Source organism: Pseudomonas sp. FeN3W, assembly GCA_030263805.2.
Classification (GTDB): Bacteria; Pseudomonadota; Gammaproteobacteria; order Pseudomonadales; family Pseudomonadaceae; genus Stutzerimonas; species Stutzerimonas stutzeri_G.
The window spans coordinates 4,929,256-4,986,926 of record CP136010.1 but is presented as its reverse complement, the minus strand read 5'-3'; the positions used below and the strand labels follow the sequence as shown (position 1 = coordinate 4,986,926).

At 60.8% G+C, this 57,671-nt stretch carries 46 protein-coding genes and 1 pseudogene (2 of these 47 only partly in view); 27 read left to right on the top strand and 20 right to left on the bottom strand.

Annotated elements, in window-relative coordinates:
* From P5704_023575 to P5704_023545, 7 genes are all read right to left on the bottom strand, one after another.
* Positions 1-2,011, bottom strand: partial view of an HsdR family type I site-specific deoxyribonuclease gene (locus tag P5704_023575; GenBank protein ID WOF78934.1) — the 5' portion only. Its footprint begins 1,097 nt before the window's first position; only the first 2,011 of its 3,108 coding nucleotides appear in the window; it begins with the start codon at positions 2,009-2,011; its stop codon lies beyond the left edge, outside the window.
* 98 nt (positions 2,012-2,109) lie between these two features.
* The gene (locus tag P5704_023570) at positions 2,110-2,556 is read right to left on the bottom strand and encodes a hypothetical protein (protein WOF78933.1); all 447 of its coding nucleotides are present in this window, start codon (positions 2,554-2,556) and stop codon (positions 2,110-2,112) included.
* 8 nt (positions 2,557-2,564) lie between these two features.
* Positions 2,565-2,984, bottom strand: a complete 420-nt coding sequence (locus P5704_023565) for a hypothetical protein (GenBank protein WOF78932.1) — start codon at positions 2,982-2,984, stop codon at positions 2,565-2,567.
* Positions 2,981-4,078: a restriction endonuclease subunit S gene (locus tag P5704_023560; protein WOF78931.1), complete on the bottom strand. Its 1,098-nt coding sequence runs from the start codon at positions 4,076-4,078 to the stop codon at positions 2,981-2,983. The genes P5704_023565 and P5704_023560 overlap by 4 nt, the downstream gene beginning before the upstream one ends.
* Positions 4,079-4,157: 79 nt before the next feature.
* Positions 4,158-4,817: a type I restriction endonuclease subunit S gene (locus tag P5704_023555; protein WOF78930.1), complete on the bottom strand. Its 660-nt coding sequence runs from the start codon at positions 4,815-4,817 to the stop codon at positions 4,158-4,160.
* Positions 4,790-6,556 (bottom strand): type I restriction-modification system subunit M, encoded by a 1,767-nt coding sequence (locus P5704_023550; GenBank protein WOF78929.1) that lies wholly within the window; start codon positions 6,554-6,556, stop codon positions 4,790-4,792. The genes P5704_023555 and P5704_023550 overlap by 28 nt, the downstream gene beginning before the upstream one ends.
* 183 nt (positions 6,557-6,739) lie before the next feature.
* On the bottom strand, positions 6,740-6,931 hold the full coding sequence (locus P5704_023545; protein WOF78928.1) for an AbrB/MazE/SpoVT family DNA-binding domain-containing protein: 192 nt from the start codon (positions 6,929-6,931) through the stop codon (positions 6,740-6,742).
* A 220-nt stretch (positions 6,932-7,151) separates the two neighbouring features.
* Between P5704_023545 and P5704_023540 the strand changes: the two genes are divergently transcribed.
* From P5704_023540 to P5704_023520, 5 genes are all read left to right on the top strand, one after another.
* Positions 7,152-8,114, top strand: coding sequence for a hypothetical protein (locus P5704_023540; protein ID WOF78927.1), 963 nt, complete (start codon positions 7,152-7,154; stop codon positions 8,112-8,114).
* 130 nt (positions 8,115-8,244) lie between these two features.
* Positions 8,245-8,736: a hypothetical protein gene (locus P5704_023535; GenBank protein ID WOF78926.1), complete on the top strand. Its 492-nt coding sequence runs from the start codon at positions 8,245-8,247 to the stop codon at positions 8,734-8,736.
* A 195-nt stretch (positions 8,737-8,931) separates the two neighbouring features.
* Complete coding sequence (locus tag P5704_023530; GenBank protein WOF78925.1) at positions 8,932-9,684, top strand: NYN domain-containing protein; 753 nt, start codon at positions 8,932-8,934, stop codon at positions 9,682-9,684.
* A 377-nt stretch (positions 9,685-10,061) separates the two neighbouring features.
* Positions 10,062-10,367 carry a hypothetical protein gene (locus P5704_023525; GenBank protein WOF78924.1) on the top strand — a complete coding sequence of 102 codons (306 nt, stop codon included), beginning with the start codon at positions 10,062-10,064 and terminating at the stop codon, positions 10,365-10,367.
* Between the two features lie 341 nt (positions 10,368-10,708).
* Positions 10,709-11,404 (top strand): helix-turn-helix transcriptional regulator, encoded by a 696-nt coding sequence (locus P5704_023520; protein WOF78923.1) that lies wholly within the window; start codon positions 10,709-10,711, stop codon positions 11,402-11,404.
* Between the two features lie 522 nt (positions 11,405-11,926).
* Here the strand turns inward: P5704_023520 and P5704_023515 are convergent.
* The 3 genes from P5704_023515 to P5704_023505 are packed head-to-tail and all read right to left on the bottom strand — an operon-like array spanning position 11,927 to position 15,626.
* The gene (locus tag P5704_023515) at positions 11,927-14,167 is read right to left on the bottom strand and encodes a hypothetical protein (protein WOF78922.1); all 2,241 of its coding nucleotides are present in this window, start codon (positions 14,165-14,167) and stop codon (positions 11,927-11,929) included.
* Positions 14,168-14,181: 14 nt separating this feature from the next.
* Positions 14,182-15,264 (bottom strand): hypothetical protein, encoded by a 1,083-nt coding sequence (locus P5704_023510; protein ID WOF78921.1) that lies wholly within the window; start codon positions 15,262-15,264, stop codon positions 14,182-14,184.
* 20 nt (positions 15,265-15,284) lie between these two features.
* Positions 15,285-15,626, bottom strand: a complete 342-nt coding sequence (locus tag P5704_023505; protein WOF78920.1) for a hypothetical protein — start codon at positions 15,624-15,626, stop codon at positions 15,285-15,287.
* A gap of 435 nt (positions 15,627-16,061) precedes the next feature.
* Here P5704_023505 and P5704_023500 point away from each other — a divergent pair, with 435 nt between their 5' ends.
* Positions 16,062-16,406, top strand: a complete 345-nt coding sequence (locus P5704_023500; protein ID WOF78919.1) for a YggL family protein — start codon at positions 16,062-16,064, stop codon at positions 16,404-16,406.
* Positions 16,407-17,027: 621 nt separating this feature from the next.
* Here P5704_023500 and P5704_023495 read toward each other — a convergent pair.
* Positions 17,028-17,090 (bottom strand): annotated as a pseudogene (locus P5704_023495) (hypothetical protein).
* Positions 17,091-17,361: 271 nt separating this feature from the next.
* Here P5704_023495 and dacB point away from each other — a divergent pair.
* Positions 17,362-18,819: a D-alanyl-D-alanine carboxypeptidase/D-alanyl-D-alanine-endopeptidase gene (gene dacB, locus P5704_023490; protein ID WOF78918.1), complete on the top strand. Its 1,458-nt coding sequence runs from the start codon at positions 17,362-17,364 to the stop codon at positions 18,817-18,819.
* A gap of 35 nt (positions 18,820-18,854) precedes the next feature.
* Here dacB and rlmKL read toward each other — a convergent pair whose 3' ends face one another.
* Positions 18,855-21,035, bottom strand: coding sequence for a bifunctional 23S rRNA (guanine(2069)-N(7))-methyltransferase RlmK/23S rRNA (guanine(2445)-N(2))-methyltransferase RlmL (gene rlmKL, locus P5704_023485; protein ID WOF78917.1), 2,181 nt, complete (start codon positions 21,033-21,035; stop codon positions 18,855-18,857).
* Positions 21,036-21,395: 360 nt separating this feature from the next.
* Here rlmKL and P5704_023480 point away from each other — a divergent pair, with 360 nt between their 5' ends.
* The gene (locus P5704_023480) at positions 21,396-21,611 is read left to right on the top strand and encodes a ribosome modulation factor (protein WOF78916.1); all 216 of its coding nucleotides are present in this window, start codon (positions 21,396-21,398) and stop codon (positions 21,609-21,611) included.
* Positions 21,612-21,704: 93 nt separating this feature from the next.
* Here P5704_023480 and P5704_023475 read toward each other — a convergent pair whose 3' ends face one another.
* Together P5704_023475 and P5704_023470 are read right to left on the bottom strand one after the other, a co-directional pair.
* Positions 21,705-22,736, bottom strand: a complete 1,032-nt coding sequence (locus P5704_023475; protein WOF78915.1) for a quinone-dependent dihydroorotate dehydrogenase — start codon at positions 22,734-22,736, stop codon at positions 21,705-21,707.
* Between the two features lie 111 nt (positions 22,737-22,847).
* Positions 22,848-23,069, bottom strand: a complete 222-nt coding sequence (locus tag P5704_023470) for a DUF2835 domain-containing protein (protein WOF78914.1) — start codon at positions 23,067-23,069, stop codon at positions 22,848-22,850.
* Positions 23,070-23,227: 158 nt separating this feature from the next.
* Between P5704_023470 and P5704_023465 the strand changes: the two genes are divergently transcribed.
* A complete protein-coding gene (locus P5704_023465) occupies positions 23,228-24,142 on the top strand; it encodes a DUF6685 family protein (GenBank protein ID WOF78913.1) in 915 nt (304 codons plus the stop codon).
* Positions 24,143-24,293: 151 nt separating this feature from the next.
* On the opposite strand, the gene P5704_023460 is transcribed toward P5704_023465, so the two are convergent.
* Positions 24,294-29,144, bottom strand: coding sequence for an NAD-glutamate dehydrogenase (locus tag P5704_023460; GenBank protein ID WOF78912.1), 4,851 nt, complete (start codon positions 29,142-29,144; stop codon positions 24,294-24,296).
* 210 nt (positions 29,145-29,354) lie between these two features.
* On the opposite strand from P5704_023460, the gene P5704_023455 reads away from it, so the two are divergent.
* The 10 genes from P5704_023455 (at position 29,355) to P5704_023410 (ending at position 39,751) form a co-directional block, all read left to right on the top strand.
* Positions 29,355-30,314, top strand: a complete 960-nt coding sequence (locus P5704_023455; GenBank protein WOF78911.1) for a MoxR family ATPase — start codon at positions 29,355-29,357, stop codon at positions 30,312-30,314.
* Positions 30,314-31,276 carry a DUF58 domain-containing protein gene (locus tag P5704_023450; protein WOF78910.1) on the top strand — a complete coding sequence of 321 codons (963 nt, stop codon included), beginning with the start codon at positions 30,314-30,316 and terminating at the stop codon, positions 31,274-31,276. The genes P5704_023455 and P5704_023450 overlap by 1 nt, the downstream gene beginning before the upstream one ends.
* Complete coding sequence (locus P5704_023445; GenBank protein ID WOF78909.1) at positions 31,273-31,767, top strand: DUF4381 domain-containing protein; 495 nt, start codon at positions 31,273-31,275, stop codon at positions 31,765-31,767. Before P5704_023450 ends, P5704_023445 begins: the two co-directional genes overlap by 4 nt.
* Positions 31,760-32,779 (top strand): VWA domain-containing protein, encoded by a 1,020-nt coding sequence (locus P5704_023440; GenBank protein WOF78908.1) that lies wholly within the window; start codon positions 31,760-31,762, stop codon positions 32,777-32,779. Before P5704_023445 ends, P5704_023440 begins: the two co-directional genes overlap by 8 nt.
* Positions 32,776-34,500, top strand: coding sequence for a VWA domain-containing protein (locus tag P5704_023435; GenBank protein ID WOF78907.1), 1,725 nt, complete (start codon positions 32,776-32,778; stop codon positions 34,498-34,500). Before P5704_023440 ends, P5704_023435 begins: the two co-directional genes overlap by 4 nt.
* Positions 34,497-36,125 carry a BatD family protein gene (locus P5704_023430; GenBank protein WOF78906.1) on the top strand — a complete coding sequence of 543 codons (1,629 nt, stop codon included), beginning with the start codon at positions 34,497-34,499 and terminating at the stop codon, positions 36,123-36,125. Before P5704_023435 ends, P5704_023430 begins: the two co-directional genes overlap by 4 nt.
* A gap of 180 nt (positions 36,126-36,305) precedes the next feature.
* On the top strand, positions 36,306-37,526 hold the full coding sequence (locus P5704_023425) for a CmpA/NrtA family ABC transporter substrate-binding protein (protein WOF78905.1): 1,221 nt from the start codon (positions 36,306-36,308) through the stop codon (positions 37,524-37,526).
* A 14-nt stretch (positions 37,527-37,540) separates the two neighbouring features.
* Positions 37,541-38,119: an ANTAR domain-containing protein gene (locus P5704_023420; protein WOF78904.1), complete on the top strand. Its 579-nt coding sequence runs from the start codon at positions 37,541-37,543 to the stop codon at positions 38,117-38,119.
* A gap of 303 nt (positions 38,120-38,422) precedes the next feature.
* Positions 38,423-39,145, top strand: a complete 723-nt coding sequence (locus P5704_023415; GenBank protein ID WOF78903.1) for a hypothetical protein — start codon at positions 38,423-38,425, stop codon at positions 39,143-39,145.
* 162 nt (positions 39,146-39,307) lie between these two features.
* Positions 39,308-39,751, top strand: coding sequence for a thioesterase family protein (locus P5704_023410; GenBank protein ID WOF78902.1), 444 nt, complete (start codon positions 39,308-39,310; stop codon positions 39,749-39,751).
* 167 nt (positions 39,752-39,918) lie between these two features.
* On the opposite strand, the gene P5704_023405 is transcribed toward P5704_023410, so the two are convergent.
* On the bottom strand, positions 39,919-40,872 hold the full coding sequence (locus P5704_023405) for a 1-phosphofructokinase family hexose kinase (GenBank protein WOF78901.1): 954 nt from the start codon (positions 40,870-40,872) through the stop codon (positions 39,919-39,921).
* 354 nt (positions 40,873-41,226) lie between these two features.
* On the opposite strand from P5704_023405, the gene P5704_023400 reads away from it, so the two are divergent.
* The gene (locus P5704_023400) at positions 41,227-42,438 is read left to right on the top strand and encodes a nitrate/nitrite transporter (protein ID WOF78900.1); all 1,212 of its coding nucleotides are present in this window, start codon (positions 41,227-41,229) and stop codon (positions 42,436-42,438) included.
* A 67-nt stretch (positions 42,439-42,505) separates the two neighbouring features.
* Positions 42,506-44,179, top strand: coding sequence for a bifunctional protein-serine/threonine kinase/phosphatase (locus P5704_023395; GenBank protein WOF78899.1), 1,674 nt, complete (start codon positions 42,506-42,508; stop codon positions 44,177-44,179).
* A gap of 13 nt (positions 44,180-44,192) precedes the next feature.
* Here the strand turns inward: P5704_023395 and P5704_023390 are convergent, their stop codons facing one another.
* Together P5704_023390 and P5704_023385 are read right to left on the bottom strand one after the other, a co-directional pair.
* Positions 44,193-46,010, bottom strand: a complete 1,818-nt coding sequence (locus P5704_023390) for an EAL domain-containing protein (GenBank protein WOF78898.1) — start codon at positions 46,008-46,010, stop codon at positions 44,193-44,195.
* A gap of 39 nt (positions 46,011-46,049) precedes the next feature.
* On the bottom strand, positions 46,050-47,678 hold the full coding sequence (locus P5704_023385; GenBank protein WOF78897.1) for a methyl-accepting chemotaxis protein: 1,629 nt from the start codon (positions 47,676-47,678) through the stop codon (positions 46,050-46,052).
* Between the two features lie 229 nt (positions 47,679-47,907).
* Between P5704_023385 and P5704_023380 the strand changes: the two genes are divergently transcribed.
* On the top strand, positions 47,908-48,249 hold the full coding sequence (locus P5704_023380) for a helix-turn-helix transcriptional regulator (GenBank protein ID WOF78896.1): 342 nt from the start codon (positions 47,908-47,910) through the stop codon (positions 48,247-48,249).
* Between the two features lie 402 nt (positions 48,250-48,651).
* Here the strand turns inward: P5704_023380 and P5704_023375 are convergent, their stop codons facing one another.
* Complete coding sequence (locus P5704_023375) at positions 48,652-48,966, bottom strand: class I SAM-dependent methyltransferase (protein ID WOF78895.1); 315 nt, start codon at positions 48,964-48,966, stop codon at positions 48,652-48,654.
* Positions 48,967-49,195: 229 nt separating this feature from the next.
* Here P5704_023375 and P5704_023370 point away from each other — a divergent pair, with 229 nt between their 5' ends.
* Genes P5704_023370 through cobA form a run of 5 tightly spaced genes read left to right on the top strand, consistent with a single transcriptional unit; the run spans position 49,196 to position 55,767 of the window.
* On the top strand, positions 49,196-49,462 hold the full coding sequence (locus P5704_023370; GenBank protein WOF78894.1) for a hypothetical protein: 267 nt from the start codon (positions 49,196-49,198) through the stop codon (positions 49,460-49,462).
* Positions 49,459-51,909: a nitrite reductase large subunit NirB gene (nirB, locus tag P5704_023365; protein WOF78893.1), complete on the top strand. Its 2,451-nt coding sequence runs from the start codon at positions 49,459-49,461 to the stop codon at positions 51,907-51,909. The genes P5704_023370 and nirB overlap by 4 nt, the downstream gene beginning before the upstream one ends.
* An 18-nt stretch (positions 51,910-51,927) precedes the next feature.
* Entirely contained in the window at positions 51,928-52,257 is a 330-nt protein-coding gene (nirD, locus tag P5704_023360) for a nitrite reductase small subunit NirD (GenBank protein WOF78892.1), read from the top strand.
* A 43-nt stretch (positions 52,258-52,300) separates the two neighbouring features.
* On the top strand, positions 52,301-55,006 hold the full coding sequence (locus P5704_023355; protein WOF78891.1) for a molybdopterin-dependent oxidoreductase: 2,706 nt from the start codon (positions 52,301-52,303) through the stop codon (positions 55,004-55,006).
* Between the two features lie 23 nt (positions 55,007-55,029).
* Complete coding sequence (cobA, locus tag P5704_023350; protein WOF78890.1) at positions 55,030-55,767, top strand: uroporphyrinogen-III C-methyltransferase; 738 nt, start codon at positions 55,030-55,032, stop codon at positions 55,765-55,767.
* Positions 55,768-55,846: 79 nt separating this feature from the next.
* Here the strand turns inward: cobA and P5704_023345 are convergent, their stop codons facing one another.
* Positions 55,847-57,671, bottom strand: the 3' portion of a protein-coding gene (locus P5704_023345; protein WOF78889.1) for an RND family transporter. The gene runs 530 nt beyond the window's last position; 1,825 of the gene's 2,355 nt are visible here — the last part of the coding sequence; its start codon lies off the right edge, out of view; it ends in the stop codon at positions 55,847-55,849.

Below are 57,671 nucleotides of genomic sequence, written 5' to 3'. Positions count from 1 at the left end.
TGTAGCCGTACTGCTTGTCTTCACCGTCCAGGCGGTTGACCCGACAGATGGCCTGGAACAGGCCGTGGTCGCGCATCTGTTTGTCGATGTAGAGGTAGGTCGCTGAAGGCGCGTCGAAACCGGTCAGCAGCTTGTCCACCACGATGAGCAGGCGCATCTGGCCCGGCTCTTTGATGAAGCGCTGTTTGACCTCTTTCTCGAAGGTCTCCGGATCTTTGTCGCCGAGCATCTGGTTGTAGATGGCGTACTGACGCAGCTTCTCGGTCAGTCCTTCGCCAGTGGCTTCACCCTTGATGTCAGCAGGCGATGGCTTGTAGCTGGTGACAATGGCGCACATGTCGCCCATCCCGGCTTTGCAGAACAGCTCATAGCATTTGCAGGCTTCGAAGATGCTGCTGGTGACCAGCATCGCATTGCCACGGCCATCAGCCAGGCGGTGCTTGGTGGCCATGTCGAGAAGGATGTCGGCGACGATCTTCTCCAGCCGCGACTGGCTGGACAGCACTTTCTGCATGGTGCCCCAGCGCTGCTTGAGCTGCGCTTTGGCTAGGTCGTTCAGGCCCTTGGTCTTGGCCTCGAACCACTGATCGATCTTCTGCTGCGAGGTGATGTTCTGATCGATGTCGCGGGCTTCATAGCGCAGGTCGAGCACCACGCCATCGGACACCGCTTCGTCGAATTTGTAGGTGTGGATGTAGCGACCAAACACCTCGATGCTCTTCTGCTTGTCGGCCTTGAGCAGCGGCGTGCCGGTGAAACCGATAAACACGGCATTGGGCAGGATGGCTTTCATCGCCTTATGCAGTTCGCCAGACTGGGTGCGGTGGCACTCGTCGACGAATACATAGAGGTCGCCCTTGGCGCGGAAGTCTGGCGGCAGGCTCTTGCGCAGCTCCTCCACAAAGTCTTCTACATCGGCATCCTCGCGGGTGCCGAACTTATGGATCAGTGAGCACAGCAGCCAGGGCGATGGCTGGTTGAGCTTGTCGATCAGGTCGGCACCGCTGGTGGTACGCACGATCTGCTCGTTAACGCCGGTAAATACCTTCTCGATCTGCTCATCCAGCTCGGTGCGGTCGGTGATGATCAGCACCCGCGAGTCTTGGATGTTTTCCCGAATCCACTTGGTCAGCCAGACCATGGTCAGGGACTTACCCGAGCCCTGGGTGTGCCAGATGATCCCGCCCTCGCGCCGACGCAGGTAGCGCTGCGCCTCGCGGATACCGAAGTACTGGTTGTGCCGGCAGAGCTTCTTCACCCCGCTGTCGAAGACGATGTAGTCGTGGATCAGCTCCAGAAAGCGCGCCTTGTTGCACAGCTGAAGCAGATGCCGATCCAGCAGATTGTCGGCAACGGCGCTGTCAGCGTTTTCTTCCTTCCAAGTGAGGTAGTACTTCTCGCCGGTCTGGATGGTGCCGTAGCGCAGGCCCTGAGTATCGTTGCCGGCCATCACGAATTGCTGGGTGGAGAAGAACGGCTGGATAAACTCGACCTTCTGGTTATCCAGGTTCTGCCGAATGCCCTCGTTCACCGCCACCTTGGAACGCTTCAGCTCCAGTACGCCCAGGGCAATGCCATTTACATAGAGCACGATATCCGGGCGCTTGGTATAGGCCTTGGCATCAGCGCCCTTGACGGTGACTTCCTCGGCAATGGCGAAGTGGTTCTTGTCAGCCTGTTTCCAGTTGATCAGCCACACAGTCTGGGTGTTTTCGCCGACCTCGGGCTTGATCTTCACCCCATAGCGCAGCAGCTCGTACACCGCTTTGTTGCGGTCATACAGACCCTTGCTGGCATCATTGGCTACACGGTTTAGTTCGAAAATAGCCCGGCTGGCCAAATTAGCCCCGACACCCTGTTCTGCCAGCCAACCGCGCAGCAACTCGGGCTCGATATTCGCATTGCCGGAGCGCTCGGCCCAGTCGCCCAGATACTCGTAGCCCAGCTGACTCTGGAACAGAGTGACCACACGTTGCTGGGTCATTTTTTCGATCTGGCCGACGGTGCTCATTGCTATTTATCCTAGTTTATTGTCAGCTGCAAATTTCATGTCTGTAAGTTTTTAATTTATAACTCTATAGATCTCGAATTCAGGGGCTGTTCATGGGGCTAAGGCTCATGATTGCTCTCTTGGATTACTCTTAGAATTTTCTCGTAAAAAGGGAGTAATGGAAGAAATGCTGTCTTATCTGTGGCGACCAGATCAATAGCATGGCACGCTGATATCTCGAACTCGTTGTGCCATGGTGATTCATCTAATACCATCACAGGTATGTTGATCTCGTGAAATTGATCAGCAGTTAAGTCAACTATGAGCCTGCCCTGTTTTATCCATGCGTGTGACTCGATTCCTGGCTTTGATCCGTGCACATAATAGAATTTTCCAAAACCAAGACTTTCCAAATAGGTACCGATCAATTCAGAGGTAGAGCCACAACTACCGCTGGGGAAATTTCTAAAATCTATCGGTCGCCCTGAAGCTGGTATTTTTTGTATCGCTTGCCTGAAACGGTTGCAGTGAATTTTAATTGTGGGTTTGCCTTGGGTTTCCTGCATTCCCGCTCCTAACTTGTTTGTAACTCGATGGCGGAGATGATATTTGCTATTTGAATGGATCCTGAAAGACGATCAGGTGCAACTGCTGTTAAAACTGGACGGTGTTGTTTTAGGTGTTCGACGTCATCTGCTTCTGCAAGCTCAATATCCATCCACTTTCCATCATCCGAGATTGCTGTGATTCTTCGAATGGCAATGATAGTGCCATCTGTGGTTAGCAAGCCGAAAAGCCACCAGTCATCCATCATTCGGCGGGTATACCATGCAGGCAAAACTTCGGAGGCCATTCCTGAGTCACCAATCATGGCAACTTTGCTGCTAACTTTTTTCCATTGAATATGAGTAAACCACAGGCTCCAGCCAGCTACGGCAAGACTGAGTGCCGATATCAGGGCTCCTGCTAATGCTATCCAATCGCTGTTGCTCATTTTAGTCTTATTCTGCCGGTTAGTAGTTCCTGCATCATGCCCTGCTTGAGTTGGCGGGCCTTCTCGCGGCGGGCTTCTAGGGCGGAGAGCTCAGCGCTCATATCAGAAATAGTAGCTGCGATTGCAGCTTGTTCCTCCGGGGCAGGGAGAGGGAGCTCAAAGTTCGTCAGGTCGGACTTCTTGATGTAGGGTATCGAAGATCCAATTTTCCCAATTCCGAGCGAAGCAGCCAACCCAAATTTCAATGCGTGCCAGATATAGTTAGTATTGGCATAGAATTCATAAAGAACGTAGGTTCGTTGATAGGCCTCAAACTTCCCGAAGTAATAGTTTAGGTTTCCAACCTCTCCGTTTCCGGCGACAAGTATAGCCTCACAGTCAAACGAATAGTGATCGCTATAAGTGTGGTCTCTTGCGCAAGTAAAGAAAGGGTACTGCCCCGATGGGTTGCCCTCATTTACATCTTTTTTTCCTGTGGTGATTTTGCAAACTTCACCCAGAATCTTCATCTGCCACTCCCCACTAAACCCCGGCAGGCGGCGTTGGCCGGTTAGGAGTTGTTGCATGACGGCTTGCTGGATATCGCGCTTTTTGGCGATTATTTTATCCAGGTTTTTGATGAGATAGTCGATTTCGAATAGCGTGATAGATATTTCACGCTGTTCACTTATAGAGGGGATTGGTAAAGGTAATTGGGAGTATTCTTTTCCATTTATTCCTGGCTGCCCACTGCGCATGGACATTAAACCTACCCAGTCCCAGTATTTTTTTGTGGATAAATATGAAGAAATATAGCCTGATACAAGCTTTGTAGGGTTTGGTCGAATTAAAATTAAAAATCCAGCGAAAACCAATGGGCCGTCACTAGTGTCATATTTATATGACTTGCCAACACTGGCGCCTGTGCGTGCTAAAACAATATCGCCATCCAATAGGTAGTAATTGGATGCTTGTGTATTATCAACAGATACCAGTTTTTCAGGAGAAAAGCGCCCGTCTGTACTTATGTCTGTAATTCGAATGTAGACTGGGAGACGATCTGAGTATGGGACTGCCGCTGCATTTATACCGTAGCGGGGAGTGCTAGCTAGCATTCTCCCAGACGTTTGACTTCCCATTCTTCCGGAATTAATCCAACTTCAGTCAGCTTGTACCCTGACATTACCTCTGTACTCATACCGAAAACCCCATCTTTTCCAGATGCGCATTAACCTTGGCCGCCAGCGCATCCACCTCGGCATTCAGCGCCGGCAGCGGTGTGGCATAGCGCTCCGCTAGTTGACGGATACGGCCAGTGAGGGCTTGGGAGACCCGATCAAGTTCGGTGTGTACATCGGTTTGCAGGGTGGCCAGCCATTTATCTTCAATCACCAGGGTTTTCAGCTCTGCTTCGCTTAGCTGGGCGTAGTGGGCCTGCACCTTTGCATCCAGCACCCTCTGCGCGGCTTTGACCTTCTTACTGGCCTCAGCTTCGCGCTCGATCAGCGCCAGGCATTGCTCCAGCGCCTGGCGTTCTTCATCGGCGTCGCGGTCGTGCTTGATGGCTTTCAGGCGTGCCTTGACGCTGGCAGCGGTAAGCTTGCCCTTGTCGGTTTTGCCTTCGGCCAGAGGGCTGTCTTCGCCTCCCTGATCTTCGTCCAGCTCTTCCAGCTCGCGGCTGATGGCGTCGCGTTTGGCTTCCAGCTCGGTAATGGCAGCGGCTTCGCTGGAGTAGTAGCGGCGCACAATCAGCTCGGGGGGCAGCAGGTCGGTATTGGGTTCGCCCTTGCTTGAGCCACTGGCAATAAGTGGCTGCCAGCCATCGATCACCAGTTGGTATACGTCATCCTGCATGGTGGCGTACCAATAGTCCTGGATGTGCTGGTAGACGTCGTAGGCATCCAGCAGCGGTGCTGCTTCGAAGCGATGCAGCAGATCTTCGGCCAACTCTTTGAGCAGCGCTTTGGGCTGATCGCCAATGGCGATGCCGGCGAGGTTTGGGCGGTGTTCGGCACGCCAGGCCTCGAACAGGCCCGCCACCGTCTGGCGAAAGGCTTCGAACTCGGGGTGGCCGAAGATGGTCGGCTTGATCTCGCTGATGGCAACTTTAAGGCTGAGGTAGCCGGGCGCAGTGGCTCGAACAGCGCGCCTCGCAGGTTAGGCATTACCTGCCAGTAGGCATGCAGGGCGTCGATATCACGCTCGGGGATGCCGCCATGCAGGTGGGCCTCGATGTCCTGAAGATCCTCTGCTTCGCTGGTGTCGATATAGCGCGGGATATTCAGGTTGAAGTCGTTGGCTTCAATCTCGGCCATTGGCACCAGCCGAGCGAATTTCTCCACCTCAATCTGCTGGGTGAAGGTATCGACAATCTTGTGGATGTCCTGCTCACGCAAGCGGTTCTTGTTGCCGTCCTTAATAAAGCCCTTACTGGCGTCGATCAGGAACAGGCCCTTGCGCCCGGCGCTGCCTTCCTTGTCCAGCACGATGATGCAGGCAGGAATGCCGGTGCCGTAAAACAGGTTTGCCGGCAGGCCGATGATGCCTTTGATGTAACCCTGCTGGAGGATGCGCTTGCGGATGGCTGCCTCGGCACCGCCCCGGAACAGCACGCCGTGGGGCAGAATCACCGCCGCCTTGCCGGTGCTTTTCAGCGAGGTGAGCATGTGCAGGAGGAAGGCGTAGTCGCCATTCTTCTCAGGCGGTATGCCGTAGCTGAAGCGGTTGTACTCATCCTCTGCCGGGTTGAAGCCATTGCTCCAGGCCTTGGTGGAGAACGGCGGGTTGGCGACGATGAAGTCGAACAGCTTGAGCTTGCCCATCGGGTCTTTGAAATGCGGCGCGGACAGGGTGTTGTCCTTCCAGATTTCCGCCGTGGGGCAGTCGTGCAGGATCATGTTCATCTTGGCCAAGGCGCTGGTGGCGTTGTCCATTTCCTGACCGTAGATGGCCAGATCCAGACCGGTGACGCTTTTGGCTTCGTCGTGCGCTTTCAATAGCAGCGAACCCGAGCCGCAGGTCGGGTCATAGATGCTCTGCTTGCTGTCGGTAGCACCGGCCAGGCCGATGACCTGAGCCATGATCCGCGACACTTCTGCGGGGGTGTAGAACTGCCCCTTGCTCTTGCCGGACTCGGTGGCGAAGTGGCGCATTAGGTATTCGTAGGCATCGCCAAGGATGTCGTCGCCCTGAGCGCGGTTGCTGCGGAAATCCAGCCCCGGCGAGTTGAAGATGCTGACCAGGTTGGACAGACGGTCGACCATCTCCTTGCCCTTGCCGAGCTTCTCCTGGTCGTTGAAATCCGCTACGTCGATGACGCCGGTGAGGTTATTGGCCTCGGCCAGGCGGGCGATGATCTGATTGATCTTGTCGCCGATCTCCTTGTCACCCTTGAGCGCCACCATGTCAGCGAAGCTGCCGCCTTCCGGCACCTCAATGAGCGAGTTCGGGTCGCCGGCATACTTGTCCGACACGTACTTCACGAACAGCAGCACCAGGACGTAGTCCTTGTACTGCGAGGCATCCATCCCGCCACGCAGCTCGTCGCAGGATTTCCAAAGGGAGGAATAGAGTTCGGATTTCTTGATGGCCATCGGGCGTACTACCTTGCAATGCGAAATGGCAGGTAGCTGAGGCTCATGACCTCGTCCGCGTCCCTGCCGAAAGATGGGGCGAGAGTATCAGAAATGTGGAGCAGGCCTCATCTATGGGCGGCAGCAGAATTGCCATCGAGATGCTGAATTTCTGAAAGACAGGCGCCAACGCCACATCAGCCTCTAGGATGCGGCATCGGCGGATCGAGGCTTGAGTTTTAAAGAGATTCCTTCCTTGTCGCCCTCAATGACCAGATCATCTCCCACAGCCCAGCCAAGCTTCTCCAGTAGCGCCGGAGGAAGCTCAACGATGACGTCTCCGCTGCCATCTCCTGGGTCTTGGCAGACAACTCGCCAGCTCTCTGATGTCGCCATCGCTTCGACCTCACGGTGAAAGAACTCAGTATGGCAGTATCGCCTTGGGCAGGACGGCTTCATAGGGAGGAGGCTACATTTCCATGCAGTTACCAACCTTAAAGCGCTGAAGCACATTTGGGCATTCTGAACCACACGACAATGCCATCGACACTTTGATACCTAGAAAACTGCTGGCCTCACTTTAAAGTGGCGAAAAGTCGATACAGCGAGAGCCAAAATGTCATTTACGGATTTTCAATTCCCCACGCTCGGTCACTTCAACAAAGTGCTGTGTGATTGCCTAGGCCTATGGAGCAGTGACGGGAAGAGTGTCAAGTTTCATGTACCTGCTAGCGAAAAAGCCAGGCGGGCAGCATTGAGATCTGCATTCGAGGCCATTAAGAGGGAGAACGGCACTTATGGGTCTCTCGACGAGCTTGTGTCCGTCACGACTCAGATCGCACCTGAATCAAAGCAGGAAGTAAAAAAGAGCAAGACCATTCAGTCCTATGTGTCCTATCTGGCCAAAGAGGATTACTCCTCATACGAAGAACTCAGAGAGTTAACAGGCTATATCGAGATTCTCGTCCATGAGAAATACGGAGCCTCGAAAGTTTCCGATCTTGCAGCGAAACTCTACACTTCAGCGTTGCTACACTACAGAGAGTTCATAAGGGAGTACTCGGCAACATCTGAAGACTGCATTGATGCCTACCAAGGTTTTCTTGCAGGCACAATGATCGACTTGGTCAGAGCTATCTCCGATGTGGAGCCAAGGGGAGTCCTCGGTAAGAGTACAGAAACAAGCAGATGGCCTCTGCGTGAGTTTGTCGAGAAATTCTGTAAGGAAACCGGGGTGACACCGTACAAACTTCACCAGTTTCACGCTCTTCGTAAGCAATCCGTTAACTGCAACCTGACTGACAGCGAGCTATGGGGATTAGATTTCTCGTCAAAGCCGGTCAGTACGCAGTCAAAGCAGGTATTTGAGCGAATGAGCAAGGAAGGCAAAATAAAATGGGAAGTTATTTATCCATTTATCAAGCCGCTTGCGTGTCTTTTGCCTGCGGAGGCTGAGGGGCATGGGTTTGCCAACAAAGCTTTTTGCGCCTTTGTGTCCCACAACCTGTATATGCATGCCACCGAGATAGGCGATTTTGACCCAGCACTCAACCCCAATACCCAAAGATTAAAACCCTAGACAGCGCCACTCCAATCAGCGACTGCATTGATCAGATACTGCATGACGACGTAGTCGATGAGAAATTATTGGATGATGCGTTTGGAGCGTACCATGAATTCTTGACAAACCTTAGATCAACAGGGCATTTTTGCCCTGCGACACCGCCATACCTGACGGGCTTGCAGTTCTATACAAAAAGGATTATCTGAAGTTTTTTGAAAAAGAATGGCTATCAAACTTAACAAACAGTCCAGCGTGGATTGAAGACTGGTCATTGGCTAGTAGATTCATGCTAACCGGCGCCAGTGAAAGCGCACTAAAACAGTTCAAGCAGGCACTTGAAAAGGCTAAGTATTCCGCAGGCCCTCTGTTCATTCCTTTTTATGTGCAAGTATGCGCATTCTGCAAATCGCAGTTTAAAGTGCTATCTCGCAATGGTGAAGAAGAGGTATTTGACCGGTTTTATGATTCATTGGGAGGCGAAGCCGCAAAATATGCAGGCCTACTAGGGTACACTCCTGGCTCCACCCGTGATCCCGAAACGCTTTTGCCTAAGTTCAATCTCCCTGGAAAGAATCGTCTGATCATTCAGGAAATCGACATATTGACTAGGTGGTTGCTTAATGGCAAGAAACTATAGCATTTACGTTAAGGGATAGATGGTGGTAATGAAATTATGTTAACCGCTCAAGTTGAACATGCACATAATAACAGGCTGGAGAGTCGCTCTGGGGCAAGCACCTCTCAGAATCACCAATATAATTACAGCGCTTGCATAGCCCCTGCGCATGGTGGCAACGTTCAAGCAAACGCAGTCTTACAAGGACGACACCTGATGCACCAGAAACGAATTGCTTTGTTGATCGATTGCGACAACGTCAGTCACAGTGCCATTGAAGGCGTGCTGGAAGAGCTCGCCAAATACGGCATGGTCAACGTACGACATGCTCATGGTGACTGGAAGAGCGACGGTCTCTCTGGCTGGGTTGAGCGGCTCCATCCATTCGCTATCCGCCCGATGCAGCAGTTCGCCTACACCAAGGGCAAGAACGCAACTGACGCAGCCATGATCATCGATGCGATGGATCTGCTGTACAGCAAGAACATCGACGCTTTTGCCCTGATGACCAGCGACAGCGACTTCACTCCACTGGCTCTACGCCTGCAAGAAAGTGGCTTCCCGGTGTATGGCTTTGGCGAGAAGAAGACTCCTTCTGCCTTTGTGCATGCATGCACGTCGTTCATCTACGTGGAGAATCTTGTACGGGCCGCAGACGACGACAAGGTTTCTCAGGACGAACAACCCCGGAAAAAGTCTCGAAATGAGCTGCGTTGCGACACATCCCTAGTGCGCTTGCTTCGAAACGCGGCAGACCAAACAGCCGGAGATGATGGCTGGTCGCTTCTCAGCAGGGCATCGGACTACATCCACAACAACAGCTCGTTCTCTGTGGTGAACTATGGCTATCAGAAACTGGGCGATCTCATACGCACCTCGGAGCTGTTCGATGTTGAGATGCGCGGCACTGCTATGGTGGTTCGTACCGTTCGCAAGCAAACGCCATCATCAGCCCCTGAACCCGCCTGAGCTTCTCCTACTCGAAGACAGCGGCCAATGCCCGTGCGCTGACCCATAGCATCGGATGCTAGGCGGCTCTCGCCTCCTAGTCTGCTGCTGGCCCGCAATAGGTAATAGATTGAATCCGTAAGCTAGATCAAGGATGAATTGCCCGCATGTACCTAGCACGCACAACGGACGGCAGACGCATTCCAGCCACCCGAGATGAGAGCGGGTATTGCCCGAGTTGCAACGAGCAGTTGACTGCCAAGCTGGGCGATATCTACGAGTGGCATTGGAGCCATAGGCCTGGCCAAGCTTGTAGCTATCGAAAGACATCGACCTTATGGCAGTACAGTTGGATACGTCACTACCATGCTTCGGGTGAGTGGGAGATGGAGACCAGCATGGGCGGAGTGGAATTCGATGGAGTCCATCCGGAGAAGCGCCTCTCCCTGCTGCTTGCTCACAAACTGGATATGACGGCGCTCAAGGCGTTCATCGACGCATCTGTCCAGTTCGATCTCAAACCAGTGGTCATTTTCAACGCCAAAGCCTTCGAGCGATACCAGTTCGAGGACTACCGATTGAAGCATCCCAAGCGGTCGGACAACGGCTGGATTTCTTCTTCTCTCACGCGTTCCCAGGCCATAAGCGCACAGCTTCACTCTGGCTCGACATTGAGCAAGGCAAGCATCCGCATTTTGGTCTGAAGAGCGGGATCTACAACCTGACCTATTCGGCGGAGTCCCATGGGGCAATTACTGTCAGCCGGACGCCACGGGTCAAATCAACGCCCCGTCCCGCTAGTCCATCGTCTGGAGTCATCGGGCAAGAGTGGTTAGGCGCCGAGCCTACCCAAGCCAGGACAACCGAATGATCTCGCTCAACTGCCCCCGACGTACCTTGTTGCCAGCCAAACATGCAAAGGTACGGTTTCAGCAATGAGAATCGAGGCGCCCCCTTTGTCAGTTCACTGTCGTGTTCCTGTCGTGTTGGCCTGGCTGTCTACTCTCCACACTAGCTACATCGTTCAACGTGATGGAGCAGCAAAATGAAAACCTCTGAATCCAGCCAGCAACCCCGTCCACTCACTCCTACTGAACTTGCTCAGTGCGTCAGATTGTTTCGCGAATCCAACCGCTGGTCTCAAGAGCAGCTAGCTGGGATCTCAGGGTTGAGTGAGCGAACGATTCAGCGAGTCGAGAAAGGCCAGTCAGGAGACTTCAACACACGACGTGCCCTGGCGCGAGCATTCGAGTTCGAGGACATCGATGTTTTCAACAAGGCCTACGAGATTCCCTCCGAGGAAGAATTAAGGGCCGCCCAAGAGAGATTCGACAAAGAGAATGTCACCTTGGCGGCCACACCGCTGACCACAGGGAGGCAGCAAGCCAAACTGGTGACAACTAGTACGGCGGACATTTCCGAGCCGGCGTTCGAGTTGCCCCGCGAAGCCGAGGAAGCATTTTCCAGTTTGGTGGACTATTTCATGGAGTACCGCGATTGCGCCGACCTGTATAGCGAAAGGCAGAAAATCGACGTGTATGACGAGTTGCAGTCGTTGATCGATGCACTCAACGCGCTTGGAGTGTCTCTGCTCTACGGCGAACGAAAGGTGAAGATGAAATGGGGATCAAACCCAGCCACTGAACCGATGTCCGCCAATGTCCTGTACGTCGTTGCCTTTCCGCTGGGCGAAGAGCCTACGCAGTTCGCCACGCCGAAGTCCTGTGGCATCCGCCTGTAGGTGCCCGCTTCAGCCAGACTCGCGCTGAAGGGATATAAATCGTCGCCGAAACTTCATATTGCCGTGGCGGCAATTACGGCGAGTGCATCTACCCTTTAGCGTTGAATTCCCCGCTAGAAAGGTGTCAGCGGTCACCAAGGAGGATGTGGCAATGCGTGAATCTGTGAGCGGTGATGTCCTGCGCGTGCGGGCAATAGCAGGAACCTATGTGGTGGTGCTGGCCTGGGATTTTGTTCCTGGCAACTAGCACAAAAAAGCGGGCCTTATGGGCTTCGCTATCCAACGAGAGGAGCTGGGGGGGAATCGGTCGTCGAGCGCTATTTTACATATGCCAGGCGCGTTTTACGGGCGCAAGTCTCTAATGTATGCATTTCAATACGTTAGATGAGAATATTCTACTTAGCGCCTTTAAATAAAGACATTATGCAGCTGTCCATCCAGCGAGGGTTGATAGCCCTGAAGAACCTTGCTGCTATGGCCAAATAGCGCACTTGCACTGATTTGGGATACGGCTCATCGGTTTTATGATTGATTTTCCTGATGGCTCACCAGCGACTGGAGGTTTACCCGGAGAGCGTTGGCGTCCATGAAATGTCCCTGAGCAAAATTGAGGAAGTGGCCGACAACGAACTCAAGGAATCGATGATAAATTCCACAAGATGCCCCCATGTGGTTTAACGCCATGGCCAATCGACGTTCGATGCTGCCGTCACCATAGGCTCCGAGAAAGAGCCTTATTCCATGGTTGAAGACATGTTCCGTGTAGTCCATCAAAGGCGTATAGAGTGGCCGCGTAGCTGCTTGGCTTTTTCCTGAGTGATACATGCTATTAAGGTGCAGTTGGATCACATCGAGAAGAAATAGTGGCTTTTCCTCACCTACGAAAATTTGATTTCCATGGTTCTGGATCATCTTGAATAGAATAAATCCAGCCAAGGCATTAGGGTGGGCGGCCAAATGATGTATTTCCGCATAGGTAACTGGTAATGGCAGGGCCCCTAGCGAATACAGCAAAAGTCCATGGCGCTTGCGCTCAAAATCAAATTGATTACTCGCTGCCATTGCTCGCGCAATAATTGCCTGAGAATTTGCTATTTCATATTGATTGGACTTGTGGAGCGCGGCGAATGCGCCGTCCATGCATAGCCATGCTATATCGTTTGCAATCGATAATTGCATTGCATCGTATACAGTGGAGTCTATGCCATTCTTGATCGAGTAAATCTCAAGCGCTGCGTCATGTAGGACTGGATGAGCAATTGACGCATTATCCAGGATCAATTGCAGCGCCCTCAATGAGTGCCCATCACGCGCCTGGATATCCTTGGCAGTCGTGCGGAACAACTTTCCTTTTTCGGTGACCCCCATCAACATGAAGTTTTGGTCAGAAATCTCTTCAACCCAACGGCTAAGCGCCTCCTTAGTTGCTGCTGGCAATACAAGCTTAACACCAATATCCAACATGCTCTGCGCAAGATCTGTCACCGCCAGATAGCCGATACCATATGCATCAAGCACGACGGCATCCGGAAATTCATTTCCCTGATCAAAAAGTGTTGTTTTGGGTACGCCGGCATCAGTCCAGCAATTCAGCGCCCCCTTGAAAGCATTGTCCGGGCACAAAAAATGCCCGCGAATATATAGCGGGATGTTATCAGCTTTATTAAGCTGCTTCCGTTTTCCTGTGCCTTGGCTTTGACCCAGTTTTTCCTCCAAGAACGGTATGATCTGCTCATTGTCCGAAGGCATTGATAACATTGCAAAGCAATCACTTCCGTCGTTATGTATATGCCGGAGTCGCAGAGCAATTCTCAAGCAAGCAACGTAGGGTGGAAGTCGCTCTACGAGCTTGTAATTGACCATTCCCAGCGAACCGGTCTCACCCACAGCTAAGTTATTTAGTAACTCCGCTAGCTGGCTAGATGATTTTAGTGTGTACTCATTGAAAACTTGATGACCATCAACGATTAACTTGATCACTGTGTCGCCATCCTGCTCAAATTGGACGGCAGCTACACACTGCTCTAGTGTCGCCGAAACCTCGAACTCGCATTTCTTATTGCTGCTGACAGTCAGTCCGAAGTAAAAATTAACCATCTCTACAGCCAGAGCGTGCGGATCCTCTATAAACCACTCAACCCATCGAGGTTCTACACGCTTGAAGTTGCCTGCCATGGCAAAAAAGTAAAGAATTGATACTGCTTCATGTGAGTGTTTTTTTAGTAGACCATCTGGTACTTGGTCATGAAACTCGATCTGCTGATCTTCAGTTTGATACCGAGCACGTAGCTGGCAGCCTCTCAGCCAGCTATATGGTATTTCTGGTGACTGTGCAACGATCTGATCACTAATCCTGATAGCTGCCTCAATATCCCCAAGCTTCTCCGCTCGCAATGACTGATAGCTTAAAATTGTTAAGGATTTTTCTGACCCTGCCACCCTTGCAATAACATCATCAAAAGTCTTGTACTGCTGTGCTTCTAATAGGCACTTCAGATGTGTCAAAACAAACGGAGATGGCCATAATTTTTGATCTGGAATTAGGCGCGAGGTGAAGCGTAAAGCTTTATGAGCCAAATCTGAATTGACTAAATTCTCAGCCAAGTCGAAAACTCGCTCTGGAGCAATGTTCGTCAGCTCTCCTTCCCATGCATCCCAAAAATCATCGACAAGTTGAGATAGCTGGTTTTTTTGGTGAAGATCACTGTCGTTATCCAACTCACGGAACGAACAGCCGAGCAGGTTGACAAAAGACTTCTCCATTTCAGTTGCATCATCTAACGGGGAGTCCTTAGATAGCCACTCGCTAACCTCAGCCGTATTTGCCAGACGGAAAAACGGATTACATCCTCCAGCCTGCAACTAGTGGCAGATAGAAAATTACGGCACCAAGTAGCCCTGAGTTGGGGGTCATCTTTAGCTGCCAAGATATCGCGCTGCCGCTGAGAAATTCCTTCGTCATCCCCTGCAATGGCCTTGATTGTGGTGGCTGTTGCTGTATGGGCGGACTCCCAATGAGGCAAGTTATTTTTAAGGGTGTTAAATAATGCTATTGGCGAAATACCTCTATACGTTTCAAATATAGGGCAAGCCATATTGTAGAGGCGCGTATCGACCCCATTCGAGATATCTATTAGTTCGACAACCTTCTCGGCAAGTCTGTCTACCTCCTGTTTCACTTCAGGGGGGCAAAGCCATAGATGTTTCTGGGCGACACGAGGATTAAGTTCGTATGCGCTCGCCAAGACCTCTAGAACCTTGGCGTTGTAGGAAGGGTAAGTTCTACTTAAGCGCTGAGCCATGCTAGTGGCTAAGGCAGTAAGCTCCAAACGAAGACTCCCTACCACAACACCTGTAAGCACTGGCTCAGGAATTACGAACTTGCTCGCAGCATCTTCAAGGCACGCTTCATCGGCATATTGGCTGAGGTACACCTCAGTTGCGTATTGCCCAGGGGCGAGCTCTGAAAGATAGTGCTGTTTAGCGGGCTCTTCCTGATCAGTTTTATGAGATAGGCGCAAGAGAGCAGCTAAACAGACATCTTTGACCATTGGGATTTGAGTGGTCGCCGCGATATTCGATACTGTTCCCCAGGCTGTGTCATGATCCTTCGCGTCGACTAGCCCGCCGTATATAGAGATTACATCCACTAGAGCGGAGGATTCAGGATCGCTCTTGGTCGTTGCCTTCAGCATGTCCAATTGGATTTTGGCGGTGGTAAGATCCTTCTTGCGAAGACTCTCAAAGACCATCTCCATTGGGACTCGGAGGTCATCTGGGGCAAGTGACTTAATTACGTTCAGAATTTTGTTCTGGACGTTGTCTCCACTACCACTGTGATGCTGCTCAATGATTTTCAAGCGAGTTCCCTTACACTCAATCACCGAATAATCTTATTCCCGGCAACGTTGTCTCCGCTACCAGTGTGGTGCTGTGTCACTTTGGTGATCATCGATGGTGCAGAAATTTCTGCTGCCGCATTAATTTCGCGAATTAATTGAGCCATCTCTGGCGACTGCTCAATACGTCGAGTAATCGCAAGTTCACTCATCTCATCATTGATTCCTAGCTTGCTTAGCTCTGTTGCTACTGCTTCTGCTACGACATCCTCCTTGATCCATTGACCCAAACGCTCCTTGAGCTTTGCAGCACTCAGCTTCAGGCCGCACTTGAAGATGTCATAGGCAGAGTTTGCAATTATTGCGGTGGTAATAAAGTCCATTTCGGAGCTCCCTTGAATTTAAAGCGATCTATCTGTTGCCTATCGGGTTGGCCAGACTCTATCACCTGAGCTGACGTTTGGTTGATTTTCTTATTAGCACAGATGCGATAGCTGCTGGGCCTAGCTTTGACAGGTCTCCTATCGAAGCAGCGTTAGCCAGTTCACCCTGGAGCTGTTGCGGCGTGGTGGCCTGCCCCTGTCTTCAGGCTGCTGAAAAAAGACTGGCTTGGAGCGGCAAGTTTATGCGGTGACCACGACAAAGCGAGCCGTCCTCTGGCTGTCGGCTCGCCGTCGCCCGCCGAAGTGGCACTGTAAACAGTGGCTTAGTGGGCGTGCTTTCGCAGCTACCAGCGCCCAGGACGGCCATAGCGCGAACAAGCAGTGCCACTCATTAGCTGGTAGAATGCGCACCGCATTTACTTTTGAGGATTTTCCATGGCTACCAACCGCTCCCGTCGTCTGCGTAAGAAGCTGTGTGTTGACGAGTTTCAGGAATTGGGGTTTGAGCTCAATCTGGAATTCAAGGAAGGCCTTTCGGAAAAAGCTGTCGATGACTTCCTGATTGCGTTCTTTGTAGAGGCCATGGACGCGAACGGCCTGGACTATGTTGGCGGCGAAGAATTCGGCTTGGTCTGCCTGGCGAAGCGTGGCTCGGTAAGTGAGGAGCAACGCGCAACCGTTGAGGCCTGGCTGAAAAACCGTAGCGAACTGACCAAGATCGAGGTCAGCCCCTTGCAGGACGCCTGGTACCCAGAGAAACCGATCAACGTTGCAAAGTGATCGCGCTGAACCGACGTCTCTGCGCACCCGGTTTCTGAATTAAAAAGACCATCCTCCTGGATGGTTTTTTTGTGTCATTGCATCATGGTCGAGCTGAATCCAAACGCGGTTAAGTAGCTCAGTCGAGCCAAGCTTTCTGAAGCGAACGCATCTCACATCCCTTTGTGAACCTTTTCTCGTTCACCGTCTTTGAAGCTTCGCCAGAAGCATCGCTATATAGCATCACCCTCCCCGCCGTCTCCGACCGGCTCCAGCAATGAAATGGATAACCCAGGCTGTCGCAGAACAGCATCAGAGGCGCGCCGAAACTCATGCTTGGCCTTTTCACTAGCCTCTTGAGCCGAATCGTTTACCACCCTCACCGCTGGCACCTCACACTTCGCCAATTTGCTCATCAATGTGACAAGCAAGACGTGGAGCAAGCTGTAGGGCCAACTGAGGTCAATTGGATGAAGCGAAGTTCTGGGTTTAACGAGTGAAGCAGTGCTGGCTGGAATACCGTGGCACACCCCGGAGGCATGTCGGCAGAAAGCGGCTGTATGCTTGCAGGTAAAGCGAGGGGGGCAATGCGGGAAGGGCAGAGCGTTTTTGACAAGATTCTGATTATTTTTTGCTAATTAGCAAAACCTGGAACTCATCGACACAGAGTTTCTTGCGCAGGCGACGCGAACGATTGGTAGCCATTTGGGGGCGATCCTTTTTCTACTTGATGACGGCGCGCACTCTAACAGCAACCCCGCGCCAAGGCGATGACCGACAGCAGCGCTCGACTCATCGCACCTAGTACGCATCTGTCTTTGCAGTAAGCCGTGTACCGCAGCTACGCTTATCGGATAGAGGCACGACGCCTCTACCGCACGGGCATAATGGCCCGCATTCGTTCCCTAAGAGCAGTGGGAAACATATGCCAAATCAAATCGCCAGCCTCCTGTGTTTGCCCAGAGGCGCTCGTAAGATGAATTCCATCCTTCGCGGCATTACCTTAGCCGTCCTCACCCTGCCCTTGACCCTGCCGGCCCAGGCCGTCGGGGTGAATCAGACGCTGCCGCCGCGCGTCGAGCAGGCACTGAAAGCCAACAAGATCAGCAGTGACGCACTGTCCGTAGTCATGCTACCGCTGACCGGCGACGCGGCGCCGACGTTCGTCAATGCCGACGTATCGGTCAACCCCGCCTCGACCATGAAACTGGTCACCACCTATGCCGCTCTCGAACTACTTGGCCCCAACCACCAGTGGAAGACCGAGTTCTACGCCGACGGTCCGCTGGTGGATGGCACCCTCAACGGCAATCTCTACCTCAAGGGCGGCGGCGACCCGAAACTGAACATGGAGAAGCTCTGGCTGCTGCTGCGAGATCTGCGCGCCAACGGCGTCACAAAGGTCACTGGCGACTTGGTGCTCGATCGCAGCCATTTCGTCCAGCCCGACCTGCCGGTCTTCGACGATGACGGCGGCGACCAGAACAAGCCCTTCCTGGTCGGCCCGGATTCGTTGCTGGTCAACCTCAAGGCGCTGCGTTTCATCGTCCGCAACGATGGCGGCAAGGTGAACATCGCAGTCGAGCCGCCGATCGCCAGCGTTCGTATCGACAACCGGGTCAAAGCGCTGCCCGCGGGCAAATGCCCAGGCTGGCCGGACGTGCTCTACAACCCAGTGGCGGATGGCGATGGCGTCACCGTCGTGGTCACCGGCAAGCTCGCCGACGGCTGCAGCGCGCAGACCTACCTTTCACTGCTCGATCACGAGCGCTATGCCGCAGGAGCTGTACGCGCAATCTGGGCCGAGCTCGGCGGCAGCATCCTCGGCGCCGACCGTGTGGCCCAGGTACCGGGCAAAGCACGACTGCTGGCGAGGGCATACTCACCGGACCTCACCGAGATCATTCGGGACATCAACAAGTACAGTAACAACACCATGGCCAAGCAGCTGTTTCTGAGCCTGGGCGCGGAGTTCCGTAACGAAGCGGATGCCGATGATGCCAAAGCGGCGCAGCGGGTCATCCGCCAATGGCTGGCCAAGAAGGGACTTATCTCGCCGCATCTGGTGATCGAGAACGGCTCCGGGCTTTCACGCGCCGAACGCGTCAGCGCACGCGAACTGGGGAGCTTGCTGCAGGCCGCCTGGCGCAGCCCTTACTCGGCCGAATTCATTTCATCGATGCCGTTGGCCGCCGTGGACGGCACCATGCGCAAGCGCCTACGCAATACCCCTGTCGCCGGCAAGGCGCACCTCAAGACGGGAACCCTGAACACCGTACGCGCCATCGCCGGCTACAGCCGCGACGGCGACGGCAATGTCTGGGCGGTCGTGGCGATCCTGAACCACCCCCGCCCCTGGGGCGCAGCCTCGATTCTCGATCAGGTGCTGGTCAGCCTCTACGGTCAGCGCAACCAGAACACCGCACAACGCTGACTCCGGCAGGCCGAGCGCCTGCCTACACCGGATGATCATCGCGCCTGGAATTTCCAGGCGCGATGAATACGGGGGTTACGACGGAAGTCCTCGTCCAGCGTTGCGCTGCTGATTTCCTCTACCGCATAGCGCTCGCTCAGGCTGGCATCCAGCACGAACTTGCGGAAGTTGTTGGAGAAATACAGCGTCCCGCCCACCGCCAACCGGGCCATCGCCAGATCGAGCAGCACCTGATGGTCCCGCTGCACGTCGAACACGCCTTCCATGCGCTTGGAGTTGGAGAACGTCGGCGGGTCGATGAAGATCAGGTCGTACTCACCACGGTCTTCTTCCAGCCAGGCCATCACATCGCCCTGTTCCAAGCGCTGGCGATCCGAAAGGCCATTCAGCGAGAGATTGCGGCGTGCCCAGTCGAGATAGGTTTTCGACAGGTCGACGCTGGTGGTGCTGCGCGCACCGCCCTTGGCCGCGTGAACCGTGGCGGTTGCGGTATAGCAGAACAGGTTGAGAAAACGCTTGCCGGCCGCTTCACGCTGAATACGCAGGCGCAGAGGGCGATGATCGAGGAACAGGCCGGTATCCAGATAATCGGTGAGATTCACCAGCAGCTTGACGCCGCCCTCGGTCACTTCGAGAAATTTGCCCTGAGTAGCCTGACGCTCATATTGGCGCGTGCCCGTCTGGCGCTCGCGGCGCTTGACCACTACCTTCTCGCGTGGAATGCCCAGTGCTTGCGGAATGGCAGCCAATGCATCGAGCAGGCGCGCCTGCGCCTTCTCCGGATCGATGGAGCGCGGCGGCGCATATTCCTGCACGTGCACCCAATCACCATACAGGTCGATCGCCAGGGCGTACTCAGGCATATCCGCGTCATATAGCCGGTAACACTCGATACCCTCGCGACGCGCCCACTTGCCGAGCTGACGCAGATTCTTCTGCAGGCGATTGGCGAACATCTGCCCGCCTTCGCTGAGGCGAGCCTGCTCGACCGGCGCCTGCTGCTGTGAATGCTCCTCATGAGGGGTGGCCCGCTGACCGGTCACGAACTGATCCAGCTCGACCTTGATCAGCAGCAGCTTGCACGGCAGCGCACCGTTCCAGAACGCGTACTGCTTGTGGCTACGGATGCCCATGCGCTTGCCGAGATCCGGCGCGGCAGTGAATACCGCGGCTTCCCAGCCCAGGCAGGCCTGACGCAGGCGTTCGCCGAGGTTCTGGTAGAGATAGAGCAGGCTCGCCTCGTCGCCAAGGCGCTCGCCATAGGGTGGGTTGCAGATGACCAAGCCCTTCTGACTCTGATCCGGGCGCGGCTCGAAGTCGCCGACATCACCCTGATAGACCTTGATCCAGCCGGCCAGGCCAGCGCGTTCGATGTTGTTGCGTCCCGGCTGGATCAGCCGCGGATCGGCCTCATAGCCGCGAATCCATAATGGCGGCCTGGCCAGGCCGGCCTCTGCCCGCGCCTGAGCTTCGCCATGCAGCCGCGACCATAGTGCAGGGACATGCCCCAGCCAGGCACTGAATCCCCAGCGCTCGCGCTTGAGATTCGGCGCGATATCCGCCGCCATCATCGCCCCTTCGACAAGAAAGGTGCCGACGCCACACATGGGATCCGTCAGCGCGCCACCAGCAGCAGCGATACGTGGCCAGCCGGCACGGATCAGAATCGCGGCAGCAAGGTTTTCCTTGAGCGGCGCGGCCCCCTGCTGCAGTCGATAGCCACGCTGGTGCAGGCTGTGCCCGGAGAGGTCGAGCGAAAGCACCGCTTGCCCCTTGTCGAGGCGCAGATGCACGCGCAGATCAGGATCGAGCTTGTCGATGCTGGGGCGCTCGCCGGATGCGGTTCGCAATCGATCGACGATGGCGTCCTTGACCTTGAGCGCACCGAAATGGGTATTGTCGATGCCCGAGCCGCGACCACTGAACTCCACTGCCAGACTGCCGGCAGGCTGCAGATGGTCGGCCCAGTCGATTGCGTGAACCCCTTGGTAAAGCGTCTCGGCATCTACCGTGGGGAAACGGCTGATCACCAGCAACACGCGGTTGGCCAGGCGCGACCACAGGCAGAGCCTGTAAGCCACCTCCAGCGCACCGAAGCCGCGAATCGCGGATGTCTGCTCGCGACCCTCCTCCAATCCAAGCGCAGTGGCTTCCTCGAGCAGCAGGCCTTCGAGCCCCTTGGGGCAGGTCAGGATCAGTTCATGGCGGTCGGTCATGGAGTTTCCACAAAAGATGCTTCGGACCGTCGCGACCCTTTCGTCGGAACAGGCCCAGCAAAGAAAATTAGAAAGCGGTTACGGACACCATGGTTGCAATCACGCAGAAGCGGCTCAGCAGCGCGCACTTCGCATCCCCTGCCCTCCGGGCTTATGGGTAGAACCATAGATTCGTTACCTACTTATGACAAAACGATCATTCCAGCGCCTTCAGCATTGGGTTAGAACTCACCTCAGGCCGACATCGCAATGGTGTCGGCGAAGCGCGCCACGCCGGCAGCGCGCTTCATTGGCAGTCTATCTGCCCGGTCTCGCCATGAGGCCACAGGAACACCAGTCAACCACTGAGGGCAATACCCAATGAGAAGACTCAAGCGTGATCCGATGGAACGAGCATTTCTACGCGGTTATCAGCACGGCATACATGGCAAATCTCGCGACCTCTGTCCTTTTTCCCATCCCAACGTTCGCCAAGCCTGGATTAACGGCTGGCGGGAGGGTCGCGGCGACAACTGGGATGGTCTGACCGGCACGGCCGGTCTGCATAGACTCAACGAACTTCACGCGGTCGGCTAATTCACCGATCCACCCGACTTGATATAGCGCGCCCTACCCGGGCGGCGGGCTAGAAGCCCAGGGGCTCCAACAGGAGCCCCTTCCGGGCGATCATCAATGTGCTTGTGAGCGCAGCGCCGCGATGGCATCCACCGCCTCGCGAATCAAAGCCGGCCCCTTGTAGATGAAACCCGAATACAACTGAACCAGGCTGGCACCCGCCTCGATCTTCTCTGCCGCGTGCCTGCCCTCGGTGATCCCACCCACCGCAATGATCGGCAGCCGCCCGCCAAGCGTCTGTGCCAGCACCTTGACCGTGTGCGTGCTCTTCTCCCGAACGGGTGCCCCAGAAAGGCCGCCCGCCTCATCGGCATGAGCCAGGCCGGCAACGCCTTCCCGGCCAAGAGTGGTGTTGGTGGCGATGATCGCGTCCATCCCGGCCTGGAACACCGCCTCGCCTACCAAAGCGGTTTCTTCGTCGGTCATGTCCGGGGCGATCTTGATGGCAAGCGGCACGCGCTTGCCGTGCATGATCTCGAGGTCCTCTCGACGCAGCCGCAGCGCATCGAGCAAATGCTTGAGCGAGTCGCCGAACTGCAGGCTACGCAAGCCGGGCGTATTCGGCGAACTGACGTTGACGGTGACATAGCTGGCGTGGTGATAGACCTTGTCCAGACAGAGCAGGTAGTCCTCCTCGGCACGCTCGACAGGGGTATCGAAGTTCTTGCCGATGTTGATACCGAGAATGCCCTTGAACCTCGCGGCCTCGACCCGAGCCAGCAGCGCATCGACGCCGTGATTGTTGAAACCCATGCGATTGATGATCGCCTCGGCCTCGGGCAGACGGAATATCCGTGGCTTGGGGTTACCTGGCTGCGGGCGCGGAGTCACGGTTCCCACTTCGATGAAACCGAAGCCCAGCTGCGACATTCCGCGAATGGCCTCGCCGTTCTTGTCCAACCCTGCTGCCAGGCCGACCGGATTGGGGAAATCGAGCCCCATCACACGAACAGGAAGACTGGCCGGCGCCTTGCCGAGCATTGCATTGAGCCCGAGACGGCCACCGGCGCCAATCAGCTCGAGGGAAAGTTCATGGGAAGTTTCCGGAGATAACTTGAACAACAGCTGGCGGGCCAGGTTATACATACGCAGCCTAAGGTCTCGGTAAATGTGGACGCGGAGTATAGCAGCCCAAGGGGGCTTGAGCCGCTGCAGCCAGAGAGGAAATAGGCCGGTCGAGCGCACCGACCGCCGGTTTCATTGCAGCCGCCGCAAACGTAGCAATTGCCCCTGCTCGGCGAATTCGAGCTCGAAGGAACCATATATCCCTTCGTGGGTCAGAAACGGGCGCAGATGATGCGCCGGCAAGCTGACTCGCGTGCCGTCGCGACTTCGAATCAGGACTCGATTCGCATGGCCCTGGTAGACCGCCTTCATTCGTTCGGCGGACAACGCGATATCCAGTACCAGATTTGGCATGGAGGCTCCTCAGTGATCTATTCGGCGATATTGCCACATCGACACGCGATCTTTGCCCAAGGCTGTGACGCAGGACAGCGCTACGGGTGGCGCAAAGCCCGTGCGCAAATGACACAGGTCTGCCACACTTCGGCCGTAGCCCTGAGAGCTCAAGCATCATGATGAGCCTGCCCGAGCCAATGCCTTCACTGACATCTCAAATCGCACGACTTGCGCAACGCCTCGGGCTACGCTCCAAGGCTACGCTGCCCATTCAGGAACGCGCCAGCAGCCTGCAGCTGCCCTTTTCCCGCCTACCCGAACCTGAGCCCAGCATTTTCTGGAACGATGGCCCCTGCCTGCAGCGCTTGCTGGAGCTGCCACGTGGTGCGCTTTCCGGCCCGGTGCAGGAAGACAAGGCCCGTGCCCATGGAGCGCTGATCCGCCTGATCAGCAAGGATTGCACCCGGTCACGGCTCGACCTGCGGCAAATCGACGGCTTCGGCGGGCAGCGCAAAAATGAACCGAGTTACCCGACCTTCGAGGCCTTTTCCAGCACTGCGGGCTGTCGGCAGATGCGAATCATCAGCTACAAGGATTTTCTTCGAGCGCTCGGTACTGCCTTGCCCGGCTTCGACAAGGGGACAGCCATCGATGTTCGCCAGGCCAGCTGGCTCGGGGAGCGACTTTATTGGGCCGGTGAACACCATCTGGAAGCCTTTGCCTGCGCCGTGGCCTATGCGCGCTTGCGCGGTCTGGAAGTCATGCTGCCGGCGGATGTCACCGATTACCGCCTCGACCGTTCCGGTGTGCATGCGCTGGACACCGAATACCATGCCGTGACAATGCCTGCTCAGGCCTGGAGCGACCGTGAATTCATGGCCATGCTGCTCGAAAGCCAGGTTCCCTATGCCCGCTTGACGCTACTGCGCGATGCCAGCAATTCCGAATTGCTGTTGCTGGAGAAGCGTGATCCCACCGCCAATGCCATTGGCCAGGGGCTGAAGCTGGCAGGCGCGCCCGACCTGATCCGCTACCTGCGCGATCTGCCGCAGATCACTCGCTTCAAGGTCGGACTGCCTGCGCAGGACTGAGCGTTTACCGCCACCGACTCCCTGCGCAGCAAAAATCCATCCGCTAGAAAAAACGCACCGCCTTTGGGCGGTGCGTTTTTTCGTGGCGCTGCATCAATGACGCACGCCCTCCCGCAGACGGATCGTCCACGGAGGGTGCCGCAAGACGTCGTCAGCCATGCCCTACCGACTGCGCCAGCCCCTGCAGCTCACGGCTGGCGACTGCGTAAATGGCGTAGTCGTTGCCGCTGGCGCCGCGCAGCTCGGCCAGCATCGAGCGCCAGCGCTCCAGCAGCACTGGTCGCTGAGCCAACCAAGCGTCGACCCGCTCGCTGATTGCCTCCGAACCGTTCTCCATTTGCAGTACCGATACCGTGATGCTGCGCTGCTGTGAGTCGAGGTCGTCGCGGAAGCTTTCACGCGCCAGGGCCTGCCAATTGTTGGCCACCGGCAGGTTGGTCAACAGATGCAGATACCAGGGAAGCTCGAGCGCACCACCGACGGCGAAGTAAGTTGCCGCCACCTGCGCAGGCACCTGGCCGGTTTCGTCAGCGGCCTCGAGAATCGGCAACAGCGTGTATAAATGGCTGGTACCGGCCACCATGCGCGCCAGCAGCTCGGGCACCCCAGCTTCGGTGTAACGCTTGTAGCGCTCCTGCCAACGGTCACGCGTCGAGCCCTGCAGCAGCTCATCGAGTTTCAGACCAAGGGCAGCGACCCGTGGACCAAAATGCGCGACGTCGCGTGCGGCATCCAGCTCGCTACGACGGTTGCGCAGGAACCAGCGCGTCGCGCGGCGGCCCAGGCGCATCAGCTCGTCCATCAAGGCCAGCTGCAGCTCCGCCGGCACCTTGTGATCCAGCGCCTCGATCTGCCGGAACCAGTGAGGCAGATGGAAAATGTCGCGCACGATCACGTAGGCGCCAGCGACATTCGCCGCACTCATGCCCGTCGCCTCGTTCAGGCGCTGAACGAAGGTGATGCCCATGTTGTTGACCAGATCGTTGGCGATCTGGGTGGCAACGATTTCGCGCTTGAGGCGATGTTGCAGCATGGCATCGTGGAAACGCTCGCTCAGTTGCTGCGGGAAGGCGCTTTCCATTTCGCGGGCGAGGTAGTCGTCGTCCGGCACGCGCGAATCCAGCAACGCTTTCTTCAGCTCGATCTTGCTGTAGGAAATCAGAACCGACAGTTCCGGCCGGGTCAGGCCCTTGCCGATGCTGGCGCGCTCGGTCAGGGCGTCATCGCTGGGCAGGAACTCGAGCGCGCGGTCGAGCTGCCCCGCCGCCTCCAGCGCATTGATCAGCCGGACATACTCGGCGGCCCGCTCGCGCGAGCGATGCTGCGCCTGAGACAGCGCCTGGGTCTGCTTGTAGTTGTTCTGCAGCACCAACTCGGCCACCGCATCAGTCATCTCGAACAGCAGTTGGTCGCGCTGCTTGGCGGTCATGTCACCGGCGCTGACCACCTCGTTGAGCAGGATCTTGATGTTCACCTCATGATCCGAGCAATCGACGCCGCCGGCATTGTCGATGAAGTCGGTGTTGCTCGAGCCACCATGCAGCGCGTACTCGACGCGCCCCAGCTGGGTCATGCCGAGGTTGCCGCCCTCGCCCACCACCTTGGCACGCAGATCGGCGCCATTGACCCGCACCGCATCGTTGGCCTTGTCGCCGACTTCGGCATGGCTTTCGCCACTGCTCTTCACATAGGTGCCGATACCGCCATTCCACAACAGGTCCACCGGCGCCTTGAGCAGTGCGTGGATCAGCTCGGCTGGCGTCAGCTGATCCGCTTCGATGGCGAAGCGCTCTTTCATCTGTGGCGTGATCGCGACCCGCTTGGCCGAACGCGGGAAGATGCCACCGCCTTCCGAGATCAACGAGGCGTCGTAATCGGTCCACGACGAGCGCGGCAAGTCGAACAGGCGCTTGCGCTCGATGAAGCTGCGTGCAGGGTCGGGATTGGGGTCGATGAAGATATGCAGATGGTTGAATGCCGCGACCAGCTGCAGGGTTTCAGACATCAGCAGACCGTTGCCGAACACATCGCCGGCCATGTCGCCGATGCCGATCACGCTGATCACGTCGGTCTGCACGTTGATGCCGCGTTCGCGGAAGTGACGCTGCACCGATACCCAGGCGCCGCGCGCGGTGATGCCCATCTTCTTGTGGTCGTAGCCTGCCGAGCCGCCCGAGGCAAAGGCATCGCCGAGCCAGAAGTCGTATTCGGCGGCGATGCCGTTGGCGATGTCCGAAAAGCTCGCGGTGCCCTTGTCCGCGGCGACCACCAGGTAGGGGTCGTCACCGTCATAGCGCAGCACGTTGGCCGGCGGTACGACCTGGCCTTCATGCAGGTTATCGGTGATGTCGAGCAGGCCACTGATGAAGATGCGGTAGCAGGCGATCGCTTCGGCCTGAATATCATCCCGCGTGCCGCTGGTAGGCAGCCGGCGCGGCACGAAGCCGCCTTTCGCGCCGCCGGGGACGATCACCGCATTCTTCACCTGCTGTGCCTTGACCAGGCCGAGCACTTCGGTGCGGTAGTCCTCCTCGCGATCGGACCAGCGCAACCCGCCACGCGCCACCTTGCCGCCGCGCAGGTGCACGCCTTCGACCCGTGGCGAATAGACGAAGATCTCGTACATCGGTGCCGGACGCGGCATTTCCGGGATCGAGCGCGGATCGAGCTTGAAGCTGAAATACGATTTCGGTTTGCCGCTGGCATCCGTCTGATAGAAGTTGGTTCGCAGGGTGGCCTGAATCAGCGCCAGATAGCGCCGCAGAATCCGGTCCTCGTTGAGTACCGCCACGTCATCCAGAGCCGTGAGAATCGCCTGCTCCAGCCGTTGCTGCTTATCCGCCAGATCATCGTCACCGAGCTTGCGCGCCAGGTAGAAGCGCATCTTGAACAGCCGTACCAGCTCGCGGGCGATATCCGTATGGTTGAGCAGCGCGCTGGCGATATAGCCCAGGTCGAAGCCCATGCGGATTTGTTTGAGATAGCGCGCATAGGCGCGCAGCAGCGCCACTTCACGCCAGGCCAGCCCGGCGGTCAGCACCAGGCGGTTGAACCCGTCGTTTTCGGCAGAGCCGCCATAGATATGGATGAACGCGTCCTGCAGCGCCTCGTTGATTTCCAGCAGGTCGATTTCCAGGCCTTCGGCATAGGTGAAGGCGAAGTCGTGTATCCAGTACTCGCGGCCGCTGCGGTCACGCAACCGGAACGGAAACTCGCCGAGCACCCGCAGCCCCAGGTTCTCCATGATCGGCAGGATGTCCGACAGCGGCAGCGGCGTATTCAGGTGGTAGAGCTTGCAGTGCAGACGATTCTCTTCAGCCGTGATCGGCTGATAGAAGCTCATCACCAGCGGTCGTTCCTCGCTGAGGTCGAGCACATGCTGCATGTCGACGGTGGCCGACTGCGGCGAGAAGCGCTCGCGATAGCCCGCTGGAAAGCCTTTTGGAAACTCGCTGAGCAGATGGGTGCCCTTGGCCTCGCCGAAGCGCTCGACCACCAGACTCTGGTAATCGTCCTGCCAGGTACGGCAGGCCTGCAGCACTTCCTGCTCCAGACGCACCGTATCCACCTGCAGCGCGCGACTGGGGTCCAGACGCAGGATGAACTGCACGCGCGTCAGCACCGATTCGGAGAAATAGGTGGAGAACTCGCAGTCGCTGGCTTCGAGCCGTTCCTGCAGCACCTGCTGGATCTTCAGCCGTGTCTCGGTGGAGTAGCTGTCACGCGGCACATACACCAGGCAGTAGCAGAAACGTCGATAGGGATCGAAACGCAGGAACAGCCGCAGCCGATTACGCTCCTGAATCTGCACGATGGCGATGGCATTTTCGAACAGCTCGTCGATCGGTGCCTGGAACAGCTCGTCACGCGGCAGCACCTCGAGAACCTGCACCAGCTCCTTGGCCAGGTGCGCGGAACTGCCAAAGTTGGCGCGCTGCACTACCGTCTCGACCTTGCGGCGAATGAACGGGATGCGCCGCACGCTCTGGGTGTAGACCGACGAGGTGAACAGGCCGAGGAAGCGGCACTCGCGAACCACCCGCCCCTCGTCATCGAACTCACGCAGCGAAACGAAGTCCGGGTAAGCCGGACGGTGCACGCGGCTGGGCATGGCCGCCTTGGCGAACGACAGCAGCAGCGGTTCGCGCAGGTAGCTGACCGACTGGCCGGTGAGCGATTGCTCCTCCTCGGAAAGTCCGGTGCGCATGGTCCGCGACAGACCCAGCAGCGAGCTTTCGTCATAGACGATGCGCCCGCCATCGGCCTGTTCCTGCACCGAGAACTCCTCGTAGCCGAGGAAGGTGAAATGGTCGTCCGCCAGCCAGCGCATGAAGTCGCGGATCTCGTCCAGCTCATCGCCGTCGATGCTCAGGTTGACCTGCTCCAGACGTCCTTGCAGCTCGACCGCCTTGCCCTTCATCGCCGCGAAATCGCCCACCACCTGACGCACATCAGCCAGCACCCCCAGCAGTGACTGCTCGAGCTCGCGCAGGGCCGTCGGGCTGGCACAACGATCGATCTCGACGAAGATCAGCGATTCGGCATGGCTGTCAGCGGCGCGCTCATCCTTGGGCAGTAGTTCCAACAAGCTGCCGTCGGCCTCACGACGCACCTGCAGCACGCTGGTTTGCAGGGTATGGATACTGTAGCCGCGGCGCGTCAGCTCCATGCGCACCGAATCGACCAGGAACGGCATGTCCGGATGCAGCACCTCGACCACGCTATGGGTCGACTGCCAGCCGTGCTTCTCGAAGTCGGGGTTGAATACCTGCACCTCCGGCGTTGAGGGATCGAAGCGCTCCAACAGCCGCCAGCTGGCCAACGTCGAGCCGACGAGATCGCTCATGCGCCGCTCGGTGAGCTCCGGCAGCGCGACGATGCCGAAGAACTGTTCGGCGAACAGGCTCAGTTGCGGCAGGATTTTCGGGTCTACGTGTTGCGCTAACGCTGTCTGCAATTGCTGCTGAAAGTCGGCCTTGCTGGCCGCTGAAAAGAACGCCATGTATGGCTCCGCTTGGCTTGCTGGGGAAAGAGACGTCGGTAGTGACTGACGGCACAGGACGAAGGTTCAAGGTTAGTCTAGTCGAGGGTTAATGCAGTAAAGTGGCGCTTCTCCTGCAGTCGCCTGCGACTGTCTGTAGCAGCCAATAGCAGCCGGCGTCCCTGCCCGCCGCGCCAGCCGATTTGCCGCCCACCTGGAAGACTCGAAACGATGGATCACCGTGAATCGATAATCGCGCTGCGACAGTTCCTGTCCACCCAGATCCTGGGGCAGGAACGGCTGATCGAACGCCTGCTGATCGCCCTGCTCGCCGACGGCCACATGCTCGTCGAAGGGGCGCCGGGCCTGGCCAAGACCCGCGCCATCAAGGAACTCGCCGAAGGCCTGGAGGCCGAGTTCCATCGAATCCAGTTCACCCCCGACCTGCTGCCCGCCGACATCACCGGCACCGAAATCTATCGTCCGGAGACCGGCAGCTTCGTCCTCCAGCAGGGGCCGATCTTCCATAACCTGGTGCTCGCGGACGAAATCAACCGCGCGCCGGCCAAGGTGCAATCGGCGCTCCTCGAAGCCATGGCCGAGCGCCAGGTCAGTGTCGGTCGCAGCACCTACGACCTGCCGCCGCTGTTTCTGGTGATGGCGACGCAGAACCCGATCGAGCAGGAAGGAACGTATCCCCTGCCCGAAGCACAGCTCGACCGCTTCCTGCTGCACGTGAAGATCGGTTTCCCCGACGCCTCGGTGGAGCGGCGCATCCTGCAGCAGGCCCGGGGTGAGGCGATCAATGGCGAGGCGGCGCCGGAGCACCGGGTCAGCCAGCAGGCGATCTTCGCCGCACGCAAGGACATTCTCGGCCTGTACATGGCCGATGCGGTGGAGGAATACCTGGTGCAGCTGGTCATGGCCACGCGCACCCCGGCCAAGTTCGATGCCGAGCTGGCCGAGTGGATCGCCTATGGCGCAAGTCCGCGCGGCTCCATCTCGCTGGACCGCTGCGCCCGTGCCCATGCCTGGCTGGCCGGACGCGATTTCGTCAGTCCCGAGGACATACAGGCGATGCTTTTCGATGTACTGCGTCACCGCCTGATTCTCTCCTTCGAGGCGGAAGCCGCCGGCATCGACCAGGACCGGGTCATCCAGCGCATTCTCGACGTGGTCGCGGTGGCCTGATGCAACCGCAGGCTTTCGCCGCCGGGCAGCCAACCGAGCAGGGCTCCGGTATCCGTGTGAGCCTGGCCGAACTCATCGACATGCGTCATCGTGTCCGTGAAGTGCCGCTGTTTTCCACACCGCATCGCCGCAGCCCGCTGGTCGGGCTGCATCATTCCAAGCTGCGCGGGCGTGGCGTGGATTTCGACCAGGTCCGCATCTACCAGCCCGGCGACGACGTACGCACCATCGACTGGCGCGTCACCGCACGTACCCAGGAACCGCACACCAAGCTCTTCCATGAAGAACGCGAGCGGCCGATTTATATCGTCGTCGAGCAGAGCCCGCGCTTGTTCTTCGGCAGCGGCCGGCTGTTCAAGTCGGTGCTGGCGGCGCAGGCGGCGAGCCTGATCGGCTGGGCGGCGCTCAGCCACAATGATCGGGTTGGCGGGCTGGTGTTCGGCGATGAGCGTCAGGAGATCAAGCCACGGCGCAGCAAGCAGAGCCTGCTGCAGCTGCTGGATCGCGTCACCCGCGCCAATAACCGTCTGCAGCCAGACGACCCGATCGACCCCGACGCTTTCAGCATGGCGTTGCGCCGGGCACGGGAAGTGCTGCGTCCGGGCAGTCTGTCGGTGATTCTCTGCGACGAGCGCACCCTCACCGATGCCGCCGAGCAGCAGCTCAGCCTGCTCGCGCGCCATGTCGATCTGCTGTTGCTGCCGTTGTTCGATCCGCTGGATCACGCCCTGCCCGCCGCCGGCCTGCTGCGCTTCAGCGAAGGCAATGCGCGGCTGGAGCTGGATACCCAGGATGCCGATCTGCGTCAGCGCTACCGCGAGCTGGGCGAAGCGCGCAGCGCCCGCTGGCAGCGCCTGGCCGATCGACTGCGGGTCCCGCTGATGCCGCTCGATACCCAGCACGATCTGGTCGAGCAGTTGCGCGAGCACCTGAGCGTCCGCCATCCGAGCGCACGGCAATGAATCCGCTCGATCAACTGGCTCCGCTGATCAGCCCCGAGCCGATCAGCTGGTGGCCTCCGGCACCGGGCTGGTGGCTGCTCGGCCTGGCGCTGTTGATGGCACTTGGCATGCTCTGGCGGCTTCGTCGCCGGCTACTCAGGCGCAAGCCCCGTGTGCAGCCGGAACCACCGCTGGAACCGCAGCGCCAGGAGGCGCTCATCGAACTGTCGCGCTTGAGCAAACCCTATGGCGGACAACCGGCCAGCCAGTGGCTGCAACAACTCAATGGGCTGCTCAAGCGGCTCTGCCGCATTCGTTACCCCAACGACCACCCGCACACGCTCAGTGGGCGCGCGTGGCTGGCCTTTCTCGACAACCGTTGCCCTGCCGCCGGACTGACCCGCTGGATGATTCTGGTCGAAGGTGCCTACCGGGCCGAGTGCCGCCTCGACGACAAGGCCATCGACGGGCTCGAACAGGCCGTCGACATCTGGATCCGCAAGCATGTTTGAACTGGCCTGGCCCTGGGTCTTCCTGCTGCTACCGCTGCCCTGGCTGCTGCGCGCACTGCTGCCGCCGGCCGATAGCGGCGAAGCCGCGCTGAAGGTCAGCTTCCTCGACGAACTGCAGCAGCTGTCCGGCCGGCGCGCGCGGGTCGCCCTGCTCGCCTGGCGCCAGCAACTGCCCTACCTGACCGTCTGGCTGTTGCTGCTGTTCGCCGCAGCACGCCCCCAGTGGCTGGGTGAACCACTGCCGCTGCCTACCAGCGGGCGCGATCTGCTGCTGGCGGTGGATGTTTCCGGTTCGATGGATTACCCAGACATGCAGTGGCAGGACGAAGAGCTGACGCGGCTGGAACTGGTCAAGATACTGCTTGGCGACTTCATCGAGGAGCGTCGTGGCGATCGCGTCGGTCTCATCCTCTTCGGCAGCAAAGCCTATCTGCAGGCGCCACTGACCTTCGATCGCCGTACCGTGCGAGTCTGGCTGGATGAAGCCAGGGTTGGCATCGCCGGCAGCAATACTGCCATCGGCGACGCCATCGGCCTGGCGGTTAAACGCCTCCGGGAGCGACCGGCGAACAATCGCGTGCTGGTATTGATCACCGATGGCGCCAACAATGGTGGCGAAATCGAGCCGCTGCTGGCGGCCTCGCTGGCCGCCGAAGAAGGCGTGCGGGTCCACACCATCGGCATCGGCGCCGTGCCGGAAGAGGGTGGCGTGCTCAGCCGCTTCGGTTTCAACCCTGGCCTGGACCTCGACGAGCCGACGCTGCGCGCCATTTCCGAGCAAACCGGGGGTGAGTATTTCCGCGCCTCGTCGAGCGCAGAGCTGAAGGCGATCGGCGACACGCTGGATCGGCTCGAACCGGCGGCGCAGCAACCAGCCCAGGCCCGCGTGGCCGAGGCGCTGTACATCTGGCCGCTGTCGGCGGCTTTGCTGATCAGCCTGCTGATGGTTGCGGCCAGCCTGTGGAGTGCACAGCTGCAACGCCTGGCCTGGCGACGGGAGCAGCGCCGATGAGCGAACTGCTACCGCATCTGCTGCGGCCATACTGGCTGCTCATCGTGCCGCTGCTGATCTGGCTGCTGTGGCGGCTCTGGCATCGGCAGCTGCAGGTCGGGCGCTGGCAGCGCCTGCTGCCGGAAGCCTTCCATGCTGTCCTGTTGACTCGTGGCCGACTGCGCCACAGTCGCCTGCCCTGGCTGGTACTGGGCCTGGCCTGGCTGCTGGCGGTCATCGCATTGCTCGGGCCCAGCTGGCAACGCTTCGAACAACCGAGCATCAAGCGCAGCGATCCCCTGGTGGTGCTGCTCGAACTCACGCCATCGATGCTCGCCAGCGACGCGCCACCCACTCGCCTGGAGCAAGCCAAGCGCAAACTGCTGGATCTGCTGGAGCGCCGGCAGGACGTCCAGACCGCCGTCGTGGTATTCGCCGGCAGCGCCCATACCGTTGTGCCGCTATCCGACGACCTGGAGACCACCCGCAACCTGCTCGACGCCCTGCACCCGACGCTGATGCCCGAGCCGGGCCAGCGCGCAGACCTTGCCGTCACCAAGGGCCTCGCCCTGCTCGAGCAGGCTGGCCTGGGGCGCGGCCGCTTGCTGCTGATCGGCAGCAGCCTGGACGAGCACGAACGCAGCGCCATCGTCACGCTGATGGAGGGCAGGAACGAGCGACTGCTGATCCTCGGCGTCGGCACCGAACAAGGCGCGCCCATCGCCGGAAAGGACGGCAGCTTCCTCAAGGATGCCCAAGGCGCAATCCTCATCCCGCGCCTGGACAACGCCAGACTGCAACGCCTGGTCGGGGAACTGGGGGGGCGCTATCAGCGCGCGCGGCTGGGCGACGATGACCTGGCCGCCCTCGGCCTGTTCGATCAAACCGGCACGTTGCAACAGGACGATGAAATCATGCGGTTGGAAGCCTGGTTGGATCAGGGGCACTGGCTGCTGTTGCCGCTGCTCTTGCTAGCAGCCCTCGCCGGCCGCCGCGGCTGGTTGTTCTGCCTGCCATTGTTCCTGTTGCAGCCACAGCCCGCCAACGCCTTCGAGCTAGAGGATCTCTGGCTACGCCGCGATCAGCAGGGCCAACACCTGCTGGACGCGGAGCGGCCGGCCGAGGCCGCCGAGCGCTTCACCGATCATCGTTGGCAGGCCACCGCACGCTATCAGGCCGGCGACTATGCCGGCGCGGCAGAGCTGTTCGCCGAAGGCAACACGGCCGCCGATCACTACAACCGCGGCAATGCCCTGGCTCGCAGCGAAGCCCTTGAGGCCGCCATCGAGGCCTATGACCAGGCGCTGGAACTGCAACCTGATCTACAGGCGGCGCAGCGCAACAAGGCCTTGATCGAAGAGTTGCTGCGCCGCCAGCAGGAACAACCCGAGTCCGAGCAAGCACAGAATCAGCAGGACGAACAAACCGAAGAGCCACTGCCGCAACCCGAGCAGCCGCAATCACAGGAAACGGGCTCTGCCCGCTCACCTTCGCCCGAGGATGCCCAGGGCGAGCCTTCCAGCGAAGCCAGCGGCGCCTCGCTGCCATCGACAACCGAAGCGACGCCCGAGACCGAAGACATGGATGGCAGCGCGGCCCAGGTGCAACACGAGGCGCTCCCCGAGCAGGAGCGGCAACAAGCGATGGAGCAATGGCTGCGGCAGATTCCGGACGATCCCGGCGAGTTGCTGCGACGAAAATTCCTCTACGAACAACGCAAGCACCAGGAAACCAATCGATGATGCGCCTGATGGCTTTTCTTCTGCTCGGCCTCCTTACTGGCCAGGCCGCAGCCGCCGGCCTGTTCGCCCGGGTTGACCGCACCCAGCTGAGCATTGATGAAACCCTCGAGCTGAGTCTGGAAAGCCAGGGCAGCACGGTATTCGGCAGGCCTGACCTGGAGCCGCTGGAACCGTTGTTCGAGGTGTTCGATACCCGTCAGGTCAACCAGCTTTCCAGCAGCAACGGCGAAGCCCACGCGATCACACGCTGGTTGATCACCCTGCGACCGAAGCAGACCGGCTATGTGATCATCCCGCCGTTGCAGTTGGGCGACTGGCGCAGCGAGCCAATCACCCTGCTGGTCCAGGAATCGTTGAAAAGCAGCGAAGGCGACCAGCTGGCGCCGATCTTCATCGATGCCAGCGTGGATCAGGAAAGCGTTTACGTGCAGGCCCAGGTGATCCTCACCCTGCGCATCTACCATTCGGTTTCGCTGTACGACGACAGCACCCTCTCGCCGCTGCAGATGCCGGAAGCCCTGGTCGAGCGGCTCGGTGAGCCACGCACCTACGAGAAGACCATCAACGGCATTCTCCACGGCGTCATCGAGGTGCGTTATGCGCTGTTCCCACAGAAATCCGGCGAGCTGACCATCCCAGCGCAACTCTTCAGCGCCACCACCGTCAGCAATGGCAGCAACCCGCTGTTCGGCTCGCGCTCGGGCCGCTCGACGCAGGTCAGGTCGCCGAGCATCCCACTGACGGTCAAGCCCAAACCCGCAGACTACCCCACCGCTGCACCCTGGCTGCCGGCACGTAGTCTGACCCTGGTCGAGGCCTGGAGCCCGGAGCCCGATCAGTTACAGACCGGCGAATCGCTCACCCGCAGCCTGTTGCTCAAGGCCGAAGGCCTGACCAGCACCCAACTGCCAGCCATCGGCTCTGCCCAGAGCCCCGATCTGCGCCGCTACCCGGATCAACCGATCCTGGCCAATGAGGTCAGTGGCGCGGGCCTGGTCGGTAGCCGCGAGCAGCGCGAGGCGCTGATCCCCACGCGCAGCGGGGCATTGCAGTTACCCGCAGTAGAGGTGGTCTGGTGGAACACCGTGGAAGACCGGCTGGAACGCACCACGCTGGACGAGCGCAGTCTGAATGTCGCCGATAATCCGAATCTCGCACCACCGCCCGTCGAGCAACCGGCCGTAACGGCGGTGCCTGCCGAACAGCCAGTACTGTGGCTTTGGCAGCTGAGCACCCTGATCTTTGCCCTATCCACCCTCGCCGGCTTCGGACTGTGGCTGCACGCACGACGGCAACCCGCAGTGCAGCGCGCACTCCAGCCCGGCCCGACCCCGCGCAGCCTGCTCGACGACCTGCGTCGCGCCTGCCAGGCCAACGACTCGCAAGCCACTCGCCAGGCGCTGGATGCCTGGGCGCGGCAACAGCCGGAAACGCTGGCCGACATGGCTGCGCGCTTCGTGCCGCTGTCCGATGCGCTGGACGGACTCAACGGTGCGCTTTACAGCGAAGCCGGCCAGCGTTGGCAAGGCGAAGCACTGTGGCAGGCGATCCAGACGCTGCCTCCGGCGACCAGCCCCAGTGTCGAGCAGGACCAAAGCGCCCTGCCGCCACTCTACCCACGCTGACCGGCAACGCCGCAACGCTTCACACAGACGCTGCCGGACCAGCGCGGTGCATGGACACCGCGGTGACGCACCATTTTCTCGCTGGCATATCGCTTGCTTCAGGCTTGGCATAGACCACTCCTGAGCGGTCGCGCAGGGTTGCCTGTGTCGCACGCTTCGCAATCGAAAGGCCTACCCAGCATGTCCGAACCCTCTACGCCGCACCGCCACGATGCACTGGCCTGGGTCGCCGGCAGCGATGCACCGGAAAAGAGCTCGCTCAACCTTGGCTTTCTGCCACTTACCGATGCCGCCTCGCTGATCGTCGCCGCCACTCAGGGCTTCGCCCAGCCCTTCGGCCTGACGCTCAACCTGCACCGACAGAACTCCTGGTCGGGCCTGCGCGACAAGCTGATTGGCGGCGAACTGGACGCAGCGCACGGTCTGTACGGACTGATCTATGCCGTACATCTGGGCATCGGCGGCAGCCCCGCGGTGGATATGGCGGTGCTCATGGGGCTTGCGCAGAACGGCCAGAGCATCAACCTGTCGGCTCCGCTGAAGGCAGCCGGCGTGACCAATCCCGAGGCACTGCGCAACAGCGTGCGCCAAAGCGGTGCGCGCCTGACCCTCGCGCACACTTTCCCCACCGGCACCCACGCGCTGTGGCTCTACTACTGGCTGGCCGCCAATGGTATCCACCCGCTGCAGGATGTACGAACGCTGGTGCTGCCGCCATCGCAGATGGTGGCGTACCTGCAGGCCGGGCGCATCGACGGCTTCTGCGCCGGCGAGCCCTGGGGCGCGCAGGCGATCGCCGAGGGGGTCGGCTTCACCCTCGCAACCAGTCAGTCGATCTGGCCGGATCATCCGGAAAAGGTGCTCGGCTGCACCCGCGCATTCGTCGAGCAGTACCCCAACACCGCGCGCGCACTGGTGATGGCAGTGCTCGAAGCAAGCCGTTTCATCGACCAGAGCCAGGAAAATCGCCGCAGTACCGCGCAGCTGATTGCCGGGAGCGAGTATGTCAACGCGCCGCTGGCAGCCATCGAATCACGCTTTCTCGGTTCGTATCAGGATGGGCTGGGCAACGCCTGGAATGACCAACACCCGCTGCGCTTCTTTGCCGATGGCGCAGCGAACATGCCCTACCTTTCCGACGGTCTCTGGTTCATGACCCAGCTGCGGCGCTGGGGCCTGTTGCGTCAGGACCCTGACTACCAGTTGGTCGCAAGCCAGGTGCAACAGATCGCGCTGTATCGACAGGCCGCCGAAGCGCTGGGTATCACCGCGCCGGAGTCGCCCGTGCGCAACGCCACGCTGATGGATGGCAAGACCTGGGACGGCAGCGATCCGGCAGCCTATGCCCGCAGCTTCCCGCTGCACGCCATGGCCGATCAGGCCGTGGCGGCTGCACTTTGACGAGGGGCTCAGGCATGTTGCGCATCCTGCTGATCGACGATACCCCACGCAAGATCGGGCGCCTGCGAAGCGCGCTGATCGAGGCCGGCTTCGAAGTCATCGATGAATCCGGCCTGACCATCGATCTGCCCGAACGGGTCGAGGCGATCCGCCCTGACGTGGTGCTGATCGACACCGACTCACCCGGCCGCGACGTGCTCGAGCAAGTGGTGCTGGTCAGCCGCGATCAACCACGCCCCATCGTCATGTTCACCGACGACAGTGACCCGAATGCCATGCGCCAAGCCATCCGCGCGGGGGTCAGCGCTTATATCGTCGAGGGTATTCAGGCCCAGCGGCTCAAGCCGATCCTCGATGTGGCGATGGCGCGTTTCGAGACCGACCAGGCGATCCGCGCGCAGTTGCAGGCCCGTGAGCAACAACTCGCCGAACGCAAACGCATCGAGCTGGCCAAAGGCATGCTGATGAAGATGCGCGACTGCAAGGAGGAAGAGGCCTACACCCTGATGCGTCGCCAGGCGATGAGTCGTCAGCAGAAGCTGATCCAGGTCGCCGAACAGATCATCGCCATGAACGAACTGCTTGGGCAGTGAGCTGCCCGCCCGTAGTGCAACCGCTTGACCAAGCGCACCAACGGCAAGCGTGTTTTCTCAGCCCCTCGGTATGGATCGTGAGACCGCTGCAAACGCCGACATCAGCCACGATGCGGAATACAGCAAAAAAATGCAGCAAGCGGCAGGCTGGCAAGCAGCTTGCTAGATGGATTGGCCGAGCCAACGAAGGCGTCCGGCAAAGACGAAGGCGTCCCTGCACCGCATGTTTCGACATGCCGGTCCGGACGCTTTTTTGTTGCCCGCGCGGCAGTGCCGCGCGCTCACCTCAGGGATATTTGCAGAATGACCATCACCGCGACCTTGGCGATCGCCTGTGCACTGCTGATACTGGGTCACTATCTGAACGGCATGGCCACCGCGCAACATTCCCGGCGCGTTACTCAGTTGCGCCTGCTGGCAGTTCAGGAAGACCTGGAGATTCTCCGCCTGCTGCAACAGCATCGCGGCCTGGGCGTGCAGAGCGAACCCACCGCGGTGGCGCTGCGCTGTGCGCTCGCGAGCAGCCTGACGCAACGTCTGCAACAGCGCAGCGCCCTGCCCGATGCGTATTCGATAACCGAAGGCTGGCTGGTTCTGCGCAACAACCCCGCCGATTTCGATGGGCATAGCGCCCTGATCGAAACCCTTATCGAGGCGCTTGAACGACGCACGCCGATCTCAAGCAGCGAACCCGCCCAGGTCGCTCGCGCCTGCCGCGAGCTGGAAGACGTGGCACGCCTGCGCGGCCTCTGCGTCGTCGCCTCGAATCAGGGCGGCTGCACGCCAACCTTGCAAAAGCGCCTGAAGGCACTCTGTCGGCGCATGGGTACAGACACCGATATGGAGCTGAAGCGGCTGGTCGCCAAGCTGGAGCGCAGCGTGATCCATGCAGCCCAACCGAGACTGAGCCCGCCCGAATGCTTTGCCTTGGTCACTCCCTTCATCGACGCGCGTCTGCAGTTGATCCAGCAGCGTCTGCAGCATAGTGGCGCACAAGCGCAGCATGACTTGCATCGGGCAGGCTGACCGATCGAGGTTGCCTGGTCAGCCCCATTTGTAAGAGCCGCCGCGCACGCATGACCACGTGCTGGGGCTCGCTACACATCCAACCCATTCGCGTCGCGCATCTAACCTGGGCGAATGACACAGCGCTAGAATGCGCGCCTTCGACCGATTACCGAGCGACCCATGGCGCGTCTTACCCTGCATTTCCCGGAAGACCAGTACTGCTTTTCCACCCAGCTCACCGTGCGAATCACCGACATCAACGCCGGCAACCATCTGGCCAACGATTCGATGATCTCGATGATTTCCGAGGCGCGGGCGCGCTTCCTGTTCGCCTACGGCGTGGCCGAAACCCGCCAGGACGGTGCCGGGATCATCGTGACCGACCTCGCCACGACCTACAAAGCCGAAGCCCATGCCCGTGATGCGCTGCTGTTCGAAGTCGGCGTGATGGATTTCAACAAGTACGGCGGCGATATCATCTTCCGCATCACCCGCCCTGCCGACGGCACACTGATCGCCATGGCCAAGTCCGGTTTCGTCTTCTACGACTATGGCCAAAGCCGCGTCGTCGCCATGCCCGAAGCGTTCGCCGGCAAGTTTCCGCGGGTCAACCGGATCGACTAGGGGCTGTCGGGCAGGTTGGCGTTGAGCGACGTAGGTTGGGTTGAGCCGCGCAGCGGCGAAGCCCAACATCGCACGGAGCCCAGGTCGGCTTCCCGTAGCCGAGAAATCCATATTGCGAATGTATCGCCTGATACCTCGCTCGTTGGGCTTCGCAGGCTCAACCCAACCTACGCGACGCCCCAGGGGCCCGTGCGACCCAGTTCGGCAATCAGCCGCTGCACATCCTCGCGATGGCAGAGCTCGGTTCCCGGGCGCATCACCGTTGCGGCGCCGGCGGCGACGCCGCAACGCACGGCATCGCCGAGTTCGCGGCCTTCGGCCAGGGCCAGGACGATGGCCCCGAGCATGCTGTCGCCTGCCCCCACCGCACTGACCACCGGTACCTGCGGCGAGGGCAGCCGCTCCAGGTAATCGCCGCAGGCGACCAGCGCGCCCTCCGCACCCAGCGACAGCACCACGATCTCGGCGCTGCCCCGTGCGATCAGGCTGCGCAGCGCCTCCTCCTGCCGGGCTTCGTCGGTCACCGGATGGCCCATGATGCTGGCCAGTTCGTTGAGGCTCGGCTTCATCAGGTAGGCGCCGCCCTGGCGGGCCGCATACGCCAGGGGCTCGCCGGACAGGTCCACCACCAGCCGGGCGCCGATGCGCCGGGCCAAACCCCGCAACTCGTCGAAGAAGCCGACGCCCACGCCGGGCGGAAAGCTGCCGCTGAGCACCAGGTATTGCGGCGCCGGCCGCAGCGCCACCAGGGTATCCAGGCAGCGCTGCAGTTCCTCCGGCGTGAGCACCGGCCCGGGTAGCACGAAGCGGTATTGCAGCCCCGTTTCCAGTTCGTCCACGGTAAAGCTTTCCCGCGTGTCGCCCGCGATGGGCACCGGCCGATGCACCAGGCCGAGCTCGTCCAGCGAGCGCTGCAGGAGTTCGCCGAACGGGCCGCCCGCCGGGTAGATGGCCAGCGCCTTGCCCCCCAGCGTCTTGACCACACGCGCGACGTTGATGCCGCCACCGCCCGGGTCATGGCGCGGCAGCGAGCAACGCAGCTTGTCGGTATTCACCACCCGGGCGGTGGCGACCGAAAGGTCCATCGCCGGATTAAGAGTCAGGGTCGCAATCAGGGGCATCGCTCGCTCCTTGGCAAAAGCCGTTCAAGACTAACAGCAAGCGCGCCTGGGTTTTACGAGATGCGCTGCCCTGGTTTGGCGCGCGGTTGCGCGCTATCTGTGCGCCTGGCCGCCAAGCAGCGCCTGTTCAGCGCGTGGAACGCACAGAATCGGCGGCCTCTGCAGACTGGCACGCTAGATGCTAGTTCCGCTCCAGGCAGGCCAACGGCGGTCTGCGTACACGACAAAGGCGTCGCATCATTCCTGCTCCGGCAGGCGTGCTGCGGCGCCTTTTTGTTTTCCGCCTCGAAGACGAGGCGGATCGAGCAGCCCTGGCGGCCAACGCCGCGCCACGAACGCCCTGGAGCCGATCCAATGAGCACGAGTTTCTGGAAAGCCGGCCATGCGCCGACCCTGTTTGCCTCCTTCCTCTACTTCGACCTGAGTTTCATGGTGTGGTACGTGCTTGGCCCGCTGGGTGTGCAGATCGCCGCCGATCTCGGCCTGACCACCCAGCAACGCGCCTTCATGGTCGCCACGCCGATCCTGGCCGGTGCGGTACTACGTCTGGCGCTGGGCATCCTCGCCGATCGCACCTCGCCGAAAACCGCCGGCCTGTTCGGCCAGAGCGTCGTCATCGTCGCGCTGTTCGTCGCCTGGCTGCATGGCATCCACAGCTACGAACAAGCGCTGCTGCTCGGCCTGTGCCTCGGCATGGCCGGTGCCTCCTTTGCCGTGGCGCTGCCGCTGGCCTCGCAGTGGTATCCGGCCGAGCACCAGGGCAAGGCCATGGGCATCGCCGGTGCCGGTAACTCCGGCACCGTGCTGGCGGCCCTGTTTGCGCCAGTCCTGGCGACGATCTTCGGTTGGAACAACGTGTTCGGCCTGGCGCTGATCCCGCTAGTTCTCACCCTGATCATCTTCGCCAGCGTGGCGAAGAATGCGCCCAACCGCCCGGCACCGAAATCGCTGGCCGACTACATGAAGGCGCTGGGCGACCGCGACAGCTGGTGGTTCATGTTCTTCTACAGCGTGACCTTCGGCGGCTTTCTCGGCCTGGCCAGCACCCTGCCCGGCTATTTCCACGACCAGTACGCCTTCGACCCGGTCAAGGCCGGCTACTACACCGCCGCCTGTGTGTTCGCCGGCAGCCTGTTGCGGCCACTGGGCGGCGCGCTGGCCGATCGCATCGGCGGCATTCGCGCACTGCTGGTGATGTACACGGTCGCAGCCATCTGCATCGCCGCGGTTGGCTTCAACCTGCCAAGCTCCACGGCTGCCCTGGCGCTGTTCGTGGTCGCCATGCTCAGCCTCGGTGCCGGCAATGGTGCGGTGTTCCAGCTGGTACCGCAGCGTTTCAACAAGGAAATCGGCGTGATGACCGGGCTGGTCGGCATGGCCGGCGGTATCGGTGGTTTTCTGCTCACCGCCGGACTGGGCGCGGTCAAGCAATCGACCGGTGACTACCAGCTCGGCCTCTGGCTGTTCGCCAGCCTCGGTGTGCTGGCCTGGTTCGGCCTGCATGGGGTCAAGCGTCGCTGGCGCACCACCTGGGGTTCGGCTGCGGTAACCGCGGCGCGGGTGTGATGTCCACGCGGATCTTGCAGGGCGCGAATATTGCTCTGCTGCAGTACGCAGTCATTCGAGAACGACCATGCCCCTGCGATTGAGCTATGGCGAGGCCAGCGCCGCCGGACCGCGCCCGGAAAACCAGGACGCGATACGCATCGTCACCCCGGCACCCGGGCTGGCGACTGGCAAGGGCTACCTGTTCGCCCTGGCCGATGGCGTCAGCCAGTGCGCCGATGGCGGACTGGCCGCGCGGGCGACCTTGCAGGCGCTGGCCTTCGACTACTACGCGACACCGGAAACCTGGGCCGTCGCGCAATCGCTGGATCGCGTGCTGGTGGCGCACAACCGCTGGCTGCAGGCCAACGGCGGCAGTCAGCCACTGCTGACCACCCTCACCGCGCTGGTGCTGCGGGGTCGGCGCTTCACCCTGGCCCATGTCGGCGATTGCCGCGCCTACCGCTGGAACGGCTCGCAGCTCGAGCGACTCAGCGAAGATCACGTCTGGGAACAGTCGGGCATGCAGCATGTGCTCAAGCGTGCGCTGGGGCTGGATCAACACCTGGTGATGGACTACCTCGACGGCGAGCTGCAGGAAGGCGAAAGCTACCTGCTGCTGAGCGACGGTGTCTGGTCCTTCGTCCCCGAGCGCGACATCGCGCATATCCTGCACGATCAACCTGACCTCGGCGCCGCGGCACGAGCGCTGGTCAATCTGGCGCACCAGAGCGGCAGCCAGGACAACGCCAGTGCCTTGTTGCTGCGCGTCGAGGCGCTGCCCGAAGCGGTGCTGGCAGACGCCCTCGCCCAGCTCGATCACTGGCCGTTGCCGCCGAAGCTGCGCCCCGGCCAGCTGTTCGAGGGCTGGCAGGTGTATGCACTGCTGCACGAGTCGCGGCAGTCGCTGATCTACCAAGTGCATGATGCTCAAGGCCAGGCCTGGCTGTTGAAGACGCTGCCACCCAGCAGGCAGGACGAGGCGGACGCCGGGCCGGCGTTGCTGCAGGAAGAGTGGTTCATGCGTCGGGTCGCCGGGCGCAACTTCGCCGAACTGCATCCGCTACCAGAACGCCAACACCTCTATTACGTGCAGCGTGAGTACAGCGGGACGACCCTGGCGCGACGCTTCGAGCGGGACGGCCCGCTGCCACTGGCCGATCTGCTGCAGGTCGCGTCCCGGCTGATCCGCGCGGTGGGCATGCTGCATCGGCGCAACATCCTGCACCGCGACATCAAGCCGGAAAACCTGCTGCTGAGTGAGGACGGCGAGCTGCGCATCCTGGATTTCGGCCTGGCGTTCTGCCCCGGGCTGTCTCGCGATCTACCCAATCACCTGCCCGGAACCCCGAGCTTCATTGCCCCGGAGGCATTCACAGGCGCCGAACCCAACACGGCGCAGGATCTCTACGCGACCGGCGTGACACTCTATTACCTGCTGACCGGCCACTACCCTTACGGCGAGATCGAAGCCTTCCAGCACCCGCGCTTCGGCAATCCGACACCGGCCAGCCGCTATCGCCCGGACGTACCGACCTGGCTGGAGGAAAGTCTCGGCCGTGCCCTGGCGGTCGATCCACGGCAGCGCTTCGAAACCGCCGAGCAATGGCTGCTTGAGCTGGAACAAGGCGAACAGCGCAGCGCCAGCCTTCGGCCACGCCCGCTGCTCGAACGTGAGCCGCTCAGGGTATGGCGCAGCGTGGCGCTGATTTCGCTGCTGCTGAACCTGATCCTGATAGTGCTGGGGCAAGTACCGCCATGAGCAGCAAGAGGCTTCAGTCGGGCACGACGGCATCGGCAAGGTGCCGCGCCTGCCCGGGCTTGGCGGCCAGCCATGCCTCCAGTTCCGCGGGCGGCAGGGGCGCGGAGAACAGATAGCCCTGCCCCAGCCGATAGCCCATCTGCATCAGGATGCGCCGTTGCGCCTCGGTCTCGATCCCTTCGGCCACCACCGACAGCTGCAGGCTCTCGCCGAGGCGCAGCACGGCATCGCTCAGGGTCCGGCTGGCAGCATCGTGTTCCAGGTCGAAGACGAAGCTGCGATCCAGCTTGAGCTCCTGCACGGGCAGGCGATGCAGGTGGCTCAGGCTGGAGAAGCCGGTGCCGAAATCGTCCATCGACAGCAGGACGCCCAGCTCGTGAACCTCGCGCAGGATCTTCAGGAAAGCGGGAGTGGTATCCATCAACACGCTTTCGGTTATTTCCAGCATCAGCTCGGCGGGCCGGATGCCGTGTTGCGCGAGCGTGCGGGCAATCGTCGCCGGCAGCCCGGGGTCGTGAAAATTGGAGGGCGACAGGTTGATCGAGATCGCCGGGACAGCCAGTCCCCGGCGCCGCCAGTCGGCCAGTTGGCGGCTGGCCTCCTGCAGCACCCAGCGTCCGAGCACGTCGATCAGCCCGCACTGCTCCGCCAGCACGATGAAGCGGGCCGGCGAGATATCGCCCAGTTGCGGATGGCGCCAGCGCGCCAGCGCCTCCACGCCACGCAACCGGCCATCGCTGAAGTAGACCTGCGGCTGGTAGTGCAGGCACAACTGGTGCCGCTCGATGGCGACCCGCAGGTCCTCTTCCAGCGACAGCTCCAGGACCGGACGTTGCAGCTCCTCGGTGAAGAAGCAGAAGCGGCCCAATCCGCAGGTCTTCGCTCGCTGCATGGCCATGTCGGCGCGATGGATCAGCGTATCGACATCCTGCCCATCGCCGGGAAACAGACTGATTCCGACACAGGCCGACAGGCCGAGCGGGACATCGGCGATCCGGCAGGGCCTGCTCAGCGCCGCCAGCAGGCAGCGCGCCGACGCGGCAGCCTGCTCGGCGTCGCACCAGGGCACCACCAGCGCGAATTCGTCGGCCGACAGGTGGGCGACGATATCGCAGAAACGTCGGCCTTCCTCGAGGCGCCGGGCGACCAGGCGCAGCAGTTCATCACCGCCGGGCTGCCCCAGGGAATGATTGATGCGCTGGAAACGGTCGACGTCGACGACCAGCACGGCGAGCGGGCTCCTGTCGCGCTGCGCCTTGGCAATGGCCTGCCCGGCCCGGGCCTGTAGTAGGCGGCGGTTGGGCAGCCCGGTCAGGTCGTCATAGAGCGTCAGCCGGTCGATCCGGGCGCGAGTTTCCTCACGCTCCAGGGCCAACGCACAGAGCGGGAGGCAGATATCGATCAGACTCCGATGCAGCGCAGTGGGCATGGCCACATCCTGCAACTGTATCACCAGCATCGCCTGTGCCCGGCCGCCGCCGGCGCGTACCGGAGCCGCCCAGAAACGCTTCGTGTCCTGCGTTGCACCGGTATCGTACAGGTCCTGTTGCGTCGAGCCCGCCGTATCGGCCAGTACCGCATCGCCGGCCATGCCGCACAGGCCGTCGAGAGCCAGTCCCTCGAGTGCCTGCACCTGCCGGGCAGACAGGCCGGAACCGGCCAGCGGACGCAACGCCCCCTGTTCGTCGGCCCGCAGGATGAAGGCCATCGCATCCGGGGCGATACGCTCGATTTCCTGGCAGATCAGAGCCGCCTGTTCCGCCAGGGAGTCCGTTCGCAGGCTGGCGAGCGCCTTGCGGGTCAATTCAATGAGTTCGCGTGCGCGTGGCATATAGAAGAGGGCTCCGCAGGAGTGGTCCGGCTTGCAGCCCTAGAGCTTGAAGCGCAGCACCATCTCGTTGAGCTCCACCGCCAGCCGCGACAGCTCGTTGCTGGCCGCGCTGGTCTGATTGGCGCCGGCCGCGGCTGCGGTGGAAAGTTCGCGGATGTTGATCAGGTTGCGGTCCACCTCGCGCGTCACCTGGGCCTGCTCCTCCGCCGCGCTGGCGATCACCAGGTTGCGCTCGTTGATCTGCATCACGCTCTGGAAGATGTCCTCCAGCGTCTGGCCGGCGCCGCGGGTCGACTCCAGCGAGGACTGCGCCCGGCGCGTGCTGGCCGTCATCGATTCGACGGCCTGATCGGTGCCGTTGCGGATACGGCCGATCATCTGTTCGATCTCGCCGGTCGACTCCTGGGTTCGCTGGGCCAGGGTGCGCACCTCGTCGGCGACCACGGCGAAGCCGCGCCCGGCCTCGCCGGCACGCGCGGCCTCGATGGCGGCGTTGAGCGCCAGCAGGTTGGTCTGCTCCGACACGGCGCGGATCACGTCGAGCACCGTGCCGATGCTGTGCGCCTGCCCGGCCAGTTCCCGCACCAGCTGCGAGGTGACCTCGATATCCCGGGTCATGGCCTCCACTTCGGCGAGGGTGTCCTGGACCTGGACGCGACTCTGCTGCGCCAGTTGGTTGGAATCGTTGGAGGCCTGCGCCGTGGACACCGCGTTGCGCGCCACTTCGTCGACGGCGGTGGTCATCTCGTTGACCGCGGTCGCCGCCTGCTCCAGTTCCTGGTGCTGCTGATGCAGCCCACGGTTGGATTCCTCGGTGACGGCGCTGAGCTCTTCGGCGGCCGAAGCGAGCTGGTTCGACGAATGGGCGATCCTGCCGATGGTGTCGCGCTGGCTTTCCTGCATGCGGGCGAGCGCGGCGAACAGCACGCCGATCTCGTTGGTCGAGCGCACCTCGATCCGGCTGGTCAGGTCGCCCGTGGCGATACGGCCGAAGATGCCTCCGACCTCGCGCAGCGGCCCGAGCACGCGGGTGCTGATGAACCACCAGCAGCCAAGCGCCAGCGACAGGGTCACGAGGGTCAGGGCGACGGCCTCGACCAAGGCCAGCGCATAACGGTCATGGGCGTCCTGCATGACCGCGGTGGTATGGCCGTCCATACGCTGCTCATAGGCCTGCAGCACCTTGTCGAAATCGTCGTTCGCGGCACGCGCCTTCAGGTTGACCTCGATGTAGAGGCTCTGCGAACCGGACTGCAGCGCCTGCAACTGTTCTTCCAGGACCGCTTGGTAGAGGGCGAACGTCTGTCGCAGGTTCTGCTCGAGCGCCTGCCAGGAATCTCCGCCGCTGTCGGCGCTGAATGCGGTGAAGGCGGCGTCCGCTTCGTCGACCAGCCTCTGGGTGATAACCAGGGTGGCCTGCGCCTTGTCCACGTCCCCCGCGCCGGTTTCCAGGAAGGCGCCGGCCAGACCGATACGGGCGCGCAACAGACGGGCATAGGCTTTCTGCAACTGGCCGCCGCGCTCGATCCCCTGCTGATACAGATTCTGAATCTGCTCCATGCTGGTCCTGGCGCCTCTCCAGGCCGTGAAAGTCGACACCAGCAGCGCCGCAATCAGCGTGAAGAGGACGATCGATATCCCTGTGCGTATTTTCAAGTTGGTCAGCATTCCATTTCCCCAGCGACCCCAGCAGCGCTCTAGATAGCACTCTAATGGCGCAACTATCGCTCCCGGGCCTGATGAGGGTCAACAGGAAATGACGTTTAAAGCCTATAATATTGACGTAAAACGTCCTTCGTTTATGAGACCTGCGCTCAGAAAATAACTCAAAACGTCATATGTAATGACGTGAGAGGCTAAGCGCATGAAGGACAGAGGGCTGGTGTACGAGGTGGGCATGGTGATCGCCGTCCGCCGCAAGGCCAAAGGGCTGACCCAGGCACAGGTAGCGGAGATCATGGGCATCGAGAAGGAAACGATCAGCCGCATGGAAAACGGCGTGATATCGCCAACGCTGCCCCGGCTGCAGCAGATCGCCGAGATACTGGAATGCTCACCGAGCGATCTTTTTCGCACAGGTCCCGCCAACGCTGCCGATCACGCCCAATCCATCGGGGAAATGATTCAGGACCTGCCCGACAACGAACGGACGCTGGTGGTGAGCTTCGTCAGCGAGGTTGTCAAAGTGTTCAAGGCCAGGGGAGCAGCCTGTGGCAAGGAAGAGGATGCTGTGCGCTGATGGGCAAAACCCGCGCGGACAGTGCCCAGGCCGGTTCCGAACGGCGGGTTGCAACCCAACCTACGAATTTGCCAAAGGATCGGGGCTCTCACAACAACAGCCAGCCCGCACAGCCCCCTGTGGGAGTTCACACCCCGCGGCGATGCGGGCCGTAGGTTGGGTTGAGCTCCGCGAAGCCCAACGAGCGGGGTGTCGGGCGAGGTTTCGGTGTGATGTTGGGCTTCGGCGCTACGCGCCTCAACCCAACCTACACCTGGCAAGCCATACAAGGGTGCGCTCCGGAGCGCATCGAGGGCTGGCGGTGCGCAGAGCGCACCCTACGCATCCCGCGCAGCCGTAGGGCGGGTGAAACCCGCGCGGACGCTGCCCTGTCCGGCGCCGAACGGCGGGTTGCAACCCGCCCTACAGCTGGCGTCGAACGATCAACCCCTGTCGCGCCACGCGCGTCAGCTCATGGATTCGCTCCTGCAGCGATTCGGCCGCAGGCGCCTGGATCACCGCCAGGTCGAAACTGTCGCTGGCGAAACGTGCCAGCGACTCGTCGGCCATGGCGAACTGGATCAGCAGGGCGCGGGATTTGCGATGGCGTCGCGGCCAACCTTCGAGGTAGCGCAACAGTGACGGTTGGTGAGTACCACCCAGCAGGATTTTCGGATTGCTGGGGTGCAGGCCGCTGGTGATCGGGGCCAGGCGCAACTGGGCGTGCTTTGCGTTCATCAATTCAACTTCCGCCTCGAGGATTCCGCTGGGCAGCGGTGGGAGGCGACACCGGAACCAGCGCTTTAGCGGTATTTCGAAGCCATCGGCTCCAGGCGCCCCGCAAGTAGCTGACTAAATCGGCGCATGGGCGAAACTTTAAAAAGCTGCCCACAGCCTGTCAACGGCGTTTTTCGGAGTCGATTCCAGGGCGGATTCGCACCATCAAGGCGCAAGCCGCTGCATATCAGTGCAACTGATCGACCAGGGCCGCTCCACAGCAAGTGCTCAAGCCCTTGAAAACCGGCGCAATCGCAAGTTGGCACAGCCTCTGCAAAGCAGAATCTCGAAGAATCATTACGACCTGGCCCTCAACGTGGAGCGGCAGGTTTCCCGACAGAGCGGGACACGGACAAAGGCGTCCTCACTGGGTAACCGGTGGGACGCCTTTTTTGTTGTTGAAAAAATTCGAGCAGGCCGGGCGACAGACGTCGAGCGGCACGGAGAACGGGCATGAAGAAACTCAAACTGGTAATGATCGGCAACGGAATGGCCGGCGTGCGGACCCTCGAAGAGCTGCTCAAACTCACCAACGAGCTCTACGACATCACGGTGTTCGGCGCCGAGCCGCATCCCAACTACAACCGCATCCTGCTTTCCCCCGTGCTGGCCGGCGAGCAGCAGTTCGAAGAGATCGTGCTCAACGATCTGGACTGGTACGCCGAGAACGACATCCGCCTCATGCTCAACCGCAAGGTGATGAAGATCGATCGCGCCCGCCGCCGGGTCATCGCCGATGACGGCAGCGAAGCCGAATACGACCGCCTGCTCATCGCCACCGGCTCCAATCCGTTCATCCTGCCGATTCCCGGCAAGGACCTGCAGGGCGTGATCGGTTATCGCGACATCGCCGACACCCAGGTGATGATGGACACCGCCAAGACCCACAAGCACGCGGTGGTCATCGGCGGCGGCCTGCTCGGCCTGGAGGCAGCCAATGGCCTCAAGCTGCGCGGCATGGACGTGACCGTAGTGCACATCGGTGACTGGCTGATGGAACGCCAGTTGGACAGGACCGCCGGCACCCTGCTGCAGAGCGCGCTGGAAAGCCGCGGCCTGAAGTTTCTCCTGCCCAAGCACACCGCCGAACTGCTCGACAACGGCGAAGGCCGGGTCTGCGCGGTCAAGTTCAAGGACGGTGAAGTAATCCCCGCCGACCTGGTGGTGATGGCCGCCGGCATCCGCCCCAACAGCGAACTGGCCGAACAGGCCGGCATCCCGTGCAACCGCGGCATCCTGGTCAACGACACCCTGCAGACCTATGACCCGCGCATCTACGCCGTCGGCGAATGTGCCAACCACCGCGGCACCGCCTACGGCCTGGTCGCGCCGCTGTTCGAGCAGGCCAAGGTCTGTGCCAACCACCTGGCCATGCTCGGCTTCTCCCGCTACCTGGGTTCGGTGACTTCCACCAAGCTCAAGGTCACCGGCATCGACCTGTTCTCCGCCGGCGATTTCATCGGCGGTGACGGCACCGAGACCATCACCCTCTCCGACCCCATCGGCGGTGTCTACAAGAAACTGGTGATCAAGGACGACGTGCTGGTCGGCGCTTGCCTCTACGGTGACACCGCCGATGGCGGCTGGTACTTCCGCCAGGTGCGCGAGGGGCAGAACGTCAGTGCGATCCGCGACCACCTGATGTTTGGAGAGGGTGCCATCGGCGATGCCGGCCACCAGGGCCAGAACAAGGCCATGTCCATGCCGGACGACATGGAGGTCTGCGGCTGCAACGGGGTGTGCAAGGGCACCATCGTCAAGGCGATCCAGGAACACGGGCTGTTCTCCGTCGACGAGGTGAAGAAGCACACCAAGGCCGCCAGTTCCTGCGGTTCCTGCGCCGGCCTGGTGGAACAGATCCTGATCAACACCGTCGGCGGCGCCGCCGACGTCAAGCCGAAGAGCGAGAAGGCCATCTGCGGCTGCAGCGACCTCAATCACGGCCAGGTGCGCAAGGCCATCCGCGAGCACCACCTGACCAGCATCCCGGCGGCCATGGCCTTCATGGAATGGCGCACGCCCAACGGCTGCGCCACCTGCCGTCCGGCGCTGAACTACTACCTGATCTCCACCTGGCCGGGCGAGGCCAGGGACGATCCGCAGTCGCGCTTCATCAACGAGCGCGCCCACGCCAACATCCAGAAGGACGGCACCTACTCCGTGGTGCCGCGGATGTGGGGCGGCGTGACCAATGCCGCCGAACTGCGGCGCATCGCCGACGTGGCGGACAAGTACCAGGTGCCCATGGTCAAGGTCACCGGCGGCCAGCGCATCGACCTGCTGGGGATCAGGAAGGAAGACCTGCCGGGCGTCTGGAAGGATCTCGACATGCCCTCCGGCCACGCCTACGGCAAGTCCATCCGCACCGTGAAGACCTGTGTCGGCAGCGAGTTCTGCCGCTTCGGTACGCAGAACTCGACGCAGATGGGCATCGACCTGGAACACGCGCTGTTCAACATGTGGTCGCCGCACAAGGTCAAGCTGGCGGTCTCCGGCTGCCCGCGCAACTGCGCCGAATCGGGCATCAAGGACGTCGGCATCATCGGCGTCGACTCCGGCTGGGAGCTGTACATAGGCGGCAACGGCGGCATCAAAACCGAGGCCGGCGAGTTCTTCGTCAAGGTCCGCACGGCCGAGGAGGTCATGCAATACAGCCTGGCGTTCCTCCAGCTCTACCGCGAGGAAGCCTTCTACCTTGAGCGCACCGTGCACTACCTGCAGCGCGTCGGCATGGACCACATCAAGCAGGCCGTGCTGGACGATGCCGACCGCCGTCAGGCACTGCACCAGCGGCTGCTGTTCTCGCTTTCCTTCGAGCAGGACCCGTGGCAGGAACAGCTTTCCAAGCCACAGCTGAAGAAGGAATTCGACCGTATCGCCGTCAAGCAGCTGGAAAACGCCTGAGATCTGGAGGGACACCGCATGAATTGGCTCGATATCTGCGCACTGGATGAGATCAACCCGCTTGGCTCGCGCATCATCGCCGGCCCCAAGGGTGATATCGCGATCTTCCGCACCGCGGACGATCAGGTCTTCGCCCTCGACGACCGCTGCCCGCACAAGGGCGGCCCGCTGTCGCAGGGGATCGTCTACGGCAAACAGGTCGCCTGCCCGCTGCACAACTGGCAGATCAACCTGGAAAGCGGCGAGGCGCTGGCCCCAGACGTCGGCTGCGCGCACCGCCACGAGGCGCGCGTCGAGAACGGGCGCGTGCAGCTCTCGCTGAACCCGCGCAAGGAATGCGCGGCCTGAACACACCGCAGTTGACCAGCACCTTTTCCCAGGAGACGACGCCATGCGTATGACAACCGCCTCGACCTGCTGCTACTGCGGAGTCGGCTGTGGCGTGCTGATCGAGCACGACGGCGAGCGCATCCTCGATGTGGCCGGCGACCCCGGCCATCCGGCCAACCTCGGCAAGCTGTGCAGCAAGGGCTCGACCCTGCACCTGACCGGCGACCTGGGCGCCCGCGCGCTCTACCCTGAGCTGCGTCTGGGCAAGGGCCTGGCCCGCGGTCGCACCGACTGGGACAGCGCGCTGGAGCACGCGGCCAACGTTTTCGCCGAGACCATCCGCGAGCACGGGCCGGACAGCGTCGCTTTCTATGTCTCCGGCCAGCTGCTGACCGAGGACTACTACGCCTTCAACAAACTGGCCCGCGCCCTGGTCGGCACCAACAACCTGGATTCCAACTCGCGACTGTGCATGTCCTCGGCGGTGGTCGGCTACAAGCGCAGCCTGGGTGCCGACGCCCCGCCCTGCTCCTACGAGGACATCGAGCAGGCCGACTGCCTGCTGATCGCCGGCAGCAACATGGCCTACGCACACCCGGTGCTGTTCCGCCGTCTGGAAGAAGCCAAGGCGAAGCGGCCGGAGATGACCCTCATCGTCATCGACCCGCGGCGCACCGACACCAGCGAGCTGGCCGATCTGCACCTGCCGATCCTGCCCGGCACCGATGTTGCGCTGTTCCACGGCCTGCTGCATATCCTCATGTGGGAAGGCTGGATCGACCGGCGCTTCATCGATGCGCATACCGAGGGCTTCGATGCGCTGAAAAGCCTGGTGCGCGACTACACCCCGGCGATGGTCGCCGACCTCTGCGGCATCCCGGTAGATGATCTGCAAACCTGCGCGCGGCTGATCGGAAGCGCACCAGCCTTCCTCTCCCTGTGGTGCATGGGGCTGAATCAGTCAACCGCCGGCAGTGCCAAGAACAGCGCGCTGATCAACCTGCACCTGGCCACCGGACAGATCGGCAAGCCGGGCGCCGGGCCCTTCTCGCTCACCGGTCAACCGAATGCCATGGGCGGCCGCGAAACCGGCAGCCTGTCCAACCTGCTGCCCGGCCACCGCGACGTGGCCAACGCCGAACACCGCGCTGAAGTGGCGGGCTACTGGGGTGTCGAGCAGCTGCCGAAACAGCCCGGACTGTCCGCCATCGAGCTGTTCGAGGCGGTGCGCGCCGGCAAGATCAAGGCGCTGTGGATCGCTTGCACCAACCCGGCGCAGTCGCTGCCCGACCAGCAGAAAGTCCATGAGGCCCTGGCCGCCTGTCCCTTCGTCGTGGTGCAGGAAGCGTTCTTCACCACCGAAACCTGCCGCCACGCCGACCTGCTGCTGCCGGCCGCGAGCTGGGGCGAAAAGGAAGGCACCGTGACCAACTCCGAGCGCCGCATCAGCCATGTGCGCCGCGCCGTGCCAGCCCCCGGCGAAGCCCGAGCCGACTGGGCGATCACCTGCGATTTCGCCCGACGGCTGGAACGTCGCCTGCGCCCCGGCGAGCCGAGCCGGTTCGCGTTCGAGAATGCCGAGGCGCTGTTCGAGGAGTACAAGCCGCTCACCGCCGCTCGCGATCTGGACTACAGCGGCCTGAGCTACACACTGATCGACACGCTCGGTCCGCAGCAATGGCCGTTTCCGCCGGGCAGCGAACAGGGCACCACACGACTGTATGGCGATGGTGTGTTCCCCACCGCCAATGGCCACGCGCGCTTCATCGCCGAGCACTACCAGGCGCCGAAGGAAAAGCGCGAGGCGCGCTACCCGCTGACGCTCAATACCGGCCGACTGCGCGATCAGTGGCACGGCATGAGCCGCACCGGCACTGCGGCGCGGCTGTTCGGCCATGTCGAAGAGGCGCTGCTTGGCATGAATGCAGAGGACATGCGTCGCCGACGTCTGCTGGACGGCCAGCTGGTGAAGGTCAAGAGCCGTCGCGGCAGCCTGATCCTGCCGGTGCACAAGGACGACAGCCTGCGTGCCGGCCAGGCCTTCCTGCCGATGCACTGGGGCGATCGCTTTCTCAAGGGGCTGGGCAGCAATGTATTGACCCTGGCCAGCGTCGACCCGTTGTCGAAACAGCCCGAACTCAAGCACGCCGGCATCGAAGTCGAGCAGGTCGAACTGCCCTGGCAGTTCTTCGCGCTGGTCGAGGGCGATGTGCAGCGACGCTTCGAGGCGCTGCGGCCATTGTTCGAAGCCTTCGACTACGCCAGTTTCAGCCTCGGCGGACGCGAGCGCCCGGCCCTGCTGATTCGCGCCGCCCGGCACACGCCGCCGACAGCCGCCGAACTGGACGCCATCGACCGCCTGCTCGGCCTCGACGAAGGCCCGGTACTGGCCTATGACGACCCAAGGCGCGCCGTCGGCAAGCGCGTGCGCATCGAGGACGGCCGCATCGTCGCCTTGCGCCTGGCCGGCGAGACCGCCGCCCGGCAGTGGCTGCGCGGCCTCTGGGAAAGCGGCAGTGCCGATGCCGAACTGCGTCGCTGGCTGCTGGCGCCGCTCAGCGCGCCGCCGGGTAGTGCCAAGGTCAGCACCGACCGCACCCTGTGCAACTGCCTGAACGTCAGCCAGAGCAAGGTCCGTGCAGGCATCGAGCGCGGTCTCGATCTGACCGGCCTCAAGCAGGAACTCGGTTGCGGCACCAGCTGTGGCTCCTGCGTTCCCGAAATCAAGCGTCTGCTGGCCAGCCAGCCGGAACGCGCACCTTCCTGATACCAACCGACGAGGATTTCCCCATGAGCGCAAAAGTCTGGCTGGTAGGCGCCGGCCCCGGCGACCCGGAACTGCTGACCCTCAAGGCCGTACGAGCGCTGGGCGAGGCGCAGGTGGTGATGATCGATGACCTGGTCAACCCCGCCGTGCTCGAACATTGCCCCAACGCACGCATCATCCCGGTGGGCAAGCGCGGCGGCTGCCGCTCCACGCCGCAAGCCTTCATCCACCGCCTGATGCTGCGTTACGCCCGCCAGGGCAAGTGCGTGGTACGCCTCAAGGGTGGCGATCCGTGCATCTTCGGCCGTGGCGGCGAGGAGGCCGAATGGCTAGCGGCACGCGGCATCGAGGTCGAACTGGTCAACGGCATCACCGCCGGCCTGGCCGGCGCCACGCAATGCGGCATCTCGCTGACCCAACGCGGCGTCGCCCGCGGCGTCACCCTGGTAACCGCACACACCCAGGATGACAGCAGCCCGCAATGGCAGGCGTTGGCCAAAAGCGGCACCACGCTGGTGGTGTACATGGGTGTCAGCAAGCTGGAGCAGGTGCAGGCAGGTCTGCTGGAAGGTGGCCTTGCCGCTTCGACGCCAGTGGCGATGATCGAGAACGCTTCGCTGCCGCAGCAGCGCGAATGCCGTTCGAGCCTGGCCGACATGTGCCGAGATGCCCTGACCTTCAAATTGAAGAGCCCGGCGATCCTGGTGATCGGCGAAGTGGCCGCGCAGGCTGCGTTCCAGGCCATAAGCCAGAGCGCTTGACCGTAGCTGACCGCCGTACGAAAACACCCATAAAAAAACCGCGACCCTAGGGCCGCGGTTTTTCGTTACTGCGTGATCTTCACGCCTTCTGGCGCAACTTCTCTGGGTTGATCAGGAAGCGGGCCAGGGCCGGCAGCAGCCAGATCGCACCGACCATGTTCCAGAGGAACATGAAGGTCAGCATCAGCCCCATGTCGGCCTGGAACTTGATCGCCGAGAACACCCAGGTAACCACACCGATCGCCAGGCAGACGCCGGTGAAGATCACCGCCTTGCCGGTGGATTTCAGCGTCTGATAGTAGGCTTCCTGCAGGGTCATGCCCTGACGCAGGAACGACTCCAGGCGGCTGTAGATGTAGATACCGTAGTCCACACCGATACCCACACCCAGCGCGATCACCGGCAGCGTGGCGACCTTCACCCCGATGCCCATGAAGGCCATCAGCGCGTTACCAAGGATCGAAGTCAGCACCAGCGGCAGGATCACGCAGAGCGTCGCCGCCGCCGAGCGGAAGGTCAGCAGGCACATGATGCTCACAGCCAGATAGACGGCGATCAGCATGGTGGTTTCCGACGCGGCGATGACCTCGTTGGTGGCCGCCTCGATTCCGGCGTTGCCCGAGGCAAGCACGAACTCCAGGCCTTCGCGGTTGTTTTCCTCGGCGAAATCCTTGGCCGCGGCGACCACGTGCTCCAGCGTCTCAGCCTTGTGGTCGTTGAGGAACACCAGTACCGGCGCCAGCGAGCAGTCGCTGTTGTACATGCCTTCCGCGCGGGCGATGGAGTTGTTCAGCACATGCTGGTTACGCGACAGCGTCTCCCATTTCAGGCTGCCCTCGTTCATGCCCTTGATGCCCTGGCGCGCCACCGACACCATCGACACCGCCGACTGCACGCCCTCGGTGTTCTGCATCTTCCACATCAGCTCGTCCATGGCGGCGAGCGTGTCGTAGTGGGAGCAGCCTTCCGGCGCAGTCTTGACCATCACCACCAGCACGTCGGAACTGGTCGAGTAGTTGCGAATGACGAAGTCGTTGTCCAGGTTGTAGCGCGAATCCGGGTGCAGCTCCGGCGCGCCCTGATCCAGGTCGCCGATCTTCAGGTTCTGGCCGTACCAGAGACCACCCACCAATGCGACCACGGCAATGGTGATGGAAATCGGCGCCACCTTCGGGCTGGCGAAATTCGACAGCGCGCGCCAGAACGGATGATCGCGAGAGGCTTCTTCGCGGGCCTGCTTGATCGCCCGCTGGCTGATGCCCATGTACGAGATCGCCACCGGCAGCAGGATCAGGTTGGTCAGGATGATCACCGCCACACCCAGCGAAGCGCCGATGGCCAGCTCGCGGATCACGCCGATGTCGATCAGCAGGAGAGTGACGAAACCCACCGCATCCGACAGCAACGCCACCATCCCCGGGATGAACAGCTGCCGGAACGCCATGCGCGCCGCCGTCACCGGATCTTCGGTATAGCCGGAGGCCATGGCGATGCCGTTGATCTTCTGCACGCCGTGGGAAATACCGATGGCGAACACCAGGAACGGCACCAGCATTGAGTACGGATCGAGGCCGAACCCCAAGGTGTGCAGCAGACCGAGCTGCCAGGTCACGGCAATCAGCGTGGTGATCAGCACCGCGATGGTGCTCTTCAGGCAGCGGGTGAACCACAGCAGCAGAGCAAAGGTGATGCCGATGGCAACGATGAAGAACAGCGCCACACCGACCAGTCCGTCGATCAGGTCACCGACCTTCTTGGCGAAGCCGATGATGTGCACCTTCACATTCGGGTTCTGCGCCTGGTACTTCTCGCGGATCTTCTCTTCCAGTTCGTGGGAGAACTTCTGGTAGTCCAGCTTGATCTGACGGCTCTGGTTTTCCGGGTCCGGATAGGACTCCAGCAGT

What these genes read in the sequence shown, in the direction of transcription:
- P5704_023455 (WOF78911.1), top strand. Translation starts at nt 29,355, where the DNA reads ATGGATCACCGTGAATCGATAATCGCGCTGCGACAGTTCCTGTCCACC.
- P5704_023390 (WOF78898.1), bottom strand. Translation starts at nt 46,010, where the DNA reads ATGCCACGCGCACGCGAACTCATTGAATTGACCCGCAAGGCGCTCGCC.
- P5704_023570 (WOF78933.1), bottom strand. Translation starts at nt 2,556, where the DNA reads ATGCAGGAAACCCAAGGCAAACCCACAATTAAAATTCACTGCAACCGT.
- P5704_023555 (WOF78930.1), bottom strand. Translation starts at nt 4,817, where the DNA reads ATGCAGGATGACGTATACCAACTGGTGATCGATGGCTGGCAGCCACTT.
- P5704_023430 (WOF78906.1), top strand. Translation starts at nt 34,497, where the DNA reads ATGATGCGCCTGATGGCTTTTCTTCTGCTCGGCCTCCTTACTGGCCAG.
- P5704_023505 (WOF78920.1), bottom strand. Translation starts at nt 15,626, where the DNA reads ATGGACTTTATTACCACCGCAATAATTGCAAACTCTGCCTATGACATC.
- P5704_023435 (WOF78907.1), top strand. Translation starts at nt 32,776, where the DNA reads ATGAGCGAACTGCTACCGCATCTGCTGCGGCCATACTGGCTGCTCATC.
- P5704_023385 (WOF78897.1), bottom strand. Translation starts at nt 47,678, where the DNA reads ATGCTGACCAACTTGAAAATACGCACAGGGATATCGATCGTCCTCTTC.
- P5704_023500 (WOF78919.1), top strand. Translation starts at nt 16,062, where the DNA reads ATGGCTACCAACCGCTCCCGTCGTCTGCGTAAGAAGCTGTGTGTTGAC.
- P5704_023565 (WOF78932.1), bottom strand. Translation starts at nt 2,984, where the DNA reads ATGAGCAACAGCGATTGGATAGCATTAGCAGGAGCCCTGATATCGGCA.
- nirD (WOF78892.1), top strand. Translation starts at nt 51,928, where the DNA reads ATGAATTGGCTCGATATCTGCGCACTGGATGAGATCAACCCGCTTGGC.
- P5704_023420 (WOF78904.1), top strand. Translation starts at nt 37,541, where the DNA reads ATGTTGCGCATCCTGCTGATCGACGATACCCCACGCAAGATCGGGCGC.
- P5704_023465 (WOF78913.1), top strand. Translation starts at nt 23,228, where the DNA reads ATGATGAGCCTGCCCGAGCCAATGCCTTCACTGACATCTCAAATCGCA.
- P5704_023560 (WOF78931.1), bottom strand. Translation starts at nt 4,078, where the DNA reads ATGCTAGCTAGCACTCCCCGCTACGGTATAAATGCAGCGGCAGTCCCA.
- P5704_023405 (WOF78901.1), bottom strand. Translation starts at nt 40,872, where the DNA reads ATGCCCCTGATTGCGACCCTGACTCTTAATCCGGCGATGGACCTTTCG.
- rlmKL (WOF78917.1), bottom strand. Translation starts at nt 21,035, where the DNA reads ATGACCGACCGCCATGAACTGATCCTGACCTGCCCCAAGGGGCTCGAA.
- P5704_023525 (WOF78924.1), top strand. Translation starts at nt 10,062, where the DNA reads ATGGGCGGAGTGGAATTCGATGGAGTCCATCCGGAGAAGCGCCTCTCC.
- P5704_023520 (WOF78923.1), top strand. Translation starts at nt 10,709, where the DNA reads ATGAAAACCTCTGAATCCAGCCAGCAACCCCGTCCACTCACTCCTACT.
- P5704_023415 (WOF78903.1), top strand. Translation starts at nt 38,423, where the DNA reads ATGACCATCACCGCGACCTTGGCGATCGCCTGTGCACTGCTGATACTG.
- P5704_023400 (WOF78900.1), top strand. Translation starts at nt 41,227, where the DNA reads ATGAGCACGAGTTTCTGGAAAGCCGGCCATGCGCCGACCCTGTTTGCC.
- P5704_023475 (WOF78915.1), bottom strand. Translation starts at nt 22,736, where the DNA reads ATGTATAACCTGGCCCGCCAGCTGTTGTTCAAGTTATCTCCGGAAACT.
- P5704_023460 (WOF78912.1), bottom strand. Translation starts at nt 29,144, where the DNA reads ATGGCGTTCTTTTCAGCGGCCAGCAAGGCCGACTTTCAGCAGCAATTG.
- P5704_023445 (WOF78909.1), top strand. Translation starts at nt 31,273, where the DNA reads ATGAATCCGCTCGATCAACTGGCTCCGCTGATCAGCCCCGAGCCGATC.
- P5704_023440 (WOF78908.1), top strand. Translation starts at nt 31,760, where the DNA reads ATGTTTGAACTGGCCTGGCCCTGGGTCTTCCTGCTGCTACCGCTGCCC.
- P5704_023380 (WOF78896.1), top strand. Translation starts at nt 47,908, where the DNA reads ATGGTGATCGCCGTCCGCCGCAAGGCCAAAGGGCTGACCCAGGCACAG.
- P5704_023540 (WOF78927.1), top strand. Translation starts at nt 7,152, where the DNA reads ATGTCATTTACGGATTTTCAATTCCCCACGCTCGGTCACTTCAACAAA.
- P5704_023355 (WOF78891.1), top strand. Translation starts at nt 52,301, where the DNA reads ATGCGTATGACAACCGCCTCGACCTGCTGCTACTGCGGAGTCGGCTGT.
- P5704_023550 (WOF78929.1), bottom strand. Translation starts at nt 6,556, where the DNA reads ATGGCCATCAAGAAATCCGAACTCTATTCCTCCCTTTGGAAATCCTGC.
- P5704_023545 (WOF78928.1), bottom strand. Translation starts at nt 6,931, where the DNA reads ATGGCGACATCAGAGAGCTGGCGAGTTGTCTGCCAAGACCCAGGAGAT.
- P5704_023530 (WOF78925.1), top strand. Translation starts at nt 8,932, where the DNA reads ATGCACCAGAAACGAATTGCTTTGTTGATCGATTGCGACAACGTCAGT.
- P5704_023480 (WOF78916.1), top strand. Translation starts at nt 21,396, where the DNA reads ATGAGAAGACTCAAGCGTGATCCGATGGAACGAGCATTTCTACGCGGT.
- P5704_023450 (WOF78910.1), top strand. Translation starts at nt 30,314, where the DNA reads ATGCAACCGCAGGCTTTCGCCGCCGGGCAGCCAACCGAGCAGGGCTCC.
- P5704_023470 (WOF78914.1), bottom strand. Translation starts at nt 23,069, where the DNA reads ATGCCAAATCTGGTACTGGATATCGCGTTGTCCGCCGAACGAATGAAG.
- dacB (WOF78918.1), top strand. Translation starts at nt 17,362, where the DNA reads ATGAATTCCATCCTTCGCGGCATTACCTTAGCCGTCCTCACCCTGCCC.
- P5704_023395 (WOF78899.1), top strand. Translation starts at nt 42,506, where the DNA reads ATGCCCCTGCGATTGAGCTATGGCGAGGCCAGCGCCGCCGGACCGCGC.
- P5704_023375 (WOF78895.1), bottom strand. Translation starts at nt 48,966, where the DNA reads ATGAACGCAAAGCACGCCCAGTTGCGCCTGGCCCCGATCACCAGCGGC.
- P5704_023425 (WOF78905.1), top strand. Translation starts at nt 36,306, where the DNA reads ATGTCCGAACCCTCTACGCCGCACCGCCACGATGCACTGGCCTGGGTC.
- nirB (WOF78893.1), top strand. Translation starts at nt 49,459, where the DNA reads ATGAAGAAACTCAAACTGGTAATGATCGGCAACGGAATGGCCGGCGTG.
- cobA (WOF78890.1), top strand. Translation starts at nt 55,030, where the DNA reads ATGAGCGCAAAAGTCTGGCTGGTAGGCGCCGGCCCCGGCGACCCGGAA.
- P5704_023515 (WOF78922.1), bottom strand. Translation starts at nt 14,167, where the DNA reads ATGGAGAAGTCTTTTGTCAACCTGCTCGGCTGTTCGTTCCGTGAGTTG.
- P5704_023410 (WOF78902.1), top strand. Translation starts at nt 39,308, where the DNA reads ATGGCGCGTCTTACCCTGCATTTCCCGGAAGACCAGTACTGCTTTTCC.